The organism is Citrobacter telavivensis (genome assembly GCF_041807075.1).
Lineage (GTDB): Bacteria > Pseudomonadota > Gammaproteobacteria > Enterobacterales > Enterobacteriaceae > Citrobacter_A > Citrobacter_A telavivensis.
This window is the reverse complement of the sequence record NZ_JBGUBF010000002.1, coordinates 691,044-748,714: the sequence shown is the minus strand read 5'-3', so window position 1 is coordinate 748,714 and position 57,671 is coordinate 691,044. Positions and strand designations below refer to the sequence as shown.

General features: G+C 53.6%; 51 protein-coding genes, 1 other RNA gene and 1 pseudogene (2 of these 53 cut by a window edge). 40 read left to right on the top strand and 13 right to left on the bottom strand.

Annotated features, from left to right (window positions below; translation table 11 throughout):
- The 7 genes and pseudogenes from ACERJC_RS14605 to ACERJC_RS14575 form a co-directional block, all read left to right on the top strand.
- Window positions 1-5,028, top strand: partial view of a BapA/Bap/LapF family large adhesin gene (locus tag ACERJC_RS14605; RefSeq protein ID WP_373671959.1) — the final stretch only. It extends 5,712 nt beyond the left edge of the window; 5,028 of the gene's 10,740 nt are visible here — the last part of the coding sequence; its start codon lies beyond the left edge, outside the window; its stop codon occupies window positions 5,026-5,028.
- Window positions 5,029-5,113: 85 nt separating this feature from the next.
- On the top strand, window positions 5,114-6,520 hold the full coding sequence (locus ACERJC_RS14600; protein ID WP_373671958.1) for a TolC family outer membrane protein: 1,407 nt from the start codon (window positions 5,114-5,116) through the stop codon (window positions 6,518-6,520).
- Window positions 6,517-8,703 (top strand): type I secretion system permease/ATPase, encoded by a 2,187-nt coding sequence (locus tag ACERJC_RS14595; RefSeq protein WP_373671957.1) that lies wholly within the window; start codon window positions 6,517-6,519, stop codon window positions 8,701-8,703. Before ACERJC_RS14600 ends, ACERJC_RS14595 begins: the two co-directional genes overlap by 4 nt.
- Window positions 8,684-9,874: a beta-barrel domain-containing protein gene (locus ACERJC_RS14590; protein WP_373671956.1), complete on the top strand. Its 1,191-nt coding sequence runs from the start codon at window positions 8,684-8,686 to the stop codon at window positions 9,872-9,874. The genes ACERJC_RS14595 and ACERJC_RS14590 overlap by 20 nt, the downstream gene beginning before the upstream one ends.
- A 61-nt stretch (window positions 9,875-9,935) precedes the next feature.
- Window positions 9,936-10,298: a transfer-messenger RNA gene (gene ssrA / locus ACERJC_RS14585) on the top strand.
- A gap of 227 nt (window positions 10,299-10,525) precedes the next feature.
- A pseudogene (locus ACERJC_RS14580) lies at window positions 10,526-10,642 on the top strand (integrase arm-type DNA-binding domain-containing protein); the annotation flags it as partial.
- 434 nt (window positions 10,643-11,076) lie between these two features.
- Window positions 11,077-11,307 (top strand): lysozyme family protein, encoded by a 231-nt coding sequence (locus ACERJC_RS14575; protein WP_373671955.1) that lies wholly within the window; start codon window positions 11,077-11,079, stop codon window positions 11,305-11,307.
- 91 nt (window positions 11,308-11,398) lie between these two features.
- On the opposite strand, the gene ACERJC_RS14570 is transcribed toward ACERJC_RS14575, so the two are convergent.
- Entirely contained in the window at window positions 11,399-11,752 is a 354-nt protein-coding gene (locus ACERJC_RS14570) for an ester cyclase (RefSeq protein ID WP_373671954.1), read from the bottom strand.
- Between the two features lie 341 nt (window positions 11,753-12,093).
- The gene (locus tag ACERJC_RS14565) at window positions 12,094-12,360 is read right to left on the bottom strand and encodes a helix-turn-helix domain-containing protein (protein WP_152406271.1); all 267 of its coding nucleotides are present in this window, start codon (window positions 12,358-12,360) and stop codon (window positions 12,094-12,096) included.
- Between the two features lie 500 nt (window positions 12,361-12,860).
- Here ACERJC_RS14565 and ACERJC_RS14560 point away from each other — a divergent pair, with 500 nt between their 5' ends.
- Window positions 12,861-14,087, top strand: coding sequence for a trans-sulfuration enzyme family protein (locus ACERJC_RS14560; RefSeq protein WP_373671953.1), 1,227 nt, complete (start codon window positions 12,861-12,863; stop codon window positions 14,085-14,087).
- A complete protein-coding gene (gene nhaC / locus ACERJC_RS14555) occupies window positions 14,084-15,523 on the top strand; it encodes a Na+/H+ antiporter NhaC (protein ID WP_373671952.1) in 1,440 nt (479 codons plus the stop codon). The genes ACERJC_RS14560 and nhaC overlap by 4 nt, the downstream gene beginning before the upstream one ends.
- A gap of 142 nt (window positions 15,524-15,665) precedes the next feature.
- Here nhaC and ACERJC_RS14550 read toward each other — a convergent pair whose 3' ends face one another.
- Window positions 15,666-16,415 carry a helix-turn-helix transcriptional regulator gene (locus ACERJC_RS14550; RefSeq protein ID WP_373671951.1) on the bottom strand — a complete coding sequence of 250 codons (750 nt, stop codon included), beginning with the start codon at window positions 16,413-16,415 and terminating at the stop codon, window positions 15,666-15,668.
- A gap of 63 nt (window positions 16,416-16,478) precedes the next feature.
- Window positions 16,479-16,904 (bottom strand): winged helix-turn-helix domain-containing protein, encoded by a 426-nt coding sequence (locus ACERJC_RS14545; protein WP_373671950.1) that lies wholly within the window; start codon window positions 16,902-16,904, stop codon window positions 16,479-16,481.
- A gap of 1,499 nt (window positions 16,905-18,403) precedes the next feature.
- Between ACERJC_RS14545 and ACERJC_RS14540 the strand changes: the two genes are divergently transcribed.
- The 6 genes from ACERJC_RS14540 to ACERJC_RS14515 all read left to right on the top strand — a co-directional run bounded on the left by ACERJC_RS14540 (window position 18,404) and on the right by ACERJC_RS14515 (window position 24,333).
- On the top strand, window positions 18,404-18,976 hold the full coding sequence (locus tag ACERJC_RS14540; RefSeq protein ID WP_373671949.1) for a fimbrial protein: 573 nt from the start codon (window positions 18,404-18,406) through the stop codon (window positions 18,974-18,976).
- A gap of 92 nt (window positions 18,977-19,068) precedes the next feature.
- On the top strand, window positions 19,069-21,654 hold the full coding sequence (locus ACERJC_RS14535) for a fimbria/pilus outer membrane usher protein (protein WP_373671948.1): 2,586 nt from the start codon (window positions 19,069-19,071) through the stop codon (window positions 21,652-21,654).
- Between the two features lie 53 nt (window positions 21,655-21,707).
- Window positions 21,708-22,445, top strand: coding sequence for a fimbrial biogenesis chaperone (locus tag ACERJC_RS14530; protein ID WP_373671947.1), 738 nt, complete (start codon window positions 21,708-21,710; stop codon window positions 22,443-22,445).
- On the top strand, window positions 22,442-23,761 hold the full coding sequence (locus ACERJC_RS14525) for a hypothetical protein (RefSeq protein WP_373671946.1): 1,320 nt from the start codon (window positions 22,442-22,444) through the stop codon (window positions 23,759-23,761). Before ACERJC_RS14530 ends, ACERJC_RS14525 begins: the two co-directional genes overlap by 4 nt.
- On the top strand, window positions 23,761-23,940 hold the full coding sequence (locus ACERJC_RS14520) for an AlpA family phage regulatory protein (protein ID WP_373671945.1): 180 nt from the start codon (window positions 23,761-23,763) through the stop codon (window positions 23,938-23,940). The genes ACERJC_RS14525 and ACERJC_RS14520 overlap by 1 nt, the downstream gene beginning before the upstream one ends.
- Before the next feature lie 201 nt (window positions 23,941-24,141).
- Complete coding sequence (locus ACERJC_RS14515) at window positions 24,142-24,333, top strand: hypothetical protein (protein ID WP_152402626.1); 192 nt, start codon at window positions 24,142-24,144, stop codon at window positions 24,331-24,333.
- Window positions 24,334-24,343: 10 nt separating this feature from the next.
- Here the strand turns inward: ACERJC_RS14515 and pdeG are convergent, their stop codons facing one another.
- On the bottom strand, window positions 24,344-25,867 hold the full coding sequence (gene pdeG, locus ACERJC_RS14510) for a cyclic di-3',5'-guanosine monophosphate phosphodiesterase PdeG (RefSeq protein WP_373671944.1): 1,524 nt from the start codon (window positions 25,865-25,867) through the stop codon (window positions 24,344-24,346).
- Window positions 25,868-26,138: 271 nt separating this feature from the next.
- Between pdeG and ACERJC_RS14505 the strand changes: the two genes are divergently transcribed.
- On the top strand, window positions 26,139-26,495 hold the full coding sequence (locus ACERJC_RS14505; protein ID WP_042325986.1) for a KPN_00521 family repetitive protein: 357 nt from the start codon (window positions 26,139-26,141) through the stop codon (window positions 26,493-26,495).
- 109 nt (window positions 26,496-26,604) lie between these two features.
- Here ACERJC_RS14505 and ACERJC_RS14500 read toward each other — a convergent pair whose 3' ends face one another.
- Entirely contained in the window at window positions 26,605-28,092 is a 1,488-nt protein-coding gene (locus tag ACERJC_RS14500) for an alpha/beta hydrolase (protein WP_373671974.1), read from the bottom strand.
- Window positions 28,093-28,371: 279 nt separating this feature from the next.
- Here ACERJC_RS14500 and glaH point away from each other — a divergent pair, with 279 nt between their 5' ends.
- The 6 genes from glaH to csiR all read left to right on the top strand — a co-directional run bounded on the left by glaH (window position 28,372) and on the right by csiR (window position 35,942).
- Window positions 28,372-29,349 (top strand): glutarate dioxygenase GlaH, encoded by a 978-nt coding sequence (glaH, locus tag ACERJC_RS14495; RefSeq protein WP_152402618.1) that lies wholly within the window; start codon window positions 28,372-28,374, stop codon window positions 29,347-29,349.
- Window positions 29,350-29,367: 18 nt separating this feature from the next.
- Window positions 29,368-30,645, top strand: a complete 1,278-nt coding sequence (lhgD, locus tag ACERJC_RS14490; protein ID WP_373671943.1) for an L-2-hydroxyglutarate dehydrogenase — start codon at window positions 29,368-29,370, stop codon at window positions 30,643-30,645.
- Window positions 30,646-30,659: 14 nt separating this feature from the next.
- Window positions 30,660-32,108, top strand: a complete 1,449-nt coding sequence (gabD, locus tag ACERJC_RS14485) for an NADP-dependent succinate-semialdehyde dehydrogenase (protein ID WP_373671942.1) — start codon at window positions 30,660-30,662, stop codon at window positions 32,106-32,108.
- A gap of 26 nt (window positions 32,109-32,134) precedes the next feature.
- On the top strand, window positions 32,135-33,418 hold the full coding sequence (gene gabT, locus ACERJC_RS14480; RefSeq protein ID WP_152402611.1) for a 4-aminobutyrate--2-oxoglutarate transaminase: 1,284 nt from the start codon (window positions 32,135-32,137) through the stop codon (window positions 33,416-33,418).
- Between the two features lie 385 nt (window positions 33,419-33,803).
- Window positions 33,804-35,204 (top strand): GABA permease, encoded by a 1,401-nt coding sequence (gabP, locus tag ACERJC_RS14475; RefSeq protein WP_286632136.1) that lies wholly within the window; start codon window positions 33,804-33,806, stop codon window positions 35,202-35,204.
- A gap of 45 nt (window positions 35,205-35,249) precedes the next feature.
- Window positions 35,250-35,942: a DNA-binding transcriptional regulator CsiR gene (gene csiR / locus ACERJC_RS14470; protein WP_373671941.1), complete on the top strand. Its 693-nt coding sequence runs from the start codon at window positions 35,250-35,252 to the stop codon at window positions 35,940-35,942.
- Between the two features lie 6 nt (window positions 35,943-35,948).
- Here csiR and lysM read toward each other — a convergent pair whose 3' ends face one another.
- Window positions 35,949-36,398, bottom strand: coding sequence for a peptidoglycan-binding protein LysM (gene lysM / locus ACERJC_RS14465; protein WP_373671973.1), 450 nt, complete (start codon window positions 36,396-36,398; stop codon window positions 35,949-35,951).
- Between the two features lie 123 nt (window positions 36,399-36,521).
- Entirely contained in the window at window positions 36,522-36,692 is a 171-nt protein-coding gene (locus tag ACERJC_RS14460) for a YqaE/Pmp3 family membrane protein (RefSeq protein ID WP_042326004.1), read from the bottom strand.
- Window positions 36,693-36,873: 181 nt separating this feature from the next.
- Here ACERJC_RS14460 and ACERJC_RS14455 point away from each other — a divergent pair, with 181 nt between their 5' ends.
- Window positions 36,874-37,173: an ArsR/SmtB family transcription factor gene (locus tag ACERJC_RS14455; protein ID WP_152402603.1), complete on the top strand. Its 300-nt coding sequence runs from the start codon at window positions 36,874-36,876 to the stop codon at window positions 37,171-37,173.
- 9 nt (window positions 37,174-37,182) lie between these two features.
- Window positions 37,183-37,710 carry a rhodanese family protein gene (locus ACERJC_RS14450; RefSeq protein ID WP_373671940.1) on the top strand — a complete coding sequence of 176 codons (528 nt, stop codon included), beginning with the start codon at window positions 37,183-37,185 and terminating at the stop codon, window positions 37,708-37,710.
- A gap of 54 nt (window positions 37,711-37,764) precedes the next feature.
- Here ACERJC_RS14450 and stpA read toward each other — a convergent pair whose 3' ends face one another.
- Complete coding sequence (gene stpA / locus ACERJC_RS14445) at window positions 37,765-38,166, bottom strand: DNA-binding protein StpA (protein WP_152402599.1); 402 nt, start codon at window positions 38,164-38,166, stop codon at window positions 37,765-37,767.
- A gap of 490 nt (window positions 38,167-38,656) precedes the next feature.
- Here stpA and alaE point away from each other — a divergent pair, with 490 nt between their 5' ends.
- Window positions 38,657-39,106 carry an L-alanine exporter AlaE gene (gene alaE / locus ACERJC_RS14440; RefSeq protein WP_286632140.1) on the top strand — a complete coding sequence of 150 codons (450 nt, stop codon included), beginning with the start codon at window positions 38,657-38,659 and terminating at the stop codon, window positions 39,104-39,106.
- A gap of 34 nt (window positions 39,107-39,140) precedes the next feature.
- On the opposite strand, the gene ACERJC_RS14435 is transcribed toward alaE, so the two are convergent.
- Complete coding sequence (locus tag ACERJC_RS14435) at window positions 39,141-39,485, bottom strand: DUF2002 family protein (RefSeq protein WP_152402594.1); 345 nt, start codon at window positions 39,483-39,485, stop codon at window positions 39,141-39,143.
- Between the two features lie 161 nt (window positions 39,486-39,646).
- On the opposite strand from ACERJC_RS14435, the gene ACERJC_RS14430 reads away from it, so the two are divergent.
- Window positions 39,647-39,973, top strand: a complete 327-nt coding sequence (locus tag ACERJC_RS14430; RefSeq protein WP_152402592.1) for an ElaB/YgaM/YqjD family protein — start codon at window positions 39,647-39,649, stop codon at window positions 39,971-39,973.
- Window positions 39,974-40,027: 54 nt separating this feature from the next.
- On the opposite strand, the gene pdxR is transcribed toward ACERJC_RS14430, so the two are convergent.
- Window positions 40,028-41,371, bottom strand: a complete 1,344-nt coding sequence (gene pdxR, locus ACERJC_RS14425) for a MocR-like pyridoxine biosynthesis transcription factor PdxR (RefSeq protein ID WP_373671972.1) — start codon at window positions 41,369-41,371, stop codon at window positions 40,028-40,030.
- A gap of 88 nt (window positions 41,372-41,459) precedes the next feature.
- Here pdxR and ACERJC_RS14420 point away from each other — a divergent pair, with 88 nt between their 5' ends.
- The 14 genes from ACERJC_RS14420 (at window position 41,460) to emrB (ending at window position 55,659) form a co-directional block, all read left to right on the top strand.
- Window positions 41,460-41,891 carry a carboxymuconolactone decarboxylase family protein gene (locus tag ACERJC_RS14420; RefSeq protein WP_373671939.1) on the top strand — a complete coding sequence of 144 codons (432 nt, stop codon included), beginning with the start codon at window positions 41,460-41,462 and terminating at the stop codon, window positions 41,889-41,891.
- Between the two features lie 190 nt (window positions 41,892-42,081).
- Complete coding sequence (gene nrdH, locus ACERJC_RS14415; RefSeq protein WP_152402587.1) at window positions 42,082-42,327, top strand: glutaredoxin-like protein NrdH; 246 nt, start codon at window positions 42,082-42,084, stop codon at window positions 42,325-42,327.
- The gene (nrdI, locus tag ACERJC_RS14410) at window positions 42,324-42,734 is read left to right on the top strand and encodes a class Ib ribonucleoside-diphosphate reductase assembly flavoprotein NrdI (protein WP_152402586.1); all 411 of its coding nucleotides are present in this window, start codon (window positions 42,324-42,326) and stop codon (window positions 42,732-42,734) included. Before nrdH ends, nrdI begins: the two co-directional genes overlap by 4 nt.
- The gene (gene nrdE / locus ACERJC_RS14405; RefSeq protein WP_373671938.1) at window positions 42,707-44,851 is read left to right on the top strand and encodes a class 1b ribonucleoside-diphosphate reductase subunit alpha; all 2,145 of its coding nucleotides are present in this window, start codon (window positions 42,707-42,709) and stop codon (window positions 44,849-44,851) included. The genes nrdI and nrdE overlap by 28 nt, the downstream gene beginning before the upstream one ends.
- A gap of 10 nt (window positions 44,852-44,861) precedes the next feature.
- Window positions 44,862-45,821 (top strand): class 1b ribonucleoside-diphosphate reductase subunit beta, encoded by a 960-nt coding sequence (gene nrdF / locus ACERJC_RS14400; RefSeq protein WP_373671937.1) that lies wholly within the window; start codon window positions 44,862-44,864, stop codon window positions 45,819-45,821.
- Window positions 45,822-46,176: 355 nt separating this feature from the next.
- Window positions 46,177-47,379, top strand: coding sequence for a glycine betaine/L-proline ABC transporter ATP-binding protein ProV (gene proV, locus ACERJC_RS14395; RefSeq protein WP_373671936.1), 1,203 nt, complete (start codon window positions 46,177-46,179; stop codon window positions 47,377-47,379).
- Window positions 47,372-48,436, top strand: coding sequence for a glycine betaine/L-proline ABC transporter permease ProW (gene proW, locus ACERJC_RS14390; RefSeq protein WP_152402578.1), 1,065 nt, complete (start codon window positions 47,372-47,374; stop codon window positions 48,434-48,436). The genes proV and proW overlap by 8 nt, the downstream gene beginning before the upstream one ends.
- A gap of 188 nt (window positions 48,437-48,624) precedes the next feature.
- The gene (gene proX / locus ACERJC_RS14385) at window positions 48,625-49,620 is read left to right on the top strand and encodes a glycine betaine/L-proline ABC transporter substrate-binding protein ProX (RefSeq protein ID WP_152402576.1); all 996 of its coding nucleotides are present in this window, start codon (window positions 48,625-48,627) and stop codon (window positions 49,618-49,620) included.
- A gap of 195 nt (window positions 49,621-49,815) precedes the next feature.
- The gene (locus ACERJC_RS14380) at window positions 49,816-51,000 is read left to right on the top strand and encodes an MFS transporter (protein WP_373671935.1); all 1,185 of its coding nucleotides are present in this window, start codon (window positions 49,816-49,818) and stop codon (window positions 50,998-51,000) included.
- A 124-nt stretch (window positions 51,001-51,124) separates the two neighbouring features.
- Window positions 51,125-51,862: an AzlC family ABC transporter permease gene (locus ACERJC_RS14375; protein WP_152402572.1), complete on the top strand. Its 738-nt coding sequence runs from the start codon at window positions 51,125-51,127 to the stop codon at window positions 51,860-51,862.
- Window positions 51,852-52,187, top strand: coding sequence for an L-valine transporter subunit YgaH (gene ygaH / locus ACERJC_RS14370; protein ID WP_046485571.1), 336 nt, complete (start codon window positions 51,852-51,854; stop codon window positions 52,185-52,187). Before ACERJC_RS14375 ends, ygaH begins: the two co-directional genes overlap by 11 nt.
- Window positions 52,188-52,277: 90 nt before the next feature.
- Window positions 52,278-52,808 carry a transcriptional repressor MprA gene (gene mprA, locus ACERJC_RS14365; protein WP_046485576.1) on the top strand — a complete coding sequence of 177 codons (531 nt, stop codon included), beginning with the start codon at window positions 52,278-52,280 and terminating at the stop codon, window positions 52,806-52,808.
- 124 nt (window positions 52,809-52,932) lie between these two features.
- Window positions 52,933-54,105 carry a multidrug efflux MFS transporter periplasmic adaptor subunit EmrA gene (emrA, locus tag ACERJC_RS14360; protein WP_042326041.1) on the top strand — a complete coding sequence of 391 codons (1,173 nt, stop codon included), beginning with the start codon at window positions 52,933-52,935 and terminating at the stop codon, window positions 54,103-54,105.
- Window positions 54,106-54,120: 15 nt separating this feature from the next.
- Window positions 54,121-55,659, top strand: a complete 1,539-nt coding sequence (emrB, locus tag ACERJC_RS14355; RefSeq protein WP_152402568.1) for a multidrug efflux MFS transporter permease subunit EmrB — start codon at window positions 54,121-54,123, stop codon at window positions 55,657-55,659.
- A gap of 60 nt (window positions 55,660-55,719) precedes the next feature.
- Here emrB and luxS read toward each other — a convergent pair whose 3' ends face one another.
- On the bottom strand, window positions 55,720-56,235 hold the full coding sequence (gene luxS, locus ACERJC_RS14350) for an S-ribosylhomocysteine lyase (protein ID WP_016154160.1): 516 nt from the start codon (window positions 56,233-56,235) through the stop codon (window positions 55,720-55,722).
- Between the two features lie 148 nt (window positions 56,236-56,383).
- A protein-coding gene (gshA, locus tag ACERJC_RS14345; RefSeq protein WP_286632149.1) for a glutamate--cysteine ligase crosses the window boundary here: on the bottom strand, window positions 56,384-57,671 show its 3' portion. It continues 269 nt past the right edge of the window; the window shows 1,288 of its 1,557 coding nt (coding positions 270-1,557); its start codon lies beyond the right edge, outside the window; its stop codon occupies window positions 56,384-56,386.

The following is a 57,671-nucleotide window of genomic DNA, read 5'->3' as shown; positions in this document are numbered from 1 at the left end:
CTGACGGTAGATACGCAGTCGCCATCGGCTCCTGTCATCAACTCCGTTACCGATGACGTCGCCCCCAATAGCGGAACGCTGAGCAATGGCCAAAGCACCAACGACACGCGACCAACGCTTGCCGGGACCGCCGAAGCTAACAGTACCGTCAGTATTTTTGACGGCACCACGCTGCTGGGCACCGTGCAAGCCGATGGCTCAGGTGCCTGGACCTTTACGCCCGCTACCGCGCTGGGCAATGGTTCGCACACGTTCAATGTGACCGCGACGGACGCCGCGGGCAACGTCAGCCCTGGCACCGCCTTTACCGTGGTGGTTGATACCGTTGCGCCAGTTGCCCCGATCATCGTCAGCGTCACCGATAACGTGACGCCAGGAACCGGCGATCTCACCAGCGGACAAAGCACAAACGATACCCGCCCGATCGTTGCCGGCACCGGCGAGCCTGGCAGCACCATTAACGTCTACGATGGCAACGTTCTGCTGGGTACGACCACCGTGACCGAAGGCGGGAGCTGGAGCTACCGACCGGACGGTCTTTCTCAGGGGGCCCACTCGCTGAGAGTCACCGCCACCGATAGCGCGGGCAATACCGGGCCAGCGTCAACAAATTTTGCGTTGACGGTCGATACCGTTTCGCCCGGCGCGCCAGTAATCAGCAATGTGCTGGATGACGTTGGCCCGGTCACCGGCAGTCTGACCAGCGGTCAGACCACTAACGACGCGCGTCCTGGCTTCACCGGCACCGGTGAGCCGGGGGCCACGATCAGCATCGCGGACAACGGTGTTCCCCTCGCCAGCGTGACGGTCGAGGCGAACGGGACCTGGACCTTTACCCCCACCAGCGATCTGGGACAGGGGAATCATTCGCTGACCTTCACCGCGACCGATGCCGCCGGGAACGTCGGCCCATCAGCCAGCTTCGCCATCACGGTGGATACCGCCGCGCCGCTGGCACCGGTGATCGCGTCAGTGGTCGATGACAGCGCGCCGCAGACCGGCAATCTCTCGCCCAATCAGAGCACCAACGACACCCGCCCCACGCTTAACGGCACGGCGGAACCGGGCACCACGCTGACCTTTACCGATAACGGCACGGTCATTGGTAGCCTTGTTGTCGGCACGAACGGCAACTGGACCTTCACGCCAACAACCGCCTTAACCAACGGCGCGCATACCCTTGCGGTGACCGCGACCGACGCGGCGGGCAACGTCAGCCCGGCCGCCAGCTTTGGCGTCACGGTGGATACGCTGGCACCAAACGCGCCGGTGATCGCCACCATTCTTGATGATGTCAGCAACATCACGGGTCCCGTCGGCAGCGGACAAAGCACGAATGACACCCTGCCGGAACTGCGAGGGACCAGCGAACCGGGGGCATTCATCAATATCTATGACGGTGTGACGTTACTCACGCCAACGCCCATTCAGGCGGATGCCAGCGGCGCGTGGAGCTTTACCCCCACTACCGCACTGGCGGAGGGTTCACATACCTTTACCGCCAAAGCCACCGACGCGGCGGGCAACGTCAGCGCCTCGTCGGCGGCATCGACCATCGTGGTGGATACCACCCCGCCCGGCACGCCGACCAACCTGGCGGTGGTCACCAACGGCAGCCACGTCACCGGGACGGCAGAGGCTGGCAGCACCGTCACCATCACCAGCAGCAACGGCACGGTACTGGGAACCGGCGTCGCGGACGGGACCACCGGCAGCTTTAACATTCTGATTAATCCGGCGCAGGTCGGTGGAGAAACGTTGCAGGTGGTCGCCCAGGATAAAGCGGGTAACACCGGAACGTCCGGCAGCGTCATTGCACCGTTCAGTGGTCTGCCTGGCGCACCCGTTATCGCCTCGCTGACGGACGATGTAGGGTCAATAACCGGACTGGTGGCCAATGGTCAGGCCACCAATGACGCCAGGCCGCTGTTAAACGGGACGGGCCAACCGTTCTCCACCATCACGGTATACAGCGACGGTGTCTCCATTGGTAGCGCCAGCGTGGATGCGCAGGGCAACTGGTCGCTGACCCCGCAGGCCAATATCGCCGACGGGACGCACGTCCTCACCGCTACGGCCACCAATACCAACGGCACCAGTACGCTGTCATCAGGCTATACCGTCACGGTGGATACGGTCACGGCTACACCAACCGGCACCATCAGCAGCGACGGCGCCAGCATCAGCGGCACTGCCGAAGCGGGCAGTACGGTGTCCATCACCCTCAGCACGGGCTTAACGGTCACCACCACCGCCAACAGCAGCGGGAATTACACCTATACCTTTGATCGCAAACAGACCAGCGGCGAGAACATCAGCGTCAGCGCCACGGACGCCGTCGGCAACGCCTCGACCCCGACGCAGGTCACCGCCCCAACCCTGCCCATCTCGGCCAGCGATAACGTGGAGAATCTGGAGCTCACCTCAAATGCGACCGTAACCAGCGAGCAGCTCAGCGACTATGGCCTGCTGCTGGTTGGCGCGCTGGGCAATGTGGCGAACGTGTTGGGTAACGATACGGCAGCCGTTGAATTCACTATTCAGGACGGCGGCAGCGCAAATCTGGTGATCGATGCCAGCACCACCGGGGTCGTGCTCTCGCTGCTGAATACTCAGGAAGTGGCGATCCAGAAATATGACGCCGCGACCAACTCATGGACCACCGTCATCGACACCGCGCAGTCGCAGTTTGCCAATCTGCTGACGCTCGGCAGCAGCGGCGTCACGGTGAACGTGTCCGGACTGGAGGGCGGCACTTATCGGGTTCTGACTTACAATACGGCGCTACTGGCGACCGGCTCTTATACCGCACTGAACGTCAGCGTCGAAGAGACCAGCGCCGGCACCATCACCACGTCCACGCCGCAAACCGGCAACGTGCTGAATAACGACAGCGCCCCACTGGATACCGTCGTCACCACCGTCACCAACGCCAACGGACAAAGCTTTACGCTGGGGGCTGGCAGTAACGTCATTCAGGGCGTCTATGGCACGCTGACGATCAATCAGGACGGTACCTACAGTTACGCGCTGAACCCGAACAGTCCTGCCTCGGTCATTGGCCGAACGGAGAGCTTCACCTACACCATCAACGGCGGCGGCAACAGCGCGTCGGCGAAGCTGGTGATTACTCTGGGCAATGACACGCCGGCCAGCAGCGTGACCGCCGTGGATAACGTCGCCACCCTGCCCTACGACACCCATGTGGAGGCCATCAACAACGGGGCATCCTCGCAGGGCGGCTTTACGGTGGTGAACGTCAGTCTTAGCAACGTGCTGGATCTGGGCGTACTGGACAAACTGAGTAACCCGATTATTTTCGACGTCGAGCAGGGGTCAACGCGCACCATGACGCTGCAATCCTCCATTGGCGGCGTGGCGGTGGCATCCAGCTTCGATCTGTACATTTATCGCTTCAACGACGTCACCCAGCAGTTTGAGCAGTGGCGAGTGGAGAAAAACTGGTTAAACGCGCCGCTGCTGGGCGGTCAGTCCGATAAGCTGACGCTGAACCTGCCGGGCGGTGAATACCTGTTCCTGCTGAATCCGGCGTTTGGCATTACGGCGCTCACCGGCTACACCCTTAACGTGCTTGAGGACCATGTTTACAGCGTTGACAGCCTGACCACTTCCACCCAGGGCAATGTGCTGAACGACGACATCGCGCCCGTCGGTACGCTGGTGACACAGGTGAACGGTGTGGCGATTGCCGCAACCGGCACCACGACCATTGTGGGTACTTACGGCACGTTGACCATTGATGCCAAAGGTAACTACACCTACACCCTGAAAAGCGGCGTGGGCGCGGACGGTACCAAAACGCCGGACAGCTTCATCTACACGGTGAAAGCACCCAACGGGGATACCGATACCGCATCGCTCAATATCCAGCCGACCGCCCGTGGGCTGGATGCGGTGAACGATGTCAGCGATACCCTGCTGGCCACGGCGGTTCAGGACACCACAGGCTATCTGGATTCCACCGTCGGTAGCGCCAGTTGGGGGTTACTTGGCAGAACCGGTAGCGGCAGCGGCACCTTTGACGTCGCGGCGGGCACCATTCTGAAAGGTGCGGCCATCGTCTTTGATGTCTCAACGCTGGTCACGCTGGGCAACCTGACCATCAACTGGTCGATAGTGGAAAACGGCGTGATCATTCGCTCCGGCACGGTGCCGGTCGCCAACATCACGCTGGGCGGTGCCACCGTGACCGTCAATTTGAGCGGGCTGGAACTGGATGGCGGCACCTACACCCTGAATTTCACCGGCAATAACACGCTGGCAGGCGCGGCAACTATTACGCCGAAAATCACCGGCACGACGGTCGATCTGGATAACTTCGAAACCTCCGGCACGCATACCGTCACCGGCAATATTTTTGACGGCAGCGACTCCGCCGGGGCGATGGACCAGTTGAACACCGTCGATACGCGCCTGACTATCACCGGCTTTAACGGCAGTACCGCCACGCTGGATCCTTACTCCAGCGCCACCACCACCATTCAGGGCCACTACGGTTCACTGCAAATTCGCGCCGACGGTTCGTATACCTACACGCTCAACAACGGCGTGGCCCTCTCTTCGATCACGGCGAAGGAGACCTTTAGCTACACGCTGAATGACACCCACGGTCATACCGACAGCGCCACGCTGACGGTGGATATCGCCCCGCAGGTTACCAGTACCTCACAAAGCGATGTACTGGTGGGCTCGGTGTATGGCGATACGCTGATCTACAACCTGCTCAACGCCAGTGATGCCACGGGCGGTAACGGTACGGATACCTGGAAAAACTTCTCGCTGGCGCAGGGCGACAAGATTGATATCGGCGATTTGCTGGTGGGCTGGAACGGACAAACCGCGACGCTTGGCAACTATCTCAGCGTCAGCACCAGCGGCAGCAACACCATCATCTCTATTGACCGTGACGGGACAGGCAGTACTTATCACTCCACACAACTGGTGACCCTGGAGAATGTACAAACCACGCTGACGGAGCTTATCGAACAAAACCACATTGTGACCTGATAAAGGTCGCCAGAACGACCACACAACGACCCCGGGCGCACGTTCGCCCGGGGCAAAAAAAACAACGTTCAATTAGGGAAGAAAGATGGGAAAACGACCGCTTACATTCTGGTGGCTGGTGGGAAACCTGTGCGCTGTCCCCGCCATCGCTGCCGGGGAGACGCCCCGCATCGCCCCGCAACAGTGGGTTGAGCAGCAGGAACTGCCCGCACTTGATGGCCCGATGCCGCTGAGCGGCGACAGCGCCGCTCCCGGTGAACTGAGCCTCTCTCAGGCGGTCAATCGCGCCGTCACCTGGCATCCGTCGATCGCGGAAGTGGTCGGCAAACTGTACGCCCAAATCCAGCAGGTCGATGTCGCGAAAGCCAAATACTACCCGCAGGTTAACGCCGGGATGAACAACGGTTATACCAACAGCTATTCCGACAGCGGATTTAGCCCATCGCTGGTGCTGTCACTGTCGCAAATGCTCTATGACTTCGGCAAAGTCGCAAGCCAGGTACGGGCAGAAAACGCCGGCGTGGCGCAGGAACAGGCCAACGTGCTGCTCAGCATTGATACGGTTAGTCATGAAACGGCAACCGCCATTGTGCAGGTGCAGACCTGGCAACAGATGGTGGCGGTGGCAAAGGAGCAACTGGATGCCCTGAGCGCCATTGGCAGGCTGGCGAATCAGCGCAACGATGAAGGGGCCAGCTCGCTATCGGACGTGGTGCAGACCGATGCGCGTATCGAAGGCGCACGCTCCCAGCTCGTGCAATATCAGGCCAACCTTGAAAGCTCGCAGTCGACGCTCATGACCTGGCTGGGCTGGAAAAACCTCAATACCATCAGTAACGACTTCCCGCCAAAGCTGAGTCGCAGTTGCGAACTGGCACAGCCAGACGACAAGCTGGTGCCTTCCGTGCTCGCCGCCTGGGCGCAGGCTAATATCGCCCAGGCCAATCTCGACTACGCTAACGCGCAAATGACGCCAACGGTTTCGCTGGAACCAGAGGTGCGTCGCTATCTCAACGATAATTACGCCGGGCATGAGTCCGTTGACCGTACCCAGTATTCGGCGTGGGTCAAAGTGGAGATGCCCATTTATCAGGGCGGCGGCTTAACCGCCCGTCGCAACGCCGCCAGCCACGCGGTGGAATCCGCCCAGTCGGCAATCCAGCGTACCCGGCTGGACGTGCGCAAGAAGCTGCTTGCCGATCGCAGTGAAGCGATGAATCTCGTGACCTCCTTGCAGATCCAAAAGCGCCAGGAAACATTGAGCGAGCGGACGCGCGAGCTGTATCAGCAGCAGTATCTCGACCTCGGCTCCCGACCGCTGCTCGACGTGCTCAACGCCGAGCAGGAGGTCTACCAGGCGCGCTTCGCACAGTTACAGACGGAGAGCCAGTTGCATCAACTGCAGCTTAACTGCCTGTATAACACCGGTCAGATGCGCCAGGCCTTTGGTCTGGAAAACCGCACGATCCAGTCAGTGGAGATCCAGCCATGACCTACGCCGACATTCCAGGCGACGAGCGCATTACCGCGCCAGCGCTGGCCAACTGGGCGCGGGCGATGAGCCATATCGCCAGCCATTATCGTATCGCCTGTTCTCCCGGAGCGTTACAGGCAAGCGCCCCCTGGTTCAAAGATAAACCGATGCCGCAGGCGCTCAGCCAACTGGCCCGCCAGACCGGACTCTCATTTCAGCCGCTGGCCCCCACGGAACAATCGCTCACCCGCTGGCGTCTGCCGGTAGTGATCCAGCTCCAGGACGGTGAACTGGTGCTGGTTGAACAGTTCGATGGCGAAGACCAGCTTGACGTCTGTTTCATCAACGGCGAACTACAGCGCAACCGAATATCCCTGCGCGAACTGCTGCCGACGGTTCGTTTCATCATCGCCTTACGCCCGCTTTCCGCCGTGAAAGACCGCCGGGTGGATGCCTACATTTCACGTTTCAAACCCGACTGGCTAAAAAGTCTGGTGCTGAAAGATCTTCACCCTTACGGTCCGGTGATGCTGGCGGCGCTGCTGATTAACATCCTGTCGCTTTCCGGGATCATTTTCTCGATGCAGGTGTACGACCGGGTGATCCCCGCGCAGTCATGGCCGTCGCTGTACGTTCTCGCCGCTGGCGTATTGATCGCCATGCTGTTCGGTTTTCTGTTGCGACTCGCCCGCGGTCACGTCATGGATCTGTTGGGTAAACGCGCCGATATGCGGGTGTCGGATCGCGTGTTCAGCCACGCGCTGCGCCTGCGCAACAGTGCGATCCCGCGCTCCACCGGCAGCTTTATTTCACAGCTACGCGAGCTGGAGCAGATCCGTGAAATGGTCACCTCCTCGACCATCTCCACGATTGTGGATCTGCCCTTCTTTTTCCTGTTCATCGTGGTGCTGGCAATCATCGCCCCGCCGCTGGCCTGGATCGCTCCGGTCGCCGCGCTGCTGATGATCCTTCCCGGTCTGCTGCTGCAAAAAAAGCTTGCTGAGCTGGCGAATCAGTCGGCGCACGAGGCCACGCTGCGCAATGCCGTGCTGGTCGAAAGCGTTCAGGGGCTGGAGGACATCAAGCTGATGCAGGCGGAGAACCGGTTTCTGCAGCAATGGAACAGTTATATCCGCATTACCGCCGAGTCGGGACTGCGCACCCGCGAGCTGTCGCAGGGGTTGATCAACTGGGGAGTGACCGTCCAGGGACTGGTTTATGCCGCGATGGTGATGTTTGGCGCCCCGCTGGTGATTGAAGGCACCCTGACCACCGGTTCGGTGGTTGCCGCCTCGATGCTCGGTTCGAGAATGATCGCGCCAATGGGCAATCTGTGCGGCGTACTGGCGCGCTGGCAGCAGGTGAAAGCCGCCAAAAAGGGGCTGGACAGCATAATGGAACTCCCCACCGAGACCCAGCGCGATGAAACGCTGGTGCATCAGGAGATCTTTCACGGTCACTATCTGTTCGAGAACGCGCAGTTTCGCTATCACAGTGAAGACCAGCGGGTGCCGCTGCGCATTAACCGGCTGGAGATTGCCGCCGGTGAACGCATCGCGGTGCTGGGGCGCAACGGCGCGGGCAAATCAACGCTGTTACAGGCGCTGGCAGGCGGGGTGGATCTGGTCGAAGGCGACGCCCGTCTCGATAACCTCAGTCTGCCGCACATCGATATGGCGGATTTACGCCGCAATGTCGGTCTTCTCAGCCAGAACGCGCGCCTGTTTTTCGGTACGCTGCGCGAGAACCTGACGCTGGGCGCCCCGCATGCCAGCGACGACGAGATTTTTACCGTACTGGAGATTTGCGGCGCGGCCAACTTCGTGAAACGGCTGCCAAAAGGTCTCGATCACCCAATTATGGAAGGCGGCAGTGGGCTATCCGGCGGTCAGCGGCAGTCCATCATGCTCACCCGCATGCTGTTGCGCGCGCCCAATATCGTGCTGCTGGATGAGCCCACCGCCTCGCTGGATGAGCATTCCGAACGTGAGTTTATTCAGCGGCTGGGACAGTGGCTTGGCAATCGCACTCTGGTGGTTGCCACCCACCGCGTACCGGTACTTGAGCTGGTCGAACGGGTGGTGGTGCTCAAAGAGGGGCAACTGGTGATGGACGCGCCGAAAGCGCAGGCGCTGGGGCAAAGTCGAATGGCCGCGCAGGCCAACACGCGGGAGTGGAAAAATGAAAACCAGTCAGCCTGACGCAACGCCGGACGCACTCGACGACAGCCGCGAGCGCGAATTTTCGGGTGCCAGCCGCATCATCTGGCTCACCGGGATCTTGTGCCTGCTCCTCGCGGTGTGGGCATGGTTTGGCATTCTCGATGAGGTTTCGACCGGCACTGGCAAAGTGATCCCCAGCTCGCGTGAGCAGGTACTACAGTCGCTCGACGGAGGAATTCTCGCCGAGCTGATGGTGCATGAAGGCGATCAGGTACAGGCGGGACAAGTGCTGGCGAGGATGGACCCCACGCGCTCGGAGTCTAACGTCGGCGAAAGCGCCGCCCGCTATCGCGCGTCGCTGGCCTCCAGTCAACGCCTGACGGCGGAGGTGAGCGATAAGCCGCTGGTCTTTTCTGACGAGCTGAACGGCTGGCCGGATCTGCTCGCCTCGGAAACGCGGCTCTATACCAGTCGCCGCGCGCAACTCGCTGATGCGCAGTCTGAGCTCAAAGAGGCGCTGACGCTGGTGAATAAAGAGCTGGCGATCACCGAGCGACTGGCAAAAAGCGGGGCTGCCAGCCACGTCGAGGTATTGCGTTTGCAGCGGCAAAAAAGCGACATCGGCCTGAAGCTCACGGATTTGCGCTCGCAATATTACGTCCAGGCGCGCGAGGCATTGTCCAAAGCCAACGCCGAAGTGGCAATGCTGTCCGCCATCATTAAGGGACGCGAAGATTCGGTGACCCGCCTGACCATTCGCTCTCCGGTTCGCGGTATTGTGAAGAACATTCAGGTCACGACCATCGGCGGCGTGATCCCGCCAAACGGCGAAATGATGGAGATTGTGCCGGTTGACGATCATCTGCTGATTGAGACGCGCCTGTCTCCGCGCGATATCGCCTTTATCCATCCCGGTCAGCGCGCGCTGGTTAAAATCACCGCCTACGATTACGCCATTTACGGTGGCCTTGAAGGCGTGGTTGAAACCATCTCGCCGGACACCATTCAGGACAAAGTAAAACCAGAAATCTTCTACTACCGCGTCTTCATCCGTACCCATCAGGACTATTTACAAAATAAGCTGGGACGCCGCTTTTCTATCGTACCGGGTATGATTGCGACAGTGGATATAAAAACAGGTGAAAAAACCATCGTCGACTATTTAATCAAACCGTTCAATCGGGCGCGAGAAGCGCTGCGCGAGCGGTAAATCCTTGAGGATTGGGCTGGAAAGGGCTGTCACAAGTCTGTTATACTTGTCTTAACACATTGGGGCTGATTCTGGATTCGACGGGATTTGCGAAACCCAAGGTGCATGCCGAGGGGCGGTTGGCCTCGTAAAAAGCCGCAAAAAATAGTCGCAAACGACGAAAACTACGCTTTAGCAGCTTAATAACCTGCTCTGAGCCCTCTCTCCCTAGCTTCCGCTCTTAAGACGGGGATCAAAGAGAGGTCAAACCCAAAAGAGATCGCGTGGAGGCCCTGCCTGGGGTTGAAGCGTTAAAACTAATCAGGCTAGTCTGGTAGTGGCGTGTCAATCCGCAGGTGCCAGGCGAATGTAAAGACTGACTAAGCATGTAGTACCGAGGATGTAGGAATTTCGGACGCGGGTTCAACTCCCGCCAGCTCCACCAAAATTCTCCATCGGTGATTACCAGAGTCATCCGATGAAGTCCTAAGAGCCCGCACGGCGCAAGCCCTGCGGGCTTTTTTGTGCCTTCAATTTGTCCCGCGAAGTCCGAAGAGAACTCATTAAATCCGAACCTTTTAGGCCCATTGATAGGCCCAACGAAAAGAACTATTGTTTTCGTTGGGCCTAAACGCATAGAGACTCCCCAAGGCAAGAAAAACCAAGCCGTTAATTGATACGGAAATCAAAGCCGCCAAACCTAAAGATGCCGATTACCAGCTATATGATGGTGACGGGCTTACTCTGTTAATCAAGTCCAGCGGCAGTAAGCTCTGGCAGTTCCGTTACCGCAACTGATGCAGACGATGCGAACTACCAGCATTAATCTGTCAACCAGGTGCCTGTTTATGTGGCAGCTTCTCACTTTGGTGCAATACCCAATAGTGCATTCACAATCGTGATCATTAGCTTAATCATTTGTTGTTTCTCCTGAATATAGTACTGATAAATTTCAGTAGTAATTCAGGATAATCATATCTATTCATATCGTTTCCTTACTTCGTTGTTTAATATACTTCCATGACATAACCATACTGATTTACCTTTAATGAACTTGTATTCAGCATGTAGATGTACCAAATCCAATACATCACCATCCAGTTCCCATTGAACGATTTCTTTATATTCAAATGTTGGCTTATTGATGAATGAATACCCCATGAAATAACTACATTCATCCTTGTACCCGCTCTTTCTGAATTCCCTTGCTAGATTTCTATAAGATGAATATTGCCCTTCCCACTGACTGGACTGATTTTATGATCCTCATGATATTTCAATTAGGTATCACCAAAGCAAAGCAGTTCAAGAAAGTGATTGCGGCATTGAAAAAGAATAACTGGAAAGAAGCAATCGTTCAGGTACGTGATTCTAACTGGTACAGACAAACACCAACGCGTGTTAATGATATGTTCAGTATTTTAACCAATGGCTATGTTTTAATATCATGTTGATATTACAACCATTTTAAGGGAAGTTATTATACTTCCCTTAATACACATTTTAAGAAACTTGCAAACTATTCATATAAGGTACATATTCATTTTATTCAATAGGCAAATTGTGCTGTTTTAGGAAAGTTAGCTTATCCCAGTAGCCTCTTTGAAATAAAATTTTATTGTTTACTATGTGAAAAAAACCGCAACCTCTCAAACCTAATGGGTCACGCCACTCTAAAATTGCCCATTGTCCATCTTCGAAAATGTTTTCAACGATACAAACCATTTCTGGGAAAGAAAAATCCTGTTCAAACATTTTCTTTATAGCCTCTTTCCCAATAACGGGCTCATTGGCAACCTGATGGTTTATTGCATTATCATCATATAGTTCTGAAATAATTTCTATATCTGCATTATTAAATGCGTCAACCCATTGGCAAACTATTTCCTTTGGCTTCATGTAATTTTCCTCCAAACCTGTAAATATTCCCTTTGCTGTAACATGGCATCAAAAACTTGTCAAGTTCAACATTAATTTAAAACAGAGCCTAACCAATTCGTGATCGGTAAAGGGAACCCATACGAATTCCCTTTTTTTAAGCTGTCTTGATTTTTTTAACTGAATCGCATAGAGATGACTCATTACAGGAAAAAAAAGGATGTTACCAGCGACCCTGACAAAGCCAAAAACCAGGCAAGTCGCTCTGGAAAGTATTTATCAGGTCCTGTCGCACTTCGTGCCTGCAATCAGAAAAGCGACGCAGGGCAAACCCGTCGACACTACGCTGCCCCTGCAATCACCTACTCCACTGTTCGGTGTATCTTCTTGTACCGATGGTGCCGTAAAATCAACTCAGCCAGGTCATCTTCCACCGCATAAAAATAGGCCTCCGGCACATCGAGCACCGCCGCTATCTTGCGCACCAGCCGAAAATCGGGCGCATGAACTTCGTTCTCATATGAACTTATACGAGCACTTGCCGACTCTTCATCCAGCCCGGCGCGCACGCCGAGCTCTGCTTGTTTCAGGCCTGCATTAATTCTGGCAATTTTTAATCGCTTACCCATCACAGCGTTGACCCAGCCTCTGTTCAGAAACCAGAATTATCGCTCTCCCTGTCGGGTCAATCTTCAAGTTTAACCATACTAATTCAATGGATACTTGAATTTATATGAACTCAGTAACAGTTTTTAAGAACCAAACACCCCATCATGATGCGGCCAAACCGGCATCGTAACGCCGGGGCATTACGCCCCGCGCCGTGCGTGACAGAACGCATTACCGCGCCCCCCCGACATGGAGAGTTGTTTATGCCTGTTGAATTACATTTGCCCGCCACTCAGACGGCAGCAGGAGGGCATCCGCTGAAAATCGCGCCTGCTACCTGTCTTATACATTTCACCCTCACCGTAAAAACCGGGCCGCCACGCCCCGCGCGCAAAAGCCAATAACGGTTTAAGCGTTTCACCGTTTCATTACGTTCCAAAAATTAACAGGTTCAACGATGCCTGCGGCCCCTCCTTCGCGTCGTCCAGCCTGCCATACATCACACATAAGGGAATTAACGATGGAAATCAGTAAAATGTTTCTCAAAAACAATGATGTTATCACTGACGATAATCTGGCCTGTTCCGGGCTGGATGAGCCGCATGAACGCTATTTTGGTGCAGTCAGTGCGCCAATTATCCAGACCAGCCTGTTTGTACAGAAAAACTACCAGGCCTACTGCGATGATATGCAGCATGAAGCCGAGCGCTATATTTATTCGCGCGGGTTAAATCCGACGGTACAGATGGTGGAGGATAAGCTGGCAAAGCTCGAACGCGGCGAGACCTGCCGCTGCTTTGCTTCGGGAATGGGCGCCATCAGCGCGGTGTTAATGGCGAACCTCAACAGCGCTGATCACATCATTCTGGTCAACAACGTCTACGGCCCGGCTCAGGCATTAGTCCGGCAGATGGCGGAAAAATTCGGCGTGAAATACGATATTGTGCTGGATGGTACGCTGGAGAGTATCGCCCGCAATATCACCCCCGCCACCCGGATGATTTATACCGAATCGCCCGGCACCATGACGATGAACATTGTCGACCTGAAAGCCATCGCCGCGCTTGCCAGGGCGCATAACATCACCACCGTTATCGATAACACCTGGGCCACGCCACTGTTCCAGAAGCCATTGACGCTCGGCTTCGATATCGTCATTCACTCCTGCACCAAATATCTCGGCGGTCACAGCGATTTAATTGCCGGCGCGGTGATTACCTCCCACGAACGTATGACCGCGATCCGTGACTTCTCCCACCAGTTGCTGGGCGCGGTATTGTCGCCGTTCGCCGCCTGGTTGTTGTTACGTGGGCTGCGCACGCTGCCGGTGCGGATGCCTCGCCACCAGGACAATACGCTACAGGTGATTGAGTACCTGAAAACCCGCCCCGAAGTGGAAAATATCCGCCACCCCAGCATGGCAACCCCGGAGCAGCAGTTCATTATCCGCCAGCAGATGTACGGTTTCTCTGGTCTCTTCTCCTTTGAAATTCGCGGCGGGAATTTCGAAACGGTGAAACGGTTTATCGACGCCTGCCGGGTGTTTAAGGTCGGCTGTAGCTGGGGTGGGTACGAAAGTTTGATTATCTCCCCCAACCGGGGCTACAACGAGCCAGCGCTCGCTGCCGACAATATCGCTTCCGGCCTGATACGACTGTCTATAGGCCAGGAAAGCCCGGCACTGCTGATTGCCGACCTGGACGCCGCCTTCGCCGCCATCGCAGATATGTCTAAAGGAGAGGAATGATGGATGCCAGGAAAGTACCGTCATTCAGCTCCGCTCTGTGCCTGTTGGCGGTGATATTTTTTATCTTTGCCACCGGTATCGGCCTGCTGAATTATCCGGTCGAATTCACGTTACTTTGCATCACTATCGTTACCTGCTTCTACGCCCGTTACTACGGCGGAAGCTGGGCAGACGTGATGAAATCGCTGGTTGGGAAAATCAAGGATGCGGTGCCTGCGATCCTGATCTTGTTGTCCATCGGAATGCTGATTGGTTGCTGGATGGTCTCCGGTACCATTCCACTGATGGTTTATTACGGGCTGGCCGCCATCAATCCGGCATACCTGTACCTGACAGCATTTCTGGTTACCGTCTGCATCTCCACGTTTACCGGCACCTCATGGGGGACGGCGGGCACCATCGGCGTGGCGCTAATGGCAGTCGCCTCGGCGATGGATGTATCACTGCCGGTGACCGCTGGAGCGGTGATATCAGGGGCCTATTTCGGCGACAAACTCTCGCCGCTCTCCGACACCACCAACATGGCCGCCATTGCTGCCGGGGCCGACCTGTACCAGAGTATCCGCAATATGCTCTATACCGCGCTGCCGGCTTTTGCGGTTGCCTGCTGCGGATTTTACGCCCTGGGCAGTCACCTTGACGGCGGCACTGGTGAACAGATGGCGGCAATTGCGGTAATGAAATCAGCGTTGTCGCAGTTGTTCTGGCTGAATCCGCTGCTGCTTTGTCCTGCGTTGCTGGTGTTTGTCGGGGCTATCAAAAAATGGGATTCGGTGATTGTGCTGGTTGCCTCGGCGCTGTCCGGCATCGTGCTGGCGGTGCTGTTTCAGGAGATCGCGCTCACCGACATTATCGCTGCCGCCATCAATGGTTTTAAATCGGACATGCTGCCCGGCCTGCACGGGATGGCGCTGGATGAGGCGACGGGGCGCAACATCAACGTACTGCTCAACCGGGGCGGCATGTACTCGATGACCGGTCCGATAGTGGTGATGCTGTGCGCGTTTATGTTCGCCTCGGCGCTGGACGTGTCGGGGGCGCTGGCGGTCATTCTCAGAAGCCTGGTGAAAAAGCTTAATACCATCACCCGCACCCTCCTCGCGACCATGCTGACCAGTTCTATCCTGGTAGCCTGCACCGGCAATGCGGTGATCAGCTTCTTTATCGTCAAGAGCATGTATGACCCCTGCTATAAGGAGAAAAACCTCCATATGGTCAACATGTCACGCGCCATGGAGTCCGGAGCCACGCTGCTGGAAGGGCTGTTTCCGTGGACGATATCGGGGATGTTTATGGCGAAAACCCTCGGCGTAGCGACGATGGATTACGCGCCGTATGTGCTGTTTAACCTGTCATGCCTGATGATAGCCATCATATTTGCCATCATTCCTCGCTGGACGAGTTTTGGCACCCGGTATGTGGCGACACCGGTATAACTAACACACGGCCTGTACATCAGGCCGTTACCATCGACCTCTGACAAAGCAAAAACCTGCCGTCTCACTCGCCCCGTTTTGGTTGACTGCGACAATCCTGTAAACAACGAAACTCAGGTAACGGCAAAACGGATTGCAGATTTTACGCCATCAGAAGGACGTCATCGGAACAGTGCATACCGGCTAATTCAGGCAGAAACTGTTTATCAAACGCATTAGTGTTCGTTTGGGCGAAGGTATTCACCAGGGGAGAGAGAGGAATATTCATTCCTGAACGCGCCAGATAATAAGATAGCATGTGCATAGCTTCAGGATATTCATTCTTTATGAATTCAACTAAAAAATGCTGATAATGTGCAAATTCGAACACTCTGCTGACATTTAATTTAGCTAAGGAATAATAGTAATGCACATAGACCGTTTTCGTTTGCATACCTAATATCCTGCCTATTAGTCTATAATTTAATCCGAGACAGACCAGATACATTATGCTGGCTTGCCTGTCAGTTAACTTTGGAGCGGAAAATGCGTAGTGCTCGTTATCAGTCTGCACAATCTTTAAAATCGCACTCAAATAATTGATAACATGTCTTGCTGAGTAGGTTATATTGCAGGATGGATACCCGGAAATGCAACTTAGGGTCTTATGATTACCTTTTAACACAACCACGGGTATATCAGGGTATTGATGGCTCAACAGGTACAGCGTGTTTATATTAGTTTTAGCCAACGCGGGCGTACTGAAGTCCAGCAGAACAGCCGTTGGTAATTCCTCCTTAAAGAAGTTGCTTAAATCGATAGTATCAGGGGATACTATCAACCTTCTGCAATCACCCAGCGAACGTAAAGCAAAGTGTAAATAAACATTCTCAGTAAACAAAAAATAACACATTACAACCTCATCATACAATATAGTCAGTTGTCCTGATATTATTATCAAGCAGACAATAAATAATTAAGAAATAATTTGCTCGGCATTCCTGCGTTTCCCAGCAACCCCGTTTTTTTTGTTCGTGTATAAAATACTCACTAAATTTTCCCTGACATAATAACCTTTAGACTCAACCCGCATAATAAAATCTTCGGTTACGCCTACAGAGTTTAACTTCATTTTTAGTGCGTTCATCACCTGCCATAAGCGTTGATTGGATGAACTTAATCCGTGGTTATCCCAGACATTTAACAGAATATCAGAATTGCTAATGATATTCCCTTTTGCATTTTCCAGCAGGTAGACTAACAGATGAAACATTGTTTCCCTGAGAATGACAGGGGAATATCGGTGGGAACGAATATTTTTATCCACATTGACCAGCATTCTTTTGTCAATGTTAAAATAGACATCTGGTTCAATATAATAGCCAAATATAGTTTTATCCATAGCATCCATCTCTATAAAGTACTGATTAACGCATTGTGATGTACTGGCAAGCATATTCCCTTACTTTTTATGCGTATTCTCATTAAAAACAATTAGGTTGGCAAATAAGTGAGACACCTTTCAAATCATGAAGTTAAAACACTACCAGAGAACCAAATGTCAGATTTTTATGCTATAACAGGTCAATAGCATTCTGTTCAGTTCGGATTAATAATCCCAAAGTGATTTACTGCAAGCATTGACCATTTAAAAAAACGCTCAACCATAATTGATCTATTTGCCGGCATTTTTAGCATTATCAACTATTCAGATTCACCATTACAAGATAACCATATGATTAACAATGATTTTTATCCTAAGGGCATCTTCTCACAGCAAGCCATCAATCTATTGGCGAGACTTATATTAGTGGTTTATTATCAGTAAAAACAATGAATTATAGCTTTCATGTGCATAGGGTCCCTCCATGCTAAACCGGTACATCCTTGACGTCTGATTGCGTTCCATCCCGACAAGCATCAGTTAGTATCCCACGATAGTTCGAACCTCGCATTTACCCTCAATGTTCCGACAAGTCGTTGCCTCCAGCTTTTACTTGAGCGGCGCTATGAGCTGATAGCTCAAAATGATTTTTTTCCCTTATGCCTGGGAAAATGGGGCGCATCAATGCCCGTAAGTACGCTTTTTGACCCTATATTAAAAGAGATGTTGCCCAGTTATTTCTTTTATCATCATTCAGAAAGCACTATTACCGTTTATCCAGAAGGTGATGGTGGATATCTGACTGGAAACAATCCGTATACCTATTTATACTGCATTAAATAGTAGAATGTCTGTGTTGCACAAACCGCCAAAAACGATGCACGTCGTATAAGGAAAAGCCCTCTTCATTTTCAGGATAGCTGAAAAAGGTCATGCGCCTCCGATCGCCCTATGTGATAACGGAAACAACGGAAGGCTTCCGCTACATGACCTGACGGTCGTTCTGTTTATTTATTGTAAAATATCAGTTAAAATTAATTATTATATTTTCATCCTGAATTCATAATTAAAAAAAATACAAAATGCTGATTTACCCAGAGATATGATATCTCATGCGAAAAAATGGTAATTTCAGACAAATACATCAACAGATGGGCTACCCAGTCGATAAAGCCTTAATCAATCTCTGCAAAAAACGAGATCGCAATATTTTATGCTGATGATATTGAGATTTCGCTACTCATTTGTATAAAAAAAACAATTTCGCTAGCATTCTGGTATTGGAAACCTCAACTTTTCACTTAATTAATATTGATTAAGGAAAGGTTTAATCCAATGAGGATTAAGGTGTTACCGATATCGTTTTAAGAATGACATGGACACTTGTTTATATTGCTTACATTAGTGAACATCGTTTGATGAGTGCCCACGCGCGCATCGAACGATAATCAGATGTAACGTGCTCTATTACAAGGCAAACATGGAATGTACGAAATATAAATCAACATGGAGTTACTATGAATAAATATCTTCTGGCATCCGTTATTGCATTGAGTGTAAGCAGCGGGATTGCCCAGGCTGCTGACGGCACAATTACGTTTAATGGCGTTGTCACCAGTTCGGCATGCACATCGATTGCGTCTGTTACTGCCGACAGTGTTGCAACGGGAACGCCAGTTTCCGCCACGTTGACGCTGCCAAACGTCACCGCGTCGACCCTGAACGCCGCAGCCGGAACTTACGCCGGGCAGACCCCATTCTCCATCCAGCTTACCGGATGCGAAGCAACGGTGGCACTGAATAACGTACGCGCACTGTTCACAACAACCAGCGCAAACGGAGGGGCAATCACCAATACTGCAGCAACGACCCCTGCAGCAAACGTTGCGATCGCCATTATGCGACAAGATGGAACAACACAAATCGACGTGAACGGCGGATCGGCAAGCGATCCAGGTGCAGCCTTACCGGCAAGCGGCTCACCTGGGCCTGTAACGCTGAATTATCAGGCAGCGTACAAATCCCTGAGCACAGGGGTGACGTCAGGTAACGTAACCGGTGTTGCTGACTTCGTTATCTCTTATTTTTAATTTTTAGAAAACCTGTACCCGATTATATAAACCACCATAACATAATTCGTCGTGGTGGTTATTTATCAGCTTAGTAAAAAAAGAAAACGACCATGGCCGTTCACAGTATTTTTATTACTCCCAACTCCATTTTATCTGTGCTGGCAGTTTCGATTTTGTTGTCGTTTTCCTCATGTATCAGTGCAGAGGAAAACGACAGTGAATTTGAGAGTGAATTTTTGCGCCAGGATAAGAATGGTGCGACACCCGATATATTTCTTTATAAAAATACGCTGGCACCTGGTAAAAAAAAGGTTGAGGTGGTCGTGAACGATCGCGTAACGGATATTTACGAGATCAACTTTATCCCTCAGGCGACAGACAAGCTGGTTGTTCCCTGCCTGAATCGTCATCTGTTAAACGAATTAGGCGTGAAAACAGAGCTTTATGATGACTGGCAAACGCCAGAAAAAGAGCCGCCATCGGACGGGAGCTGTGAAGATTTAGCGCAGCGGATTCCTGCGGCTACTGTATTCTACGACGACGCACACCAGCAGCTCAGACTGACTCTGCCGCAGGAAGCCATAAACAGCTCACGCTTTCAAATGATCTCACCGACAGAGTGGGATGACGGCACCCCGGCATTACGCACCGCTTACAATGGCTATTTTTATAACACCCGCCAAAAAAGCACCAATAATGAAGGGAATGACAGAAGTTCTAATAATAACGCTTTTGTCAGTCTTAATAGTATCGCCAGCGCGGGTGCATGGCGAATTTATAGCTTTGATACATTTAATAAGAATAGCCATGAAGGCTGGAAAACGAACCACGACAGGCTGTATGCCGAACGCAATATTATCGCATTACAATCCAAAATCTCTGCCGGGGATATCTATACCTATACGCCCAGCAGCATTATGGGCGTTATTCCGCTGCGCGGTTTCACCCTCGGCACCAATGAAAGAATGCTGCTGGAATCACAGTTCAGCTATGCGCCGGTCATCAGAGGCGTCGCCCGCACCAACGCACGTCTCGTGGTGCGCCAGCGTGGCAATATTATTTACAGTAAAACCCTGACGCCCGGTGCTTTTGCCATTGACGACCTGTATTCCGGGCAGGTCGGTGCCGATCTGGACGTCACGGTTGAAGAAACTGACGGTACAGAGCAGAAATTCACCGTACCGTATACCGCACTGCCAAATATGATCCGCCCCGGCGCCTTTCGTTATAGCCTGTCGATGGGGGAATATCGCGACAGCCAGTCTGATAAGCCATTAATGGCAGCGCTGAGCATTGAGCGTGGATTTGAAGCGCTTACGCTGAATGTCTCAAGCCTCGGGTCAGAGCAGTATCAGTCTCTGGCGATGGGGGCGGCGTGGAATATCGGTAATATCGGCGCGTTTTCGTTAGATCTCGCCCAGGCGCGTTATCGCTATGATTACGCCACCAGCACCCATGACACCAGCACCCAAAACGGTAGCGCGGTTCGTTTGTTATATGCAAAACAGTTTGATCAGACCGATACCGGCCTGCGTATTTTAGGCTATCAGTATCGTTCAGAACATTTTCTGTCTTTCTCTGAGTTTACTGGCCGAAATAATCACTCGGGGTATGACGATGACAGCGATTATGAAACAGGAGATAGCCTGTGGAATAAGCGCCGTCGCAGTCGACTTGAGGTCAATATCAACCAGGGCCTGCAAGACCATGGCAGTCTTTATCTTTCGCTGAGCCAGGATCGCTATTATGGCACGTCTGAAAAGAGCACCTCAGCGTCTGCCGGTTATGGTTTTATGCTGGGTTCCGCCAGCGTCAACCTGGCATATACCTACAGCAAAAATGGCAGCGGCGACAATGACAACTCGCTCAATCTCGGCGTCAGCATCCCCTTACGCTGGGGCGAACGTGAGAGTAACTATAACTCGGTGAGTTATAACCTGACGCGCAATAAAGATAACCGCTACAGCCAGTCAGTCGGGATTTCCGGCGGGCAACAGGACAGCCCCCTGTCTTATGGCATTAATGTGCAGCGGGATACCAATAATAACCTCAGTGAGTCGGCGTCATTATCCCATAACGCCAGTTTTGCCACCCTGAACTCGTCGGTCAGCCACAGTAATTATGCAGACCAGTTTTCAGCCGGCATTGCCGGTGGTGTGGTGGTGTACCGAGGCGGTCTGCTGCTCGCTCAAAGAATGGGTGACACTATCGGCATTGTGGAAACGGATGATGCGCCTGATATCGGCGTCTCCAGTAATAACAATGTCAGAACCGACCGCTGGGGGCGTGCCGTCGTGACGTATCTCAGTCCTTATCGCTATAACACCGTCAGTTTAGACACCCAAAATGCACCGAATGTGGAACTTAAGGAGTCGACGAAGAAAGTGGTACCGACCGAGGGCGCGGTGGTGCTGCTCCGTTTTGCTACGCGAAGCGGGCGTCGCGCAATGGTGGTGATTAAGAGCCCGCACACGATTCCCGTCGGCGCAATGGTCACCGTTGAAGGTCAACGTGAAGAAGCCGGCATTGTGGGTAATAACGGACTGGCTTATTTGACGGGACTGGATGCACGCAAAGATGAACATCTGATGGTGAACTGGGGGCGTGATAAGCAGTGTCAGTTTACGTTACCAAAATTAAATACCGATAAACCTGAATCGCAGTGGCACCAGAAAATTACGGTGAATTGCCAGTAATAAGCAGGGCGTTGTCAGCACCTGTTCAATACATTATCCAAGAGAGTAGAATTATGTTGTTAAAGACCATTAAACATTCACTGTTAATCAGCGCTGCATTGAGCTTTTTAATTCCGGTACACAGCTGGAGTGCCGTTCGTCCGCAACTGACGCGTATTGTGGCTTACGCAGACGATAAAGAAACCCCTGTTGAGATCGTTAATGAAAGCCAGGAACCGTATCTGGTTCAGTCATGGCTGGAAGATTTAAAGGGTAATGAAAATAACCTGCCTTTAGTATTAACCCCGCCCGTGATGAAACTCACCGGAAAACAGCAAGGAAAATTACGTCTGGTTGTTTTACCGGGAGAAATTCCACAAAACCGGGAATCGGTATACTGGTTATCGATACAGGAAATTCCCCCGAAAGCCAAAGACAGTGAGAATAACAAACTGGTCCTCGCGATTCGCAGTCGATTAAAAATATTCGTCCGCCCGAAAGGACTGGACAGCGGTAAGGCGACGGATGCGGTGAAATCGCTGACCTGGAGCGTTGAACGCGATGGCGGTACGGTCTGGCTGAAAGCAACGAACCCCACCCCTTACTACATTAGCTTCGGTCAACTGTCCCTGAAGGCAGGCGGCGTAAGCGAAACCCGGCTGGAAGACAAAACCGAAATGCCCGCGCCAATGAGCAGCCAGCGGTATAGCGTGCCAAAGGGGTTAATCGGCAAGTCTGCCACCCTCACCTACAGCGCAATTAATGATTTTGGCGGTGAAACCGGCGTACTGACGATTGAGGTACGGTTATGAGAACCAGATTAATAAATACCGTTGTTGTCATCGTTCTGGGGGCTGGTGCGGGGAATATTCGGGCAATTACGCTTAACCTGACGCAAATACCTACCTGGCCATCGAATGGAGCCCCTGCTGCTAATTGTAGCTTCAGTTACCCAACGCTGCAGCCCCTGTCTCAGCAGCGCACCCTGTTAGTGGATAATAGTCTACCTAACGGTAGTGTACTCTATAGTTGGGGATATAATGATTTTGCGCCGGGTTTCATCACGATGTGCAATACCGCGACGACGGTTAATACAGATGTTATAAGTACCCGGCCAGGTGGTAGCGATCCAGAATCATATTTTAATACATCGCTCTACTTCCTGGGAAAATGGTCCAATAATTACCATGATTATTATTGGCTTACCAATAACCCCGGGATTGGCTTGAAATTATACGTTACGCCAACGACAATAAATGCCCAGAATACAGGGTATCCAATTGGTGGCATGACATCCCAGGTTATGATAACAGGAAATAGTCCAGCACAAGTTGGGCAAGAATACACCATCTTGCTACAAAATTATAATTGGGTACAACCCTCGTTCAAATCAAAAGTACTTATAGCATCTCCAGGTTTTCAACACCATATGGGGGCTGATATTAATTATGTCTCATACTCTGTACGTGGCGAGTTAGTTAAAATCGGAAATGTTCAACCTTCAAGCAATTTATCTATTAGCAGTGGTTCACTTTCTCATACGCATTCAATACGGGTAGCAGGATCTTCTAATACCGCTACAACATCTTTGGATGTACCGACTATTTTCGGAGCGGGTGGAATAACGATTGCTGCCCCGGCCTGCCGATTGAGAGGAGCAACTGATTATCAGGTAAACCTGGAGCGCTGGACCGATGTGGCAGGCAGAAATACGGGCATTTTACCCGCTTACGGTGCCATAAAGCCGATCAATCTTAATATTGAATGTTCTGGAAAAGTGAATAACGTGAAATTTAGCTTTCAGGATGCTGGCTCAGTTGGATTACTGAACCAAAATATCTCTGTGTATGACAATGGGGGTCAGTTTATTGAAGGGTTAGAAGTTGAGATGTCTTATAACGGTAGCCGGATTGATGTCAATAGCACCGCCTCTCCCTCCCCCAGTTATCCTGTCAGTACGGGTAGCAAAGGACAGGTTAAATCAAATGCTGAAGATCTCAGTTATAACAGTCAGGATACGGCGCAGTTTGGTGCGCGGTTTGTCCAGCGCGGTGCCATTAAACGTAATGGTGCCAGCTATACAGGACCGGTGACGGGACAAGTTAATATGACAGTCACCTATGAGTAATGTCGTCCAGGGCCCAGTTTCTGGCAATGAGCAAATCGTCAGTTTACCGCTGTATCAACGCGACGGACCTTCCACGCCCGATTCCGCTTTGGCCCTGGCGGGGGGTCGACGCAATCTCACTCCCTGGTCGTATCCCTATGATACGAATCAGGTTCGCTATTTATTCACATCATAAATAAAAGATAAGTTATCCGAAAACGGACTTTCCGGAGTTTTTGACTTGTATTCAGTTATTCAATACGTATTATCAGAAGGAATAAAAGCATTCTATGTTTACTTATCATCATTAATATTTACTTATCACCATCAATAAAAGTACAACAACACATTATTTCTAAACTAACCAAAATATCAAACGGTTGTTACGTTAAGGATAAAACATGTACGTTCTGGCATTGGTTTTTGCGCTTACCGGCAACAATACAAAAAGCGAAGTCATTGGCGCCTTTACCCATTACTCGGAATGCGAAGCGGCTTCGCAGGCCTATTCATCAAAAACAAAATGCTATTTTCTTGACCCGCAAAAAGGGATGCAGGAGGTGAACGCTTCCGATACGCGTCATTCAAATTGAAATAGTCCACCTACTCAACGATTACCTTTACTTTAGGTTTTGATAAGATAATTTTTATCAGTTCGGTGAAGTTGACCGGTTTAAAAAAATAGTAACCCTGCTGGAAGGTAATATTGTTGCGGTTCAGGTAGTCAACCTGCTCTTTCGTTTCCACCCCCTCGGCAACAATACTTAACGACAGTTTTCGCGCCAGATCCAGCACACAATCCAGGATCCGGGTTGAATCTTCTTCTGTGTTAACCCGTGCAACAAAGCTTTGATCGATCTTGATATAATCAATGTGCAAATCGTGAAGATATGAAAGCCCCGAATACCCGGTACCAAAATCATCCAGTGCGATAACAAAACCATTTTCATGAAGAACATTAAGCGTTTGTACCAGATGTTCATCAACATGCAAAGGTTCGCGCTCCGTCACCTCAATGACCAGGTTCAGATCTTTTCGCCTGAAACTTTCCTTGTATTTCAGGCATTCTGCTACAAATGACGGAGAAGAAATATGGGAGGCGCTCACGTTTATTCCGACATGAAAACCTTCCGGCAGTTTGCTGGCAATCGCGTTCATATTCGCGGCAACCTGGCTCATCAACCCCTGGGTGAGCGGAATAATCAGCCCCGATTTTTCTGCCACCGGGATAAAGGATGCCGGGGAAATATATCCCGCAGTGGGATGTTTCCATCTTGCCAGTACTTCTACCCCTCGCAGCGTTCCTTCTCTGCCATTCACCACCGGCTGGTAAAAAGGAACAATTTCCCCTTTATTTATGGCCCTGCGCAGCGTTTCTTCCGGGGTGGTGCTTCTGTTTAAATACCGTTCGAGAGCATACCCTGCGAGACACGATATCAGCGCAATAAAAACGATAATGCCCATTCCCTGGCTGATGAGTCTGTGCAAACTAAATAGCGAAGGTTGGTTATATCTTACCGCGAAGGGATAATGGCCAGACTTTACGTAGCCAAAATTCCGCTCTGACTCACTTACCTTAACCACATCCCCCGACAATCCCAGCACCACGCTGCCGACCCTAAGCGCGTAGCTCACCCCTTTCAGCGGCGTACGCAATGTGTCACGAATATGTTGATCGCTGATGGTGACTACAATTCGCTTTTCGGCGAGCGGCGTCTGGTACAACAGAACAGGTTGTTTGTTGACGGTATTTTTTGCCGACGCGAGCAACAGTGTGCTGTCGGGAACCTGCGGAAGATGCGTAAGCAACATGCGATTACCCGGTAGCGACGAACACCATATCTCTCCCTGGCGAAAGATAAAGATAGTCCTGAGATGGGGCTGTAACGCCGCCTCCATGCCAAGCAGATACTGACTTTCCTGGTCGCAGCCTTTCAAGGCGACATTGCTGGCCGTACGGGTGGCACGACTCGCTTCATCAAGAATGACATTGACATCACTCACCACATACCGCGCACCCGCAAGGCTGTCAGCTCTGGCCGAATACCAGAGCTGCGCGTTAAGAATTAAAACGCCAAAAACAAAGAGCAACACGGTAACGATAATGGGGGGAAGAATGTTACGCATTGTCAGCCCCGGACGAGAGATAAGTTATTACAATGCCATTTACCCGCTTAACGTCACGAGTCTAAAAAGCATGGTAGAAAGAACGAGAATTGACCATAGTCGCGACGATATTTATTTCTCACCGCCAGGATAATTCTGCGTGATGCGTTCCCGGCATAACGCATGGAAAAAAAATGATATTTCCTGCTTACAGTTTTTTCCTAAAGCCAGCGCCTCGTTCAGCTGTCATGCTTAATCACGCTAATAACGAATAATGTTAAGCGAGGATATTATGAAAAAGACCATGATCGCATTATCTGCACTTCTGCTGGCTTCACCTGTTTTTGCTGCAACCACACACGCAACGGATAATGATGTGGCTGCCGCGCATGAAAATGCGAATACCGCAAAAGAAAAACTGCACCAGGCACAGAATCAGGGTGAAGAGCAACGACTGAAAGCAAAACATACCGCCGAAGGTAAAAGCGATAGTTTAAGCAGTAAAGTCAGTGAAGGTTCGCAGAAAACCTGGAATAAAACCAAAGAAGGCACCGAGAAAGGCTGGAACGCCACGAAAGAAGGGACTGAAAAGGGCTGGAATAAGACCAAAGAAGGCGCCGCCGCCGTTGAGAAAAAAATCAGCGAATAATCCTGACGTTCATCAGGCAAAAAGCCGCGTAAGCGGCTTTTTGCTTGTTATCCGTTTACCGGGCTGAACTTACCGCTGTCGTTCATCCCCGGAGGGGCGATAAAACGCGTTAACGTTGCCCCCCGACCACCGCCTCAACCCGTTCCTGTAGATAGGGAAAGAACGGATTCGAGGTGACACGCATTAACGTATCCAGCCCCACCAGCAGCGTGGCGGTCTCTCCGCGCAGCGCTATCGTACCGATGCTCACCCCATAACGATTCAACGCATCCGGCTTCAACCCGTACAAAGAATCGGTCAGTGGAAACGGCACCGCCACATGCGACAGCGAATACATCTCCTGTGGCCAGGCTTCCCGTAACGGCTGAATCTGCACTTCACGCGTTCCGGCGAGCGTGTCACGCGCCACCACGGTCACGGTTTCCGCCGTGGCGTTGGTCACCACCGTCGTGCGGTAAGCACGCGGTACGGACGGCAACAGCGTCGCCGCGGCGGTATAAGACGCACTACGCAGCAGTGGTCGCAGGTTAGCAGCCTGATTGATATCAAACAGCACCAGTTCGCTGCCGTTTGGCCCCAGATAGCGATACAGCGAATCCACTACCGCCTGGGTGCTGACGGTAGAATCCATCACCGACTGGAAGGTCAGCACCGGAGGAAGATCGTGAAGTCGCGTATTCTGCGCATCCAGCACGATTTGCTGCTGTAACGCTTTGGTCAGCAAATAAGACTGCCGCGCCGCATTAACCGGAAACGAATTGTATTTGAAGGGGTTATATTCTGGCGTGACGTTAAGCCACGCGGCTTTGGCAAAGGCAGGGAACAGCGCCGGCAGTCCCGCCAGTCCGGCAAAACGGGCAAATGACGTGACGCCAATCATCGGCGATAGCAGCACCAGCTGACGCGGGCGTCGCAGCGCGTCGTCGTCCAGACTGTCCAGCGTGTATTTCAGCGCCAGCGCGCCACCGTTAGAGTACCCCACCAGATGTAGCGGCACTTCGGTACCCGCCAGTCGCGTCGCCTCACGAACCGCCAGCCGCGTCGCGGCCAGCCACGCTTCCCAGTCGACCGCCGTTAATGCACCAGGCGCAGTACCGTGTCCGGGCAGGCGCGGCACCACGGCGATGAATCCCTGCCGCTGGTAGATCTGCGCTAAATATTTCAGGCTATAGGGCGAATCGGTCAGGCCGTGCAGCATCACGGCAACGCCGCGCGGTTTACCTTGCGGCATCAGCACGAATGAGCGGTTCCCGTTGGGGGTAAATTGCGCCGGATAAACCCGGCTGCCCGACCAGAAACGGTTGATCGGCGTCTGCTCATCCGCGCTCAGCTTATCGCCCACCTGTTTTTGCAGATCGGCAAACAGCATCTCTTCCTGCGCCTGATACTGTGCAAACGTGGCATTGTCCAGCGCCGCCGCGCTCATCTCATTCCCGTGCCAGGTGTGCCAGAGATGAAGGTCCGGTCCGCTCTCCGTCTGATACACCCGCACGCCCAGGAAAACAATCAGTACCACCAGCAGCGTCAGCACCACGTGTTTGACCAGCGCCAACAGGCCGGAACTCACCCACTTCACCCGACGAAAGAGGTTTTTAATCAACATGTTTATCCCAAGCCCCGCTCATCAGACGCACCACAACCCGCGTTAGTGTAGGCTAAGCGGCGGTTTCCTCAACCTTTTCTTCCCTTTTCTCACGGTAATCATCCCGATATCCCTGCATTTAGCAGTGTTAAATGTTTGTTGCTTTTGATCACAAAAAAGAAACAAAAAGCTCATTTTGTGCGCGTTTATTAAAAATGTAGATATTTTTAATTTATGGCTACGAAATGAGCTTCGCCATGTTTCCCTGACCATCTACTGAGAGGATCGATTCTGATGAATGCACTGACTGCCGTTAAACCGAACGCTGAAGATCCAGGCCAGCACGACAGCAGATTTACGCTGAAACCGTCGGCCCAGTCTCCGCGTCTGCTGGAGCTGACCTTTTCTGCCCGAACGACGGAACACTTTCTTCAGCAGGTCGCGCAGTGGCCGGTGCAGGCGCTGGAATATAAGTCGTTCCTGCGCTTCAAAGTGGGCCAGATCCTCGACAGTCTGTGCGACAACCAGTTGCAACCGCTGCTGCTGAAAACGCTGCTCGATCGTGCAGAAGGCGCGTTGTTGATCAACGCGGAAGGCATCGATGACGTGGCGCAGGCTGACGAGATGGTCAAACTGGCAACCGCGGTGGCGCATCTGGTTGGGCGCTCCAACTTTGACGCCATGAGTGGTCAGTACTATGCGCGCTTCGTGGTGAAAAATGTCGATAACTCAGACAGCTATCTGCGCCAGCCGCACCGCGTCATGGAGTTGCATAACGACGGTACTTACGTCGAAGAAATCACCGATTATGTGCTGATGATGAAGATCGACGAGCAGAACATGACCGGCGGCAACTCGCTGCTGCTGCATCTCGACGACTGGGAACATCTCGACAAGTACTTCAGCCATCCCCTGGCTCGTCGTCCAATGCGCTTCGCCGCGCCGCCCAGCAAGAACGTCAGCCATGATGTGTTCCACCCGGTGTTTGACGTCGACCAACAGGGCCGCCCGGTCATGCGCTACATCGACCAGTTCGTGCAACCGAAAGATTTTGAGGAAGGCGTCTGGCTGAGTGACCTGTCCGATGCGCTGGAAACCAGCAAAAGCATCCTGTCCGTTCCGGTATCGGTGGGCAAATTCCTGCTGATTAACAACCTGTTCTGGCTGCACGGTCGCGATCGCTTTACCTCGCACCCGGACCTGCGCCGCGAACTGATGCGCCAGCGCGGCTACTTCGCTTATTCCACCCACCACTACCAGACTCACCAGTAAGCGTGAAGGAACAAGCGGATGTATGATTTTGTGATTATTGGCGGCGGCATTATTGGCATGTCGACCGCCATGCAGTTAATTGACGTTTATCCGGACGCCCGAATCGCGCTGCTGGAAAAAGAGTCTGGCCCGGCCTGTCACCAGACGGGCCACAACAGCGGCGTGATCCACGCCGGGGTCTATTACACCCCCGGCAGTCTGAAGGCGCAGTTTTGTCTCGCCGGCAACCGCGCGACCAAAGCCTTTTGCGATCAAAACGGCATCCGCTACGACACCTGCGGCAAGATGCTGGTCGCCACCTCTGAGCAGGAAATGGGCCGGATGCGCGCCCTGTGGGATCGCACCGCGGCCAACGGCCTGGAGCGCGAGTGGCTGAATGCGCAGGAACTGCGCGAGCGCGAACCAAACATTACCGGACTCGGCGGCATTTTTGTGCCGTCCAGCGGGATTGTCAGCTACCGCGACGTGACGGAAGCAATGGCGAAAATCTTCCAGGCCAGAGGCGGCGAGATTATCTACAACGCCGACGTCAGCGCCCTGAAAGAACACGCCTCGGGCGTGGTGGTGCATACCCGCCAGGGGCAGGAATTTAGTGGCGCAACGCTGATTACCTGCTCCGGGCTGATGGCCGACCGGCTGGTAAAAATGCTCGGCATCGAACCGGGTTTTATCATCTGCCCGTTCCGTGGCGAATACTTCCGTCTGGCCGCGGAACACAACCAGATAGTCAACCATCTGATCTACCCGATCCCCGATCCGGCAATGCCGTTTCTTGGCGTTCATCTTACCCGCATGATCGACGGCAGCGTCACGGTCGGGCCGAACGCCGTACTGGCGTTTAAGCGCGAAGGCTATCGCAAGCAGGACTTTTCGCTCAGTGACACGCTGGAGATCCTCGGTTCTGCCGGCATTCGTCGGGTCCTGCAAAACAACCTGCGCGCAGGCCTTAGCGAAATGAAAAACTCGCTGTGCAAAAGTGGCTATCTGCGGCTGGTGCAAAAGTACTGCCCGAGCCTGACGCTAAGCGATCTGCAACCGTGGCCCGCAGGCGTCCGCGCGCAGGCGGTCTCGCCGGACGGCAAGCTGATCGATGATTTTTTGTTTGTCACCACCCCGCGATCGATCCACACCTGCAACGCCCCCTCCCCGGCGGCGACGTCGGCGATCCCCATCGGCGCACACATCGTCAGCCAGGTACAGACGCTGCTGGCAAGCCAGAGCAATCCCGGACGCACGCTGCGTGCGGCACGTAGCGTGGACACCTTACACGCCGCCTTCACCCGTTCACCTTTTTAAGACAGGAAGCCATCATGCAACTTAACGATCCGACGTTGTTCCGTCAGCAGGCCTTGATCGACGGCCAGTGGCGCGATGCCGATAGCGGCGACGTCATTGCGGTGACCAACCCAGCCAACGGCGAGACGCTGGGCAGCGTACCGAAAATGGGCAGCGCGGAGACCCGCAAAGCCATTGAGGCCGCTAACCGCGCGCTACCCGCCTGGCGCGACCTCACCGCCAAAGAACGGGCAAACATTCTGCGTCGCTGGTTCAATCTGATGATGGAACATCAGGACGATCTCGCCCGCCTGATGACCCTTGAACAGGGTAAGCCGCTGGCGGAAGCCAAAGGGGAAATCAGCTATGCCGCCTCTTTTATTGAGTGGTTTGCCGAAGAGGGCAAACGTATTTATGGCGACACCATTCCCGGACACCAGGCCGACAAACGCCTGATCGTCATTAAGCAGCCCATTGGCGTTACTGCCGCCATTACGCCGTGGAACTTTCCTTCGGCGATGATCACCCGCAAAGCGGGTCCGGCACTGGCGGCAGGCTGCACGATGGTGCTTAAACCCGCCAGCCAGACGCCGTTCTCCGCGCTGGCGCTGGCGGAACTGGCAAATCGCGCCGGGATCCCGGCGGGCGTATTCAGCGTCGTCACCGGTTCGGCGGGCGCAGTTGGCAACGAACTGACCGGCAACCCACTGGTGCGCAAACTGTCGTTCACCGGCTCGACGGAGATTGGCCGCCAGTTGATGGAACAGTGCGCCAAAGACATCAAAAAGGTCTCCCTGGAGCTGGGGGGTAACGCGCCGTTTATCGTCTTTGACGATGCCGACCTGGATAAAGCAGTAGAAGGCGCGCTGGCTTCAAAGTTTCGCAACGCCGGGCAGACCTGCGTCTGCGCCAACCGTCTGTATGTGCAGGACGGCGTTTACGAGCGCTTCGCTGAGAAACTGCAACAGGCAGTGAACAAACTGCGCCTCGGCGACGGTCTGGCTCCTGAGGTGACCACCGGCCCGCTGATTGATGAGAAAGCAGTCGCCAAAGTGCAGGAGCACATCGCCGACGCGCTGGAAAAAGGTGCCCGGGTGATTAGCGGTGGAAAACCACACGCGCTGGGCGGCAATTTCTTCCAGCCAACCATCCTGGTGGACGTGCCTGACAACGCGAAGGTCGCCAAAGAAGAGACCTTCGGCCCGCTGGCACCACTGTTTCGCTTTAGTGATGAAGCCGACGTCATCAGGCAGGCCAACGACACCGAATTTGGTCTGGCGGCCTATTTCTATGCCCGTGATTTAAGCCGCGTCTTTCGCGTTGGCGAGGCGCTGGAGTACGGCATCGTCGGCATTAACACCGGCATTATCTCGAACGAAGTCGCGCCGTTTGGCGGGATCAAAGCCTCCGGTCTTGGCCGCGAAGGTTCCAAATACGGCATCGAAGATTACTTAGAAATCAAATATCTGTGCATCGGCCTTTAATAAAAAAATCGACTGGAGAACACCTGATGAGCACCAATAACGAATTAATGCAGCGTCGCAGCAACGCCGTTCCGCGTGGCGTAGGACAGATCCACCCTATCTTTGCCGAGCGTGCGGAAAACTGTCGGGTCTGGGACGTGGAAGGCCGTGAGTTCCTGGATTTTGCCGGCGGTATCGCGGTGCTGAACACCGGACACCTGCATCCGCAGATCGTCTCGGCGGTCGAAGAACAGCTGAAAAAGCTGTCTCATACCTGCTTCCAGGTGTTGGCCTATGAGCCGTATCTACAGCTGTGCGAGATAATGAACCAGAAAGTGCCGGGCGACTTCGCCAAGAAAACCCTGCTGGTCACCACCGGTTCTGAAGCCGTGGAAAACGCGGTGAAGATAGCCCGCGCCGCCACCAAACGGTCGGGAACCATCGCCTTTAGCGGCGCGTACCACGGTCGCACCCACTACACCCTGTCGCTGACCGGGAAAGTGAACCCGTACTCAGCCGGCATGGGACTGATGCCCGGCCACGTCTATCGCGCCCTCTACCCCTGCGCCCTGCACGGCATTAGCGAAGACGACGCTATCGCCAGCATTCACCGCATCTTCAAAAATGATGCCGCGCCGGAAGATATCGCCGCCATCGTGATTGAACCGGTACAGGGCGAAGGCGGCTTTTACGCCGCCTCGCCAGCCTTTATGCAGCGCCTGCGCGCAATTTGCGACGAACACGGAATCATGCTGATTGCCGATGAAGTGCAGAGCGGCGCGGGTCGTACCGGCACACTGTTCGCGATGGAGCAGATGGGCGTGGCGCCGGACATCACGACTTTCGCCAAGTCTATCGCCGGGGGCTTCCCGCTGGCGGGCGTGACCGGACGCGCGGAGGTGATGGACGCCATCCCGCCGGGTGGGCTGGGCGGCACCTATGCCGGCAACCCGATTGCCTGCGCCGCCGCGCTGGCGGTGCTGAATATTTTCGAGCAGGAAAATCTGCTGCAAAAAGCCAACGAGCTCGGCGAAACCCTGCGCAACGGCCTGTTGGCGATTGCCGAAACGCATCGTGAAATCGGCGATGTCCGTGGGCTGGGGGCGATGATCGCTATTGAGCTGTTTGAAGACGGCGACCACAACAAGCCGGACGCGAAACTGACGGCAGAGATCGTCGCTCGCGCCCGCGACAAAGGGCTGATCCTGCTCTCCTGCGGGCCGTACTACAACGTGCTGCGCATCCTTGTTCCGCTCACCATTGAAGATGCGCAAATCCGTCAGGGTCTGGAGATCATCGCCCAGTGCTTTGACGAGGCTAAGCAACGTTAACCCTTGCAGCCAATTGCCGGATGGCGCTTCGCTTATCCGGCCTACTCTGTAGGCATGGTTTGTAGGCCGGATAAGGCGCAGTCACCATCCGGCTTACAGCGTCGGCATGGTTTGTAGGCCGGATAAGGCGCAGCCGCCATCCGGCTTACAGAGTCGGCGTGGTTTGTGGGCCGGATAAGGCGCAGCCGCCATCCGGCTTACAGAGTCGGCATGGTTTGTGGGCCGGATAAGGCGCAGCCGCCATCCGGCTTACAGAGTCGGCGTGGTTTGTGAGCCGGATAAGGCGCAGCCGCCATCCGGCTTACAGAGTCGGCATGGTTTGTAGGCCGGATAAGGCACAGCCGCCATCCGGCAAACGGCTCAATAACAATAAAGAGGTCATAAGATGGGGCAACTGTCGCAATCACATGATTTAGGGGGCGGGCTGAAATCACGCCACGTCACCATGCTGTCTATTGCCGGGGTTATCGGCGCAAGTCTGTTTGTGGGTTCCAGCGTGGCGATAGCCCAGGCCGGACCCGCGGTCCTGCTGGCCTATCTGTTCGCCGGGCTACTGGTGGTGATGATCATGCGGATGCTGGCCGAAATGGCCGTCGCCACGCCGGACACCGGTTCCTTTTCCACCTACGCCGATAAAGCGATCGGGCGATGGGCGGGCTACACCATCGGCTGGTTGTACTGGTGGTTCTGGGTGCTGGTGATCCCGCTTGAAGCGAATATCGCCGCAATCATCCTCAACTCCTGGTTTCCCGGTGTCCCGATCTGGCTGTTCTCGCTGGTTATCACGCTGGCGTTAACCGGCAGTAATTTGCTGAGCGTCAAAAACTACGGTGAGTTTGAGTTCTGGCTGGCGCTGTGCAAAGTGATTGCCATCCTCGCCTTTATCGCCCTCGGTGCGGCGGCGATCGGCGGCGTTTACCCTTACGCTGAAGTCAGCGGTATCTCGCGCTTGTGGGATCACGGCGGCTTTATGCCAAACGGTTTTGGTGCCGTGCTGAGCGCGATGCTTATCACCATGTTTTCATTTATGGGGGCTGAGATTGTCACCATTGCCGCCGCCGAATCCGACACGCCGGATAAGCATATCGTCCGCGCCACCAACTCGGTGATCTGGCGTATTTCAATCTTCTATCTGTGCTCGATCTTTGTTGTCGTTGCCCTGATCCCGTGGAACATGCCGGGACTAAAAGAGGTCGGCTCCTATCAATCGGTGCTGGAACTGCTGCATATTCCGCATGCCAAACTGATCATGGACTGTGTGATCCTGCTGTCGGTAACCAGCTGCCTGAACTCCGCGCTGTATACCGCGTCACGGATGCTCTACTCGCTGAGCCGCCGTGGTGACGCGCCGGCGATTATGGGCAAAATCAATCGTAGCAAAACGCCTTACGTGGCGGTGTTGCTCTCGACCGGCGCGGCATTTTTAACCGTGGTCGTGAACTATTACGCCCCGGCAAAAGTGTTTAAGTTCCTGATCGACAGCTCCGGCGCCATCGCCCTGCTGGTGTATCTGGTGATCGCCATTTCCCAGTTGCGGATGCGCAAAATCCTGCTGGCGGAAGGCGGCGAGCTCAAACTGAAAATGTGGCTCTATCCGTGGCTGACCTGGCTGGTCATTGGCTTTATCAGTTTTGTGCTGATTGTGATGCTCTTTCGCCCGGCGCAACAGCTGGAAGTCATTTCCACAGGGCTGCTGGGACTGGGAATTATTTGTACCGTGCCGATTATGTCGCGCTGGAAAAAACTGGTATTGTGGCAAAAGGCACCGCTGCAAAATACCCGTTAAATGATTTCCCGGCGCAGGCCGGGAACAGGATTCAGGAGTAAGACCATGACCGCCATTTCCCATCCGACGGCCATAGATGGATACCGCTGGCTGAAGAACGACATTATCCGCGGTGTTTATCAACCTGATGAAAAACTGCGCATGAGCTTATTAACCTCACGCTATTCTCTTGGCGTTGGACCGCTCAGAGAGGCGCTTTCTCATCTGGTGGCGGAACGGCTGGTCACGGTCGTGAATCAGAAAGGGTATCGGGTGGCGTCTATGTCAGAGCAGGAACTGCTCGATATTTTCGACGCCCGCGCCAACATGGAAGCGATGCTGGTGAGTCTGGCGATTGAACGGGGCGGTGACGAATGGGAAGCCGAGATCCTCGCCCGCGCCCATATGCTCAGCAAGCTTGAGGCCAGCGACGCCAGTGAACATCTGCTGGATGAGTGGGATTTACGCCATCAGGCATACCACACCGCTATCGTTGCCGGATGCGGTTCGCAGTATCTACTGCAAATGCGCGAACGGCTGTTCGATCTCGCGGCACGCTATCGGTTTATCTGGCTGCGAAAAACGGTGTTGTCGGTTGAAATGCTGGAGGATAAACACGTTCAGCATCAGACGCTAACAGAGGCAATTCTGGCGCGCGATGCGGCACGCGCCAGTGAACTGATGCGTCAACATTTGCTGACGCCGATTCCTATTATCCAGCAGGCCATGGCCGGTAAACTGCTGGCAGAGAAATCCTGACTACGCTTATTCTTCCGGAATACGCAGAACCTGCCCGGGATAAATTTTATCCGGACTTTTAAGCATCGGCTTATTCGCCTCAAAGATTTTATTATACAGGTTGGCATTACCGTAAACCTGCTTCGAAATAGCGCTCAGCGTATCGCCGGATTTCACCGTATAAAACTGACTCTCGGCGGCAGGCACGTCGGTTTTAACCTGATCCTCCACGCTGGCAATTCCGGAAATATTCCCGACCGCAATCAGGATCTTTTCTTTTGCTTCCTGGCTTAATCCGTCGCCTGTCACCGTTGCCTTGCCATCAGCAACTTGTACATTGACCTTGTCGGCATCCGGAATACCGGTTTTATTCAGGTGGTCCTGCACCTTTTTTGCTAAATCGTCTTTATCGTGATTGCCGGTTACTGCATCCCACAGTTTTTCCCCGGCGTCTTTTACAAAGTTGAAAAGTCCCATATCCACCTCGATCATTGACAATAAACACTCACGAAGTGTAGCAGAAAGTTTCGCTTAAAATTCTGACTGCGAGGCGACAGGCGTGGCCCGATAACGTCGCGCTATCGGGCTGTCGGATGATGGTTAAGAAAGCGTTGAAGGACGGGTTTGCACCCAGAACGCGTGAATCAGACCCGGGATATACCCCAGCAGGGTCAAAATGATATTAAGGATGAACGCCCAACCGAACCCTTTACCCAACAGGACGCCCAGCGGGGGCAGAACGATCGTAAAAACAATTCTCCAGAAACCCATACACACTCCAAAAAGAAAAATTACTTATTGTTTAAAAAGAGATTTTATCTCTAAGCGTAGTGAGCTTAGCGGAGATCGCCAGTCTCCTCTCGCGCTTTTACCCTCTTTTACGCTCTTTACGCTGGCATGCGTTTCGTTTTTATTTTAGAATTTACTTAATTTAGCAAAACCTAAAATACATATGAGCGAACTTGAACAACTTCAGGCCAGCGCTGAACAGGCGGCGGCCCTGCTGAAAGCAATGAGCAATCCTAAGCGACTGCTGATCCTGTGTATGCTTTGCGGCTCACCGGGTACCAGCGCGGGCGATCTGGCTCGCGCCACCGGACTAAGCCCGTCGGCCACCTCACAGCATCTGGCGAAAATGCGCGAAGAAGGTCTGATTGACAGCCAGCGCGATGCCCAGCGCATCCTCTATTCCATTAAAAATGCAGCGGTGAATTCACTCATTGCCACATTGAAAAACGTCTATTGTCCATAAGGAGTGAACATGACCATCGGGACGATTTCCCCGCGCGACGCAAAGGCCCGTATCGAGCAAGGCGCCAGACTGATTGATATTCGCGATGCCGACGAATACCTGCGTGAGCATATTCCGCAGGCTCAGCTCGCGCCGCTGTCTGCTCTGGAACAAGGGGGCTTTCCTGCCAGGCTGCGGGGTGAGCTCGTTATCTTCCATTGTCAGTCCGGGAAACGGACGCAAAACAACGCGGCTAAATTGCAGGTGCTTGTCGCGCCAGCAGAAGCTTTGCTGCTGGAAGGGGGAATTGACGGTTGGAAAGCGGCGGGTTTGCCCACAGCGGAAGATAAATCACAGCCGCTTCCACTGATGCGTCAGGTACAAATTGCGGCAGGCGGACTGGCGTTACTGGGCGTAGTACTGGGGTACAGCGTTAGCAGTGGTTTCTTTCTGCTCAGTGGGTTCGTGGGTGCGGGACTCCTGTTTGCCGGACTGACAGGCTTTTGTGGAATGGCGAGACTGCTCGACAAAATGCCGTGGAACCGTCGTCCTCAATAAAGCGGGAAACACCGTGGGAAATAAGCGGTGAGGATAACCTCACCGCCCGGATAATTAGATCAGAAAATCGTCCAGAGATTTACCTGCCGCCAGTGCCTGAGCAATCGCTTTAGGTGTACGCCCCTGGCCGGTCCAGGTTTTGCTTTCCCCATTAAGATCGGTATAACGATATTTTGCCGGACGCGGTTGGCGTTTTTTACCCGTCCGCGTGGTCGCGACTTCACCACCGAATAACTCTTCCGGACTAATTCCGTCAGCCTTCATCATCTCCAGCAAGGTATTAATTTTCTCCTGCTGTTCAGCGCGCTGACGCTGTAACCGTTCTTCTTCTTCACGTCTTTCTTTAGTGACGACCCTGAATTTCTCCAGCATTTCTTCAAGAACGTCAATGGAGAATTCGCGAGCCATGGCGCGTAGTGAACGGATATTATTTAAGTTCTGTAACATCAAATTCATAGTAATTAAAACCCTTTAACGCTAAAAACAAAGTATTACACCGGGTAGTGTATTCTATTATTAGAGCGTTTTCCAGACCCTGTGATATAACCAGGAGAATACCGACATCCTGCGGCAAGAATATAGTTTACTTAATCCTGAATAATATCCAGACTCATTTTTTCATTCCCCTCTAAATAACCTTCATGTCGGTTCGTTGAGCATTGAGTGGAGGTTCTTACCACACCGGGAAGTTCTCCAACCAGCGAATAAACATAACACATTGATTTTTAATCACTTAAATTACATCAGCAACAAAAACTCTATGCAGCACAAAAATCAGGCGGTTACAGAGTATTTTATCGACAAAAAGCGTAAAAATAAAAATATTTCACTAGTTGATAGTTACAATGCAGCAATATACTCTATAATCAAGCAAAAACACCACGCTAAATCACTAAGTTAAACTCATTTAACGGCGACTTTATCCCTTTTTACAAGGAGCATTAGCATGTTCTCACCACAGTCACGCTTGCGTCATGCTGTAGCAGACACGTTCGCGATGGTTGTTTATTGTTCTGTCGTGAACATGTTGATCGAGATATTCCTCTCCGGAATGAGCTTTGAGCAATCACTTTCTTCCAGACTGGTCGCCATTCCGGTCAACATTCTGATCGCCTGGCCCTACGGAATGTATCGCGATCTCTTTATGAAAGCGTCGCGTAAAGTGGGTTCTGCGGGATGGGTAAAAAACCTGGCGGACGTGCTGGCTTATGTCACCTTCCAGTCCCCGGTTTATGTCGCAATTCTGCTAACGGTAGGCGCTGACTGGCATCAAATTACCGCCGCAGTCAGTTCTAATATTGTGATATCAATGCTGATGGGGGCGGTATATGGCTATTTCCTGGATTACTGCCGCCGCCTGTTCAGAGTGAGCCGCTACCAGCAGGTCAAAGCCTGAAATCACTCCGCGACTGGCGATGCCAGTCGCTTAATTAATTCGCTTCGCCAAACAGTCCATTCAAATAGCGCTCAAGCGCGATACGCGAACTAAAGCCGTGGGGAATACCATAGTGTTCGTGCGTTTCCCCGGCTAAATAAAGCGGAAAATGCTGATAATGGTCGCAGGTTTTAATATCAGTTGCCGGTTCTGCCAGCGATGAACTGCGCTCTTTTAATGTCGGATGGATCACCAGCGCGGTGCGTCCCATACGCGCTTCACGATTAACATAGACGTAATTCTCTCCACGTCGATAACCGTACGTTTTCTGTGTCACCACATCGACGGTAAACCCCACTTTTTCAAGTACGCGCGCCACCTCGTCAGGTCGTAAATACATATTTTTTCCTCGTTATCTTTTACTGCGGGCTTACCTTACCTGATTCAGCATTAGCAACGCTTTCAGAAAAGTCCATAAACGCGCAATAACGCCGTGAACTGCCTCAGAAGTTAAAAATATCGACTAAACTGAAAGTCACATCGAAATCACTGGAGGATCATATGTTTAACAGACCGAACCGAAACGATGTAGATGATGGCGTGCAGGATATTCACAATGACGTCAATCAATTGGCCGATAGTCTGGAAGCCGTCCTGAAGTCATGGGGCAGCGATGCGAAGGATGAAGCGGATGCCGCACGGCGTAAAGCGCAGGCGCTGCTGAAAGAGACGCGGGCAAAAATGCATGGCCGCACGCGCGTGCAGCAAGCCGCCCGGGATGCCGTAGGCTGCGCCGATACGTTTGTACGCGACAAGCCCTGGTGTAGCATCGGTACGGCAGCGGCGGTGGGGATCTTCGTCGGCGCGCTGCTGAGCCTTCGTCGCTAATTGTGAAGCGCGTGCCGGATGGCGCTCATGCTTATCCGGCACACCGATGCCCGTCTAAAGATCGGCCTGAATTGCCCGCCGTAACCGCGTTGCTACCTGACTCGCCATTTCTGCAGAAGCGATGTTTGTGAACGACAGCAGTATCCCTCCCTGCCCGGCGGATTTCACCCGCCAGCGGCTTAAGGCCTGAACCGCCAGACCCGCCTCGTTGGCTTTGCGCACCGGCGCAGTATCATCACCGTCAACCGCAATCACCAGTTGTATCCCGCCCTGTTGGGGCACAACCTGAAACCCCTGTTCGCCGAGCGCCTGTTCAATCCATTGTCTTCGCTGCGCATAGTGCTGACGCATTTTTTTCAGGTGCCGCCAGAAATGACCATCGCGGATAAAATCCGCCAGCGTTTGCTGCCAGAGTAGCGGCACGCTACAAGCCATCCGTATCGCCTGCTGACGAAAGCATCCCACCTGGTTTATCGGCACCACCAGCCACGCACAGCGCAATGCGGGGAACAACGACTTGCTGAACGTACCGGCGTAAATCACCCGCTGTGGCGCATCAAGACTTTTCAGCGGCGGCAGCGGTTTGCCGTGGTAACGAAACTCACTGTCGTAATCATCCTCAACGATCCACGCCTGAGACTGTGATGCCCACTCAAGGAGTTGATGACGCCGGGATAGCGACAGCGCGACGCCAAGCGGACTTTGATGAGCCGGAGTGAGCAGCGCAAAACGCGCATCCGGATAGTCGCGGATCCCAACCTCCACATTCAGCCCGTCGTCATCGACCGGGACCGGCAGCAGCGCGACGTTTTCCTGCTCAATGACCGGACGGATCAGCGGGAAGCCGGGATCTTCAATCCACATGCCATCGCCCGGTGTCGCCAGCGAACGCAGGATGAGGGTCATTGAAGCCGCATAGCCGGAAGTGATGAAAATCTGCTCAGGCAGACATTCAATACTGCGCGACACGCGCAGATAGTCCACGATCGCCTGGCGCAACGCGGCTTCACCGCACACGTCACCGAGCGCCAGATCAAAACGCGTCTGTGTGCGCAATCGTCGCCCCATCACCCGCGCCCAGACGTCTCGCGGAAAGAGATCCAGCGCGGGAAGTCCCATCTGAAAAGGTTGAGGGACCGTACTTTCCCCGGCAAATACCACCGGTTCACTAAGCGCCTGTTCTGGCTGCAGCTGTGCGCTGACAAACGTTCCCGCCTGCCCTCTCCGCTCAAGCCAGCCCTGCGCCACCAGCTCCATATAGGCGTTTTCCACCGTCGAACGCGAAATGCCCAGCTCCTGCGACCAGGTACGGCTGGATGGCAGTCTGGCACCGGGCTTGAGTTCCCCACGTTCAATGGCGATTTTTAACTGGCGGGCAATTTGCTTATAGCGCGGCATATGGTCTGCTTTTTTCATAAAAATATGGCTCTCTTATGCAGTCCATTATAGTGCTACATTGCCGGCCATCAACACGAGGAGATGCACAATGACGACGTTACGCCAGCCCTACTATGAACTCAGCCCTGAAGTCTATAACGCCCTGGTACAGGCGAAAACGGCACTGGAAAACAGCGCGCTGGATACCACGCTAATGGAGTTGATTTACCTGCGTATTTCGCAGATCAACGGCTGCGCGTTTTGTCTGGAGATGCACAGCAAGGCGCTGCGTAAATCGGGCGTCGCGCAAAGTAAACTGGACGCGCTGGCCGGTTGGCGGGTCAGCCATCATTTCAGCGAGCTGGAGCACGCGGCGCTGGCGTGGGCGGAATCGGTGACCGACATCGCCAGAACCCATGCCGAAGATGACGTTTATCTGCCGCTGCTCGCGCATTTTAGCGCTCGCGAAATTAGCGACCTGACCTTTGCTGTCGGCCTGATGAACTGCTTTAACCGCCTGGCCGTTGGAATGCGGATGTAATCTGACGATTTATCACCATAAATTCCCGCTCCCCGCCGGGCTCATCGGTGGGGAGTAATCAATCTATAATTCCCATATCTTGTATGGTTGAAACTTTTTTCAACTACATCTAGTATTCTCTCTATCAGTACACACCCAACCCGACGCGACTTATCGCGCCGTTCTCTCATTTTAAATGGAAATACGAATCATGCGCATTACTATTTACACTCGAAATGATTGTGTTCAATGCCACGCCACCAAACGGGCGATGGAAAGCCGTGGATTTGAATTTGAGATGGTGAACGTCGATCTGGTGCCCGACGCGGCGGATATCCTGCGTGCACAAGGTTTTCGTCAATTGCCGGTCGTCATTGCCGGTGAGACCAGTTGGTCTGGGTTTCGGCCGGATATGATCAACCGCCTGCATCCTGAATCCCGGGTGGCCAGCGCATGAACCCGCTCGTCTACTTCTCCAGCAGCTCCGAAAATACGCACCGTTTTATGCAGCGTCTGGGGCTGCCCGCCGTTCGCATTCCGCTGAATGAACGCGAACGGATCCGGGTAGACGAACCTTACATTCTGGTGGTGCCCTCTTACGGGGGCGGGGGCACGGCTGGCGCGGTCCCGCGACAGGTGATTCGCTTTTTAAATGATGCCCACAACCGGGCGTTAATTCGCGGCGTTATTGCCTCTGGCAATCGTAACTTCGGCGAGGCGTACGGTCGCGCAGGAGAAGTGATCGCCCAAAAATGCGCCGTGCCCTGGCTCTATCGTTTTGAGCTGATGGGAACACCCGCCGACATCGACAACGTTCGAAAAGGAGTAAGCGAATTTTGGCAACGACAACCGCAGAACGCGTAATGCAGGAATCGCTGGATTACCATGCGCTGAACGCCATGCTGAATCTGTACGATAAAGCAGGTCGTATTCAGTTTGATAAAGACAGGCAGGCAGTTGACGCCTTTTTTACCGCTCACGTTCACCCTCACTCCGTCACGTTTAGCAGTCAGGAGGAACGCCTGCAAACGCTGGTGCGCGAAGGGTATTACGACGAAAGCGTTCTGACTCGCTACGATCGCGCTTTCGTGGTGACGCTGTTTGCCCGCGCCCACGCCAGCGGTTTTCGTTTCCAGACCTTCCTCGGAGCCTGGAAGTTTTACACCAGCTACACGCTGAAAACCTTTGACGGTAAACGCTACCTGGAACACTTTGAAGACCGGGTGGTGATGGTGGCGCTGACGCTCGCGCAGGGCGATGAAGTGTTGGCGTCACAGTTGACCGATGAGATGCTCTCGAGGCGTTTCCAGCCCGCCACGCCCACCTTCTTAAACTGCGGAAAACAGCAGCGCGGCGAACTTGTTTCCTGTTTTCTGCTGCGTATTGAAGACAACATGGAGTCGATTGGCCGGGCGGTGAACTCCGCGCTTCAGCTTTCTAAACGCGGCGGCGGCGTGGCGTTTTTACTCTCTAACCTGCGCGAAGCGGGCGCGCCTATCAAGCGCATCGAAAACCAGTCCTCCGGGGTGATCCCGGTGATGAAGATGCTGGAAGATGCCTTTTCCTATGCGAATCAACTTGGCGCGCGTCAGGGAGCGGGGGCGGTTTATTTGCACGCGCACCATCCGGATATTCTGCGCTTTCTCGATACCAAACGCGAAAACGCCGACGAAAAGATCCGCATCAAGACGCTCTCCCTGGGCGTGGTGATCCCGGACGTCACTTTCCGTCTGGCCAAAGAGAATGCGCAGATGGCGCTGTTTTCGCCCTATGACGTCGAGCGTCTTTACGGTAAACCCTTTGGCGATATCGCGATAAGCGAACGGTACGACGAACTGGTTGCCGACGAGCGGGTGCGCAAAAAATACATTAACGCCCGCGACTTTTTCCAGACACTGGCAGAAATTCAGTTCGAATCCGGCTATCCCTACATCATGTATGAGGATACGGTGAATCGCGCCAACCCCATTGCGGGCCGCATCAATATGAGCAACCTGTGTTCGGAAATTTTGCAGGTCAACAGCGCCTCCACCTACGATGAGAACCTTGACTACGCGCAGACCGGGCAGGATATCTCCTGCAATCTCGGCTCGCTGAATATTGCCCACACCATGGATTCCCCGGACTTTGGTCGGACGGTGGAAACGGCGATTCGTGGGCTGACGGCGGTGTCGGACATGAGCCATATTCGCAGCGTCCCGTCGATTGCCGCCGGCAATGCCGCCTCTCACGCCATCGGGCTGGGACAAATGAATCTGCACGGCTATCTGGCGCGTGAAGGCATCGCTTATGGTTCGCCAGAAGGACTGGATTTCACCAATCTCTACTTTTACACCATTACCTGGCATGCGCTGCATACGTCGATGCGGCTGGCGCGTGAGCGTGGGCAGACCTTTGACGGATTTGCGCAGTCTCGCTACGCCAGCGGCGAGTTTTTCACGCAGTATCTGGAACAGAGCTGGACGCCGAAAACCGAGAAAGTCCGTGCGCTATTTGCCCGTAGCGGCATCACGCTGCCGACGCGCGAAATGTGGCTGTACCTGCGCGACGAGGTGATGCGCTATGGCATCTACAACCAGAATTTACAGGCGGTGCCGCCGACGGGTTCAATCTCTTATATCAATCATGCGACATCGAGCATTCACCCGATTGTCTCGAAAGTGGAGATTCGCAAAGAGGGCAAGACCGGGCGCGTCTATTATCCTGCCCCGTTCATGACCAATGAGAATCTGGACATGTACCAGGACGCCTACGAAATCGGCGCGGAGAAAATCATTGATACCTATGCTGAAGCCACTAAACACGTCGATCAGGGCCTGTCGCTGACGCTGTTTTTCCCCGATACCGCCACCACCCGCGATATCAACAAGGCGCAGATCTATGCCTGGCGAAAAGGCATTAAGTCGCTGTATTACATTCGGTTGCGCCAACTGGCGCTGGAAGGCACTGAAATTGAAGGCTGCGTCTCGTGCGCACTGTAAGGAGAGCGGTATGACATTATCACGCGTGAGCGCCATCAACTGGAATAAGATTCAGGATGACAAGGATCTGGAAGTATGGAACCGCCTGACCAGCAACTTCTGGCTGCCGGAAAAAGTGCCGTTGTCTAACGATATTCCGGCGTGGCAAGGCCTGAGCACCGCCGAGCAGCAGCTTACCATCCGCGTCTTTACCGGGTTGACGCTGCTCGACACCATCCAGAACATCGCCGGCGCTCCATCGCTGATGGCGGATTCGCTGACGCCGCACGAGGAGGCGGTGCTGTCGAACATCTGTTTTATGGAAGCGGTGCACGCCCGCTCCTACAGTTCCATCTTCTCTACGCTGTGCCAGACTAAAGATGTCGACGCCGCCTACGCCTGGAGTGAGGAAAATGCGCCGTTACAGCAGAAGGCACAAATTATCCTCGCACATTACGCCAGCGACGACCCCTTAAAGAAAAAGATTGCCAGCGTGTTTCTGGAATCCTTCCTGTTTTATTCCGGTTTCTGGCTGCCGATGTATTTCTCCAGCCGTGGCAAGCTCACCAACACCGCCGATCTGATCCGGCTGATCATTCGTGACGAAGCGGTTCATGGTTATTACATTGGTTATAAGTACCAGAAAGGACTGGAAAAACTGTCTCAATCCCGACGTGATGAGCTGAAGGATTTTGCTCTCGAACTGCTGATGGAGCTGTACGATAACGAAGTCCGTTATGCCGAAGAACTGTATGCCAACACCGGTTGGGCTGAGGATGTTAACGCGTTCCTCTGTTACAACGCCAACAAGGCGTTAATGAACCTGGGCTACGAGGCGCTGTTCCCGGCGGAAATGGCGGAGGTGAACCCGGCGATCCTGGCTGCGCTTTCGCCCAATGCCGACGAAAACCACGACTTTTTCTCTGGCTCGGGGTCGTCATATGTGATGGGTAAAGCCGTCGAAACGGAAGACGAAGACTGGAATTTTTAACGCAAATTAATATGGGGAATATCACTACAATAATGACGTTAATATTTTAAGCAGATCACGTTTTTATCACCCAACTATTTCAGGGTGATCTACACTCAATAGCTGTTGCCATATTCGCCTGAATTTTCGAAATTCAGGCGCCTTTCCAGTGGTCCTTACAAAAAATATTCACCGGCCGTGGTTTGCTCTCAGCCCTTATATCATGGGAAGTCCCGGCAATTTGCCTTCTACCCTATTTAGCCTCATTTCACATTCAGGGTTGTCTCAGATTCTCAGTATGTTAGGGTAGAAAAAGGTGACTATTTCTATCAGGTAACATATCGATATATATAAATAACAGGAATCTTTCTATTGCATGGCAATTAAATTAGAAGTTAAGAATCTATACAAAGTATTTGGAGAGCATCCGCAGCGCGCCTTCAAATATATTGAAAAAGGACTTTCAAAAGAACAAATTCTGGAAAAAACAGGGCTATCGCTTGGCGTTAAAGACGCCAGTCTGGCCATTGAAGAAGGCGAGATATTTGTCATCATGGGATTATCCGGTTCGGGTAAATCCACAATGGTACGCCTTCTCAATCGCCTGATTGAACCCACCCGTGGACAGGTACTGATCGACGGCGTTGATATCGCAAAAATATCGGATGCCGAACTCCGCGAGGTGCGCAGAAAAAAGATTGCGATGGTTTTCCAGTCATTTGCGCTCATGCCGCACATGACCGTTCTGGACAATACGGCATTCGGCATGGAATTAGCCGGCGTAAGCGCTGAGGAACGTCGCGAAAAAGCGCTGGACGCCCTGCGTCAGGTGGGACTTGAGAATTACGCCCACGGCTATCCGGATGAACTTTCCGGCGGGATGCGTCAGCGTGTCGGGCTCGCCCGTGCATTAGCCATTAACCCTGACATCTTATTAATGGATGAAGCCTTCTCCGCGCTTGATCCCTTAATTCGTACCGAGATGCAGGATGAACTGGTAAAACTGCAGGCGAAACATCAGCGAACCGTGGTCTTTATTTCCCACGATCTCGATGAAGCGATGCGTATTGGCGACCGAATTGCCATTATGCAGAATGGTGAAGTGGTTCAGGTCGGTACACCGGATGAAATTTTGAATAATCCGGCGAACGATTATGTCCGCACCTTCTTCCGTGGCGTCGATATTAGCCAGGTCTTTAGCGCGAAAGATATTGCCCGCCGTAGCCCGGTCGGACTGATTCGTAAAACGCCGGGCTTTGGCCCCCGTTCTGCCCTGAAATTATTGCAGGATGAAGACCGGGAATACGGTTACGTCATCGAACGCGGCAATAAGTTTGTTGGTGTGGTCTCCATTGACTCATTAAAGGCGGCATTAGCCCAGGCCCAGGGCATGGAAGGGGCGCTGATCGACGCGCCATTGGCCGTGGATGCGCAAACCCCGCTTAGCGAGTTGCTCTCTCATGTCGGACAAGCGCCGTGCGCGGTGCCGGTTGTCGATGAGGAACAACAGTATGTCGGCATTATTTCAAAACGCATGCTGCTACAGGCTTTAGATCGCGAGGGGACAAACAATGGCTGATCAATCCAATCCGTGGGATACCGCACCGGCGGCCGATAGCGCCGCACAATCCGCTGACGCCTGGGGCACGCCGTCAGGGACGCCTGCCGATAGCGGCAGCGCAGACTGGCTGACCAGCGCGCCTGCGCCTGCACCAGAACATTTCAATATTATGGATCCGTTCCATAAAACGCTGATCCCGCTCGACAGTTGGGTTACCGAAGGAATTGACTGGGTAGTCACCCATTTTCGACCTCTCTTCCAGGGCATTCGTGTGCCGGTGGATTATATCCTTAACGGTTTCCAGCAACTGCTGCTGGGAATGCCGGCTCCGGTGGCGATTCTCATTTTCGCGCTGATCGCCTGGCAGATTTCCGGCGTCGGGATGGGCGTGGCGACGCTGATTTCCCTGATTGCGATCGGCGCTATCGGTGCCTGGTCGCAGGCGATGATTACGCTGGCACTGGTGTTGACCGCCCTGCTGTTCTGCGTGGTGATCGGCCTGCCGATGGGGATCTGGCTGGCACGCAGTCCACGGGCGGCGAAGATCGTTCGTCCGCTGCTCGACGCCATGCAGACGACGCCGGCGTTCGTCTATCTGGTACCGATTGTGATGTTGTTCGGTATCGGTAACGTGCCGGGAGTAGTCGTGACGATCATCTTTGCGCTGCCGCCGATTGTGCGTCTGACGATCCTCGGGATTAACCAGGTTCCAGCCGATCTGATCGAAGCGTCACGTTCGTTCGGGGCCAGCCCGCGTCAGATGCTGTTCAAAGTTCAGCTACCGCTGGCGATGCCAACCATTATGGCGGGGGTCAACCAGACGCTCATGCTCGCCCTCTCGATGGTGGTGATCGCCTCCATGATTGCCGTCGGTGGCCTGGGCCAGATGGTATTGCGCGGTATCGGTCGTCTCGACATGGGACTGGCTACCGTCGGTGGGGTCGGCATTGTGATCCTCGCCATCATTCTGGACCGTCTGACTCAGGCCGTGGGTCGCGACTCCCGTAGTCGGGGTAATCGTCGCTGGTACACCACCGGCCCCATTGGGCTCATCACGCGCCCTTTCACTAAGTAATTCACCTGTTGCCCGGTGGCGCTGCGCTTACCGGGCCTACACTCATGAACTTACACAAAATCATTCATGTTGCATCGAGGCGGCAAACGAAGGTATCCCCAGGAGCGTACACGCAGTACGTGACTGGGGTGCATGAGTGCAGCCAACAAAGAGGCAATCTGAAGGATGAAGTGTAATAAGGAACAACGATGCGACAGAAGATGATTATTGCCACAGCGTTTGCCACCCTTGTCTCTACCAGCGCTTTCGCTGCCGACCTGCCAGGCAAAGGCATTACCGTCCAACCGGTACAGAGCACCATCACCGAAGAAACCTTCCAGACGCTGCTGGTGAGCCGCGCACTGGAGAAACTGGGTTATACCGTCAACAAACCGAGCGAAGTCGATTATAACGTGGGCTACACCTCTATTGCTTCCGGCGATGCCACCTTTACCGCCGTGAACTGGCAGCCGCTGCACGATGATATGTATTCTGCGGCAGGCGGGGACAAAAAGTTCTGGCGCGAAGGCACGTTTGTCACCGGCGCCGCGCAAGGTTATCTGATCGATAAGAAAACCGCTGAGCAGTACAAAATCACCAATATCGCCCAGTTGAAAGACCCCAAAATCGCCAAAATCTTCGACACCAATGGCGATGGTAAAGCGGATATGATGGGCTGCTCGCCGGGCTGGGGTTGTGAAGCGGTGATTAACCACCAGAACAAAGCGTTTGATCTGGAAAAAACCGTCGACGTCAGCCACGGTAACTATGCAGCGATGATGGCCGATACCATCACCCGCTTTAAAGAAGGCAAGCCAATCCTCTATTACACCTGGACGCCTTACTGGGTGAGCGACGTGATGAAGCCGGGCAAAGATGTGGTCTGGTTGCAGGTGCCGTTCTCCTCGCTGCCGGGCGAACAGAAAGATATCGATACCAAACTGCCGAATGGCGCGAACTATGGTTTCCCGGTAAACACCATGCACATCGTTGCCAACAAAGCCTGGGCTGAGAAAAACCCGGCGGCGGCGAAACTGTTTGCCATCATGAAACTGCCGCTGGCGGACATCAACGCGCAGAACGCGATGATGCATGACGGTAAAGCGTCGGAAGCTGACGTACAGGGTCACGTTGATGGCTGGATCAAAGCCCACCAGCAGCAGTTCGACGGTTGGGTGAACGACGCGCTGGCTGCGCAGAAGTAATCCCCTCCTGAATGCCGGATGGCGCGCGATGCGCTTATCCGGCCTACTCTACTCCCTACTCCCTACTCCCTACTCCCTACTCCCTACTGCCCCTTGACCGCACAATCCGGCACGCAACAAATCCCCCGCATTCATAAATGTCCGCTATGATTGATTCCCTAAGAAATCATCACCTGACTCACGATTGCGAACATAATGACAAAAACCTCTCACGGGCTGAGCCCAGCACTGATCGTTCTTATGTCTGTGGCAACCGGTCTGGCCGTCGCCAGCAACTACTATGCACAGCCGCTGCTCGATACCATCGCACGCAACTTCTCGCTTTCCGCCAGCTCGGCCGGGTTTATCGTCACCGCAGCGCAACTGGGCTACGCCGCCGGTTTGCTGTTGCTGGTTCCACTTGGCGATATGTTTGAACGCCGGACGCTGATCGTCTCCATGACGCTGCTGGCGGCGGGCGGGATGCTCATTACCGCCAGCAGTCAGTCGCTGGCGATGATGCTCCTCGGCACGGCGCTGACCGGGCTCTTTTCCGTGGTAGCACAGATACTGGTGCCGCTGGCGGCGACGCTTGCCACACCCGATAAACGCGGCAAAGTGGTAGGAACCATTATGAGCGGACTGCTGCTGGGCATTCTCCTGGCGCGTACCGTGGCGGGCCTGCTGGCGAATCTCGGCGGCTGGCGTACCGTCTTTTGGGTTGCCTCCATATTGATGGCGCTGATGGCTGTCGCCCTGTGGCGCGGCTTGCCAAAGGTGAAGTCCGACACCCATCTGAACTACCCGCAACTGCTGGGTTCCGTATTCAGTCTGTTTACCCGCGATAAACTGCTGCGCACACGTGCGCTACTGGGCTGCCTGACCTTCGCCAACTTCAGCATTCTCTGGACCTCAATGGCCTTTTTACTCGCCGCCCCGCCGTTTAACTATTCCGAAGGGATGATTGGCCTGTTTGGGCTGGCGGGTGCCGCTGGCGCGCTCGGCGCACGTCCGGCTGGCGGTCTTGCGGATAAGGGGCATTCTCATCTCACCACGACCTGGGGCCTGCTGCTACTGCTGCTCTCCTGGTTAGCTATCTGGTTGGGACACGCCTCGGTACTGGCGCTGATTGTCGGGATCCTGGTACTGGACCTTACCGTTCAGGGGGTTCACATCACTAACCAGACGGTGATTTATCGTCTTTATCCGCAGGCGCGAAACCGCCTGACCGCAGGGTATATGACCAGTTACTTTATCGGCGGGGCCGCAGGGTCGTTAATCTCCGCCTCGGCCTGGCAGCATGCCGGATGGCTGGGCGTTTGTCTGGCGGGGTCGACCGTTGCCGTACTGAACCTACTGGTCTGGTGGCGAGGATTTCACCGACAAGAAGCCGCTATTTAAACGCTCAGCAAGCGTTTGCGCTCGTTTGGGCTCCTGAGGGTGTTAAGGAGCCCCCCAGTCTGTTAAGGTGATAGGGATTATTAACCCTGATAATTTTAACATTGGTGATAACGCGCAAAATTCTATGGAAAGGCCCGCTTCTCTGCCCAATACCCCTCCGGCGACCTGTGCGGAAGGATTCAAAGACAGTTTACCCATCGTCATCAGTTATATTCCTGTTGCCTTTGCATTTGGTCTCAATGCCACCCGTCTCGGGTTTAGCCCGCTTGAAAGCGTATTTTTTTCCTGCATTATTTATGCCGGTGCCAGCCAGTTCGTTATCACAACCATGCTCGCCGCAGGCAGTACATTATGGGTTGCCGCCCTGACCGTCATGGCGATGGATGTACGCCATGTCTTATACGGCCCTTCCCTGCGCAGTCGTATCGCCCAAAAACTCAGTAAACCGAAAACCGCCTTATGGGCTTTTGGCCTCACTGACGAAGTCTTTGCCGCGGCCACCGCAAAGCTGGTACGGGATAACCGTCGCTGGAGCGAAAACTGGATGATCGGCATTGCATTTTGCTCCTGGGCTTCATGGGTGCTGGGAACAGTAATCGGCGCCTTTTCCGGCAGCGGTTTATTGAAAGGATTCCCGGCGGTCGAAGCGGCGCTCGGGTTTATGCTGCCCGCGCTGTTTATGAGTTTTCTGCTGGCGTCATTCCAGCGTAAACAGTCCCTGTGCGTGACCGCCGCACTCGCTGGCGCACTGGCGGGCGTGACGCTATTTTCCATCCCCGCCGCGATTCTTGCGGGGATTGTGTGCGGCTGTCTGACCGCGCTGATCCAGGCTTTCTGGCAAGGGGTTCCCGATGCGCTATGAGGTACTGCTACTCGGGTTGCTGGTCGGCTGTGTGAATTATGGGTTTCGCTATTTACCGCTGCGTCTGAAGATGGGAAATACTCGTCCGGGCAAGCGAGGCGCAACCGGCGTACTACTCGACACCATCGGCATAGCATCAATTTGCGCCCTGCTGGTTGTGTCAACCGCCCCTGAGGTAATGCACGACGCCAGTCGCTTCGTGCCGACGCTCGTGGGTTTTGCTGTACTGGGTGCAAGTTTTTATAAAACGCGCAGCATCATTGTTCCCACGCTATTAAGTGCTCTGGCCTATGGATTAGCGTGGAAAATGCTGGCGGTTTTATAGGATACAAGAATCATTTTAATTTAATAATACATTTACTTTATTTGTCACTGTCGTTACTATATCGGCTGAAATTAATGAGGTCATGCCCAAATGGATAGTTCGTTTACGCCCATTGAACAAATGCTAAAATTTCGCGCCAGCCGCCACGAGGATTTTCCTTATCAGGAAATTCTGCTGACTCGTCTTTGCATGCATATGCAAGGAAAGCTGCTGGATAATCGCAATAAAATGCTGAAAGCTCAAGGGATTAACGAGACGTTGTTTATGGCGTTGATTACGCTGGAGTCTCAGGAAAACCACAGCATTCAGCCTTCTGAACTGAGCTGTGCCCTGGGGTCATCGCGTACTAACGCGACACGTATCGCTGATGAGCTGGAAAAGCGCGGTTGGATCGAGCGCCGTGAAAGCGACAACGATCGTCGTTGCCTGCATCTGCAGTTAACCGATAAAGGCCATGCTTTTTTGCGCGAGGTATTACCACCGCAGCATAACTGCCTGCATCAACTCTGGTCTGCACTGAGTACCGCAGAAAAAGACCAGCTTGAGCACATCACCCGTAAGCTTCTGACGCGTCTCGATCAGATGGACCAGGATGGTGCTATCCTTGAGGCGCTGAGCTAACGCGTCGACTCGCTCAATAATCCAGATTAAGAAAGAAAACTGACTGGCCAGCACCTGAACGTGCTGGCCTTTCTGGTAAACAGCTCGGCCCAGCCGACGAAAAAATAAGATCGTGGAGAACAACATGAGCGCAAATGCGGAGACTCAAACCCCGCAGCAACCGGTTAAGAAGAAAAGCAAACGTAAAAGTACGCTACTCCTCCTGACCTTGCTCTTTATCATTATTGCCGTGGCATATGGGATCTATTGGTTTTTGGTACTGCGTCATGTCGAAGAGACCGATGATGCGTACGTGGCAGGGAACCAGGTTCAAATCATGGCACAGGTATCCGGCAGCGTGACGAAAGTCTGGGCGGATAACACTGACTTTGTTAAACAGGGTGACGTTCTCGTCACGCTCGATCAGACGGATGCCAGACAGGCATTTGAAAAAGCGAAGACCGCGCTGGCCTCCAGCGTTCGTCAGACGCATCAGTTAATGATCAACAGCAAACAGTTGCAGGCGAACATTGAGGTGCAGAAAACTGCCCTCGCCCAGGCGCAAAGCGATTTTAACCGTCGCGTACCGCTCGGCAACGCTAACCTGATCGGCCGCGAAGAACTGCAACACGCGCGTGATGCCGTGGCCAGCGCGCAGGCACAGCTTGATGTTGCCATTCAGCAATACAACGCGAATCAGGCGATGATTCTGGACAGCAAACTCGAAGATCAGCCTGCCGTCCAACAGGCCGCCACCGAAGTGCGTAACGCCTGGCTGGCGCTGGAACGAACCAAAATCGTCAGTCCAATGACCGGCTACGTTTCTCGTCGCGCCGTGCAGCCTGGCGCACAGATCAGCCCTACGACGCCGCTGATGGCCGTGGTTCCGGCCACCAATCTGTGGGTCGACGCTAACTTCAAAGAGACGCAGCTTGCCCATATGCGTATCGGCCAACCGGCCACGGTCATCAGTGATATCTACGGCGATGACGTTAAATACACCGGTAAAGTGGTGGGTCTTGATATGGGGACCGGCAGCGCCTTCTCTCTGCTGCCCGCACAGAACGCGACCGGTAACTGGATCAAAGTGGTTCAGCGACTGCCCGTGCGTATCGAACTGGACGCCCAGCAGTTGGCGCAGCATCCGCTGCGGATTGGTTTATCGACGCTCGTCACCGTCGATACCGCGAATCGCGACGGTCAGGTGCTGGCCAGCCAGGTTCGCACCACGCCGGTGTCTGAGAGTAACGCCCGTGAAATCAGCCTTGCCCCGGTCAACAAGCTGATCGAAGAGATTGTGCAGGCCAACGCAGGCTAATCTGAGGTGCGTGTGATGCAACAGCAAAAACCGCTGGAGGGCGCGCAGCTCGTCATTATGACGATTGCGCTGTCGCTGGCGACATTCATGCAGGTGCTGGACTCCACCATTGCTAACGTGGCGATCCCCACTATCGCCGGGAACCTGGGCTCATCGCTGAGCCAGGGGACGTGGGTGATCACCTCTTTCGGGGTGGCGAACGCCATCTCGATTCCCATCACCGGTTGGCTGGCAAAGCGCGTCGGGGAAGTGAAGCTGTTCATGTGGTCAACGGTGGCGTTTGCCATTGCCTCATGGGCGTGCGGTGTCTCCAACAGCCTGAACATGCTGATCTTCTTCCGTGTCGTTCAGGGGGTGGTCGCCGGGCCGCTGATCCCGCTTTCGCAAAGTCTGCTGCTCAATAACTACCCGCCCGCGAAGCGCTCCATTGCGCTGGCGCTGTGGTCAATGACGGTGATCGTCGCGCCGATTTGCGGCCCGATTCTGGGCGGCTATATCAGCGATAACTATCACTGGGGCTGGATCTTCTTTATCAACGTGCCAATCGGTATTGTGGTGGTTTTGATGACGCTGCAAACCCTGCGCGGTCGCGAAACGCGTACCGAACAGCGACGGATTGATGCCATCGGGCTGGCGCTGCTGGTGATTGGTATTGGTAGCTTGCAGATTATGCTCGACCGGGGGAAAGAGCTGGACTGGTTCGCCTCGCAGGAAATCGTCATTCTGACCGTGGTGGCGGTGGTCGCCATTAGCTTCCTGATTGTCTGGGAGCTCACCGACGACAACCCCATTGTCGATCTCTCGCTCTTTAAGTCGCGAAACTTTACCATCGGCTGTTTGTGTATCAGTCTGGCCTATATGCTGTACTTCGGGGCGATTGTTCTGCTGCCGCAGCTCTTGCAGGAGGTCTACGGCTATACCGCGACGTGGGCAGGTCTGGCGTCCGCACCGGTGGGGATCATTCCGGTGATCCTGTCGCCGATTATTGGCCGCTTTGCCCATAAGCTGGATATGCGCAGGCTGGTGACGTTCAGCTTTATTATGTACGCCGTCTGCTTTTACTGGCGTGCGTGGACGTTTGAACCGGGAATGGACTTCGGCGCGTCTGCCTGGCCGCAGTTTATTCAGGGTTTCGCGGTGGCGTGCTTCTTTATGCCGCTGACGACCATCACGCTGTCTGGCTTACCGCCAGAACGCCTGGCGGCAGCATCGAGTTTGTCTAACTTTACGCGAACGCTGGCGGGGTCAATCGGGACATCGATTACGACCACCATGTGGACCAACCGGGAGTCGATGCACCACGCGCAGTTAACCGAGTCGGTGAATCCGTATAACCCGAACGCGCAGGCAATGTACGATCAGCTACAGGGACTGGGCATGACGCAGCAGCAGGCGTCAGGCTGGATAGCTCAGCAGATCACCAATCAGGGGCTGATTATTTCGGCTAACGAGATCTTCTGGATGTCGGCGGGGATCTTCCTCGTACTGCTCGGTCTGGTCTGGTTCGCTAAACCCCCGTTTGGTGCGGGCGGTGGCGGCGGTGGCGCGCACTAGGTAATAGTGATAAAAAAGCCCGTTCAGTTGAACGGGCTTTTTTTGTCAGTCATCACACAACTAGATGTGCAGTTCCTGCAACTTCTCTTTCGGCAGCGCCAGCTCTTCATTGCTGTTGACGCGAACGTCGTGTTCCAGGATATGACGCGCAATGTCCTGTGCTTCGCTCAGTGAGTGCATCTGATACGTGCCGCACTGGTAGACGTTCAGTTCCGGGATCTGGTTCTGGTCCTGAACTTTTAGCACGTCGGCCATCGCCGCTTTCCAGGCATCGGCTACGCGCTGCTCGTCAGGCGTCCCAATCAGGCTCATATAGAAACCGGTACGGCAGCCCATCGGGGAGATATCGATAATCTCGACACCATTGCCGTTGAGGTGATTACGCATAAAGCCTGCAAACAGATGCTCCAGCGTGTGAATCCCTTTTTCCGGCATCACTTCTTTGTTTGGAATGCAGAAACGCAGATCAAACACGGTAATGGCGTCGCCATGCGGGGTGTTCATCGTTTTCGCCACGCGCACTGCAGGTGCTTCCATCCGGGTATGATCGACAGTGAAGCTATCTAACAACGGCATTTAGCCACCTCCGATAATTTTTTTAAAATAAACTGAACTCTTCGTTCCGGTGCGAGTCTGAGTATATGAAAGACGCGCATTTGTTATCATCATCCCTGTTTTCAGAGATGAAATTTTGGCCACTCACGAGTGGCCTTTTTCTTTTCTGTCAGGCCTGTTTTTCCAGCCAGCGGTCAAACGGCTCGGTATCTGCCGCTTCAACCTCACGCTGGCGACGTTTTGAAGCGTCACGTTCAGCCACAAAGTCTTCTTCCTGCAATATTTCCAGCGGCTCTTCACGCAACAGATTGCGATAAGCTTCGCCCAGCGCCTTGCCCGTACCGCCAATGCCTGTATCAAGCATAGACCGCAGAATACGTGCAGAGAACGTCAATTCCGGATTATCAAAACAGGCGACCAGTTCGTCGCAGACTTTCTGATAATCCTCTCCCCCGTGGATGCTGTCCAGCGTTTGCGCCACGCGTTTCAGATCGCGGAACAAATCTTTGCCCACTTCAGGCAACGGGAACTGCGCGGTTTCACAACCGATGCCTAACGTCAGACCCGGCTTACGCCCTTCCAGAATCACTCGATTCCAGTTGGTACGCGTACACAATAGCTCGCTGCTGCTCATTTCCGGCGCATCGGCCAGCACGCACCAGACCATAAACAGGTCAAGGAAGCGCACCTGCTGCTCGTCCACGCCGATTGGCGAGAACGGGTTGATATCCAGCGAGCGGACTTCGATGTACTCGATACCGCCGCGCAGAAGCGCATCTGAAGGCGACTCACCGCTACGCGTAACGCGTTTCGGACGAATTGGCGCGTACAGTTCATTTTCAATCTGCAGCACGTTGCTGTTGATTTGCAAACGCTTACCGTCTTTTTCCAGCCCGACCGCCGCATACTCTTCAGAAGGCGTTTTAATCGCCCGCTTCAATCCTGCCACATATTCGTAGAGATCGTTAAACGTAATACCGAGATTGCTTTGCGACTTATTGGTATAACCCAGATCGCTCAGACGCAACGAGGTCGCGTAGGGCAGGTAGTACATCCCACAGTCGGTTTTCTCAAATGGCAGCGTGGTCGGTTTACCCTGCAGGAAGGAAGAGCAAATCGCCGGGGACGCGCCAAACAAATAAGGAATGACCCAACCGAAGCGGTAATAGTTGCGGATCAGGCGGAAATAGCCGGCAGAGATTTTCTCTTTTGCCTCTTCGCCTTCCACAATGCCGCACTTCGCCTGCCAGAATGCCATCGGCAGCGAGAAGTTATAGTGTACGCCGGAGATGGTTTGCATTAGCGCACCGTAACGGTTTTTCAACCCTTCACGGTACAGCGTTTTCATGCGACCAATATTCGAGGTGCCGTATTGCGCCAGTTCAATGTCCTGGCCTTCAGCAATATAGCAAGGCATACTCAGCGGCCACATACGTTCATCGCCCATATTTCTGGCA

Coding starts and splice junctions, on each gene's coding strand:
- ACERJC_RS14600 (WP_373671958.1), top strand. CDS start 5,114: ATGGGAAAACGACCGCTTACATTCTGGTGGCTGGTGGGAAACCTGTGC.
- ACERJC_RS14595 (WP_373671957.1), top strand. CDS start 6,517: ATGACCTACGCCGACATTCCAGGCGACGAGCGCATTACCGCGCCAGCG.
- ACERJC_RS14590 (WP_373671956.1), top strand. CDS start 8,684: ATGAAAACCAGTCAGCCTGACGCAACGCCGGACGCACTCGACGACAGC.
- ACERJC_RS14575 (WP_373671955.1), top strand. CDS start 11,077: ATGAATATTGCCCTTCCCACTGACTGGACTGATTTTATGATCCTCATG.
- ACERJC_RS14570 (WP_373671954.1), bottom strand. CDS start 11,752: ATGAAGCCAAAGGAAATAGTTTGCCAATGGGTTGACGCATTTAATAAT.
- ACERJC_RS14565 (WP_152406271.1), bottom strand. CDS start 12,360: ATGGGTAAGCGATTAAAAATTGCCAGAATTAATGCAGGCCTGAAACAA.
- ACERJC_RS14560 (WP_373671953.1), top strand. CDS start 12,861: ATGGAAATCAGTAAAATGTTTCTCAAAAACAATGATGTTATCACTGAC.
- nhaC (WP_373671952.1), top strand. CDS start 14,084: ATGATGGATGCCAGGAAAGTACCGTCATTCAGCTCCGCTCTGTGCCTG.
- ACERJC_RS14550 (WP_373671951.1), bottom strand. CDS start 16,415: ATGTGTTATTTTTTGTTTACTGAGAATGTTTATTTACACTTTGCTTTA.
- ACERJC_RS14545 (WP_373671950.1), bottom strand. CDS start 16,904: ATGGATAAAACTATATTTGGCTATTATATTGAACCAGATGTCTATTTT.
- ACERJC_RS14540 (WP_373671949.1), top strand. CDS start 18,404: ATGAATAAATATCTTCTGGCATCCGTTATTGCATTGAGTGTAAGCAGC.
- ACERJC_RS14535 (WP_373671948.1), top strand. CDS start 19,069: ATGGCCGTTCACAGTATTTTTATTACTCCCAACTCCATTTTATCTGTG.
- ACERJC_RS14530 (WP_373671947.1), top strand. CDS start 21,708: ATGTTGTTAAAGACCATTAAACATTCACTGTTAATCAGCGCTGCATTG.
- ACERJC_RS14525 (WP_373671946.1), top strand. CDS start 22,442: ATGAGAACCAGATTAATAAATACCGTTGTTGTCATCGTTCTGGGGGCT.
- ACERJC_RS14520 (WP_373671945.1), top strand. CDS start 23,761: ATGTCGTCCAGGGCCCAGTTTCTGGCAATGAGCAAATCGTCAGTTTAC.
- ACERJC_RS14515 (WP_152402626.1), top strand. CDS start 24,142: ATGTACGTTCTGGCATTGGTTTTTGCGCTTACCGGCAACAATACAAAA.
- pdeG (WP_373671944.1), bottom strand. CDS start 25,867: ATGCGTAACATTCTTCCCCCCATTATCGTTACCGTGTTGCTCTTTGTT.
- ACERJC_RS14505 (WP_042325986.1), top strand. CDS start 26,139: ATGAAAAAGACCATGATCGCATTATCTGCACTTCTGCTGGCTTCACCT.
- glaH (WP_152402618.1), top strand. CDS start 28,372: ATGAATGCACTGACTGCCGTTAAACCGAACGCTGAAGATCCAGGCCAG.
- lhgD (WP_373671943.1), top strand. CDS start 29,368: ATGTATGATTTTGTGATTATTGGCGGCGGCATTATTGGCATGTCGACC.
- gabD (WP_373671942.1), top strand. CDS start 30,660: ATGCAACTTAACGATCCGACGTTGTTCCGTCAGCAGGCCTTGATCGAC.
- gabT (WP_152402611.1), top strand. CDS start 32,135: ATGAGCACCAATAACGAATTAATGCAGCGTCGCAGCAACGCCGTTCCG.
- gabP (WP_286632136.1), top strand. CDS start 33,804: ATGGGGCAACTGTCGCAATCACATGATTTAGGGGGCGGGCTGAAATCA.
- csiR (WP_373671941.1), top strand. CDS start 35,250: ATGACCGCCATTTCCCATCCGACGGCCATAGATGGATACCGCTGGCTG.
- lysM (WP_373671973.1), bottom strand. CDS start 36,398: ATGGGACTTTTCAACTTTGTAAAAGACGCCGGGGAAAAACTGTGGGAT.
- ACERJC_RS14460 (WP_042326004.1), bottom strand. CDS start 36,692: ATGGGTTTCTGGAGAATTGTTTTTACGATCGTTCTGCCCCCGCTGGGC.
- ACERJC_RS14455 (WP_152402603.1), top strand. CDS start 36,874: ATGAGCGAACTTGAACAACTTCAGGCCAGCGCTGAACAGGCGGCGGCC.
- ACERJC_RS14450 (WP_373671940.1), top strand. CDS start 37,183: ATGACCATCGGGACGATTTCCCCGCGCGACGCAAAGGCCCGTATCGAG.
- stpA (WP_152402599.1), bottom strand. CDS start 38,166: ATGAATTTGATGTTACAGAACTTAAATAATATCCGTTCACTACGCGCC.
- alaE (WP_286632140.1), top strand. CDS start 38,657: ATGTTCTCACCACAGTCACGCTTGCGTCATGCTGTAGCAGACACGTTC.
- ACERJC_RS14435 (WP_152402594.1), bottom strand. CDS start 39,485: ATGTATTTACGACCTGACGAGGTGGCGCGCGTACTTGAAAAAGTGGGG.
- ACERJC_RS14430 (WP_152402592.1), top strand. CDS start 39,647: ATGTTTAACAGACCGAACCGAAACGATGTAGATGATGGCGTGCAGGAT.
- pdxR (WP_373671972.1), bottom strand. CDS start 41,371: ATGCCGCGCTATAAGCAAATTGCCCGCCAGTTAAAAATCGCCATTGAA.
- ACERJC_RS14420 (WP_373671939.1), top strand. CDS start 41,460: ATGACGACGTTACGCCAGCCCTACTATGAACTCAGCCCTGAAGTCTAT.
- nrdH (WP_152402587.1), top strand. CDS start 42,082: ATGCGCATTACTATTTACACTCGAAATGATTGTGTTCAATGCCACGCC.
- nrdI (WP_152402586.1), top strand. CDS start 42,324: ATGAACCCGCTCGTCTACTTCTCCAGCAGCTCCGAAAATACGCACCGT.
- nrdF (WP_373671937.1), top strand. CDS start 44,862: ATGACATTATCACGCGTGAGCGCCATCAACTGGAATAAGATTCAGGAT.
- proV (WP_373671936.1), top strand. CDS start 46,177: ATGGCAATTAAATTAGAAGTTAAGAATCTATACAAAGTATTTGGAGAG.
- proW (WP_152402578.1), top strand. CDS start 47,372: ATGGCTGATCAATCCAATCCGTGGGATACCGCACCGGCGGCCGATAGC.
- proX (WP_152402576.1), top strand. CDS start 48,625: ATGCGACAGAAGATGATTATTGCCACAGCGTTTGCCACCCTTGTCTCT.
- ACERJC_RS14380 (WP_373671935.1), top strand. CDS start 49,816: ATGACAAAAACCTCTCACGGGCTGAGCCCAGCACTGATCGTTCTTATG.
- ACERJC_RS14375 (WP_152402572.1), top strand. CDS start 51,125: ATGGAAAGGCCCGCTTCTCTGCCCAATACCCCTCCGGCGACCTGTGCG.
- ygaH (WP_046485571.1), top strand. CDS start 51,852: ATGCGCTATGAGGTACTGCTACTCGGGTTGCTGGTCGGCTGTGTGAAT.
- mprA (WP_046485576.1), top strand. CDS start 52,278: ATGGATAGTTCGTTTACGCCCATTGAACAAATGCTAAAATTTCGCGCC.
- emrA (WP_042326041.1), top strand. CDS start 52,933: ATGAGCGCAAATGCGGAGACTCAAACCCCGCAGCAACCGGTTAAGAAG.
- emrB (WP_152402568.1), top strand. CDS start 54,121: ATGCAACAGCAAAAACCGCTGGAGGGCGCGCAGCTCGTCATTATGACG.
- luxS (WP_016154160.1), bottom strand. CDS start 56,235: ATGCCGTTGTTAGATAGCTTCACTGTCGATCATACCCGGATGGAAGCA.